We start from the raw sequence: 57,671 nt of genomic DNA, 5'->3' as shown, positions 1-57,671 counted from the left end.
TAATTGACCATCAATTTCATCAATTCTGTCAACTTTACCAGAAATGAAAACAGGGTAATTATTATTGGTGGTAAATTGCACAGGGACTTTGAATTCAGCCTCAATTTTACGAATTATAATTTCTTTATAATTGTTAAGTGATTCAATTTCTAAGTTTAAAAAATTGGTAACATATCTTTTGGCTACATGATAGATTAAAAAGTTTTTGCCTTTACTAGTATCTCCTTTTTTAAATTGTTCTTGAAATTGTGTGTTAATTTCGCTGTCAATATTTTGTTGCATTTTATAAACCATTTCTTTAGTAAGTATGTTGTTTTCATATGGTTTGTAAAAGTTTTCTAGTGTGTTATGAACTATTGTACCAAGTGTATTAGCTGCAACAAATTCTTCTATCATTTCATCTTCATACAAACCTAATACCTTTTGAGTGTAAAAATCTAATGGGTTTCTGATATACTGAGTTAAAGAAGAAGGTGAAAAACCTTTTTCAGCTATTTCTTTTAATCTTTTAGCAACAGATTCATTTTTAGTAATTTTTTTAAGTTTCTTTTTATTGTTAATTATTTTTGGTGTGCTACTATGAATATTATAGGAGTGATTGTCTTGAAGAAAACTTTCTAATTGAAGTAAAAATCGGCTTCTTTCTCCTGTGTTTAGTCCGTCAGATTCAGTGTTGTAAATTATTTTAATATCTTCTGCTCGTTGTAATAATCTAAAAAAATGGTAGGCATAAACCGCGTCTTTTTGCTGGTAAGTAGGTAGGTTAAAAGCAACTTTTAAATCGAACGGAATAAAAGAACTATTACTTTTTCCAGACGGAAGAATACCTTCATTAACAGAAACCAATATTATTCGCTTAAAGTCTAAAGCTCTAGATTCAAGCATTCCCATGATTTGTAATCCACTAATTGGTTCGCCTTTAAAGTCTAATGTGTCTGAACTTAATAATTCTTTATAAACCTGATGTAAAGAGTTGATACTATCTAGTGCTTTAAAGTTTTTTTGGTAGGACTCTAGCTGGTTAAATAACTGATGGAAGCGATGAAGGTATTCTAGGTCTAGTAAATTGTTGTTTTGCTTGTCGAGTTTTTCTTTAAGAGAAAAAACAAGTTTTTGTAGATAATCAATTGTAAAATCTATTTGAGGGCTTAAAAAGGTAAATAACTCCTTTGTTTCGCTGCTTATATCAATATCATTTAACTTATTTTGATCTATATATAATACGTTGTTTTTATTTATGTAATCGTTTATACTTACTATATCGTCATTTTTTAAAAGTATCTGGCTATAATTATTGAATAGTACTTCTTGAACATTTTTATAATAATAAGCGCCGTTATTTTGCTTTATGTGTAGTTGTAATATAGATTCGAAAAAAGCAGATAAAGGAGTGTCTTTTAAGGGAAGCCCCATTGTAATATTTACACTGTTTATATTTGTAGGTAATGAATTTAGCAATGGTATTAATAATGATTCATCGCTCAATACAACAGCAGTTTCTTTTAGCTCGTTTATGCTTAGCTTGCTAAGTATTTCTCCGGTTTTTTTTAACTGACCAATATTTTTAGCAATAGGAAAAACATCAATTGTTTTATCGTTTTTAAAGTAATTACTTTTAATTAAAAAAGGATTTTTTTGATAGTAGTTCCACTCTTTTAGGTACTTGTTGAAGAAAAAATTGATATTACTATTAGTTTCTTTAAGATAGCAATTGTCTGTGTCCCAGTAAACAGTAGCTTTATTGTTTTCTAGTAATTCTTTTAAAATAATCTCTTCGCAAGAGTTAAGGGCGTTAAAACCAATAAAATAATGATGTTTATTGGTGTTTTGGAGATAGTGTTCGAGTTGTTTAGTAGCTTCTCTATATATCAACCCTTGGTACCCTATTTTTTTGGATAGCAATATCTTTTTTAACTCTTTATATAAATTATAACTATTGTTCCAGAAACTTAGATAGCTTTCAATTAGCGGCGTGGGGTCATTTTTAAGGTTCCAATGTTCTAGTTGTTTTATATTAGATAGGTTGTTAAAAAAGTTATTAGCGTCTATGTTATACCTGTCAATTTCATTGAAATCATGTAATAAAACTTGCGCCCATTTAGAAAACTGACTAAAAGATTCTTCATTTGTTTTAGCGTAAATCTCATAAAAATAAAAAAGAACTTCTGTGTTATTTGTTGTTTTTAATAAAGAGAGGTTTTCTATAAAATCTTCTATACTCAGAATAGTAGGTAGAAACTGAAAGTCTTTAGTTTGTTTAGAGATTTCCTGTTTTAAAAAAAGACAAGCTCTCTTACTGGGTAAGATAAAAACATGATTACTTATATTATTATCTTTTTTTTGAATCTCTGATAAGCAAGAAGCTATAAATGTCTGCATTGTGGCTTGTCCTAAAATAACTATTATAATTATTACAATAGGTTAAAAATATTAAACATCATTTTAAAAAGGTGTTTAAATGATGTTTTTTTAATTATATTTTTCTGTAAATGCGGTTTAACTGTTTATGAAGGTTAAAATAATAAAGCCAGTTTTTTTAGAATAGGAAATGTTTACTTTATTTTCTGAATTGTTTAAATAGAAAATAGCAATTAGAGTGTCTGATGTTTTGCAGACTCTATGTTGTTAGTGAACAAGATCTTTTAAGAACAGTAATGGTTTTACGACGCGTTAATTTTCTATGTACAAATCAATCAATCCTTCAGGGGTATTAACTAATATTTGTTTATTCTTTCTATCTATTTTAGTAATAAAGTCATCATTAATAGGGATCAATACTTCAGAGCCATTATGATCTATTTGAAAAAGCTCTTGAGCTCCGGTGTCGTTAACATTAACCAACTCTCCAACTTCACCAAAATTATCATCTATAACGGTAAAACCAATTACTTCATGAAAGTAAAATTTATTTCCTTCTAACTTAGGTAGTATAGATAATGGTAAATACAATTCAGACTTTAGAAGTGCTTCAGCGTCCTCTTCTGTATCTACGTCTTCAAATTTTATGCGGAGTAGTTGTGATTTATGAAGTTTACAGTTTTCTACAAAAAAAGGAACCAGATTATTGCCTAAGGCAATAAAAACTGATTCCAAGTTTTTGAAAATTTCAGGTTCATCCGTGTCTAATTTAACTAAGATTTCCCCTTTAAAACTATACTTCTTAACGACTTTTCCTAAAAAGAAACAATCTTTAAGTTGCATAGGCTTATTCTTCTTCTTGAGCTGGAGCTGCTGCTGCAATTCTAGCTTCGTTTACTGCTTTTTCAGCAGCTAATGCGTCTGCTTTAGCTTTTTCGTCAGCTTTAGCTAAACCATCTCTTTTTCCTTGAACTTTAGCTTCTTTTTCAGCAACCCAAGCTTCAAATTTAGCTTGTGCTTGCTCTTCAGTTAAAGCTCCTTTTCTAACTCCACCTTGTAAGTGTTTCTTTAACATTACACCTTTGTAAGAAAGAATTGCTCTAGCCGTATCTGTAGGCTGTGCACCATTTTCTAACCATGTAGCAGCATTGTCAATGTTTAAGTTGATTTCTGCCGGATTTACATTAGGGTTATAAGTACCTAATTTCTCTAAATACTTACCATCTCTCTTAGCTCTAGAATCAGCAGCTACGATCCAATAAAATGGTTTTCCTTTCTTTCCGTGTCTTTGTAATCTAATTTTTACTGGCATAATTTGTTAATTTTTGAGGTGCCCGACCTCGGTTATTAAATAATTTTAAGAGTGCAAATATACTACCTTTTATATTCATAGCAAGTTTTTTTAAAATTTTACCAAAATATAATGAAAATGAAGTCAAGTAATTACAATTAAATTAATGTAGATTTGAAGTGGTAAAAAACATTATGGAAGGAAGAAAAATAAGCATTTTAGGTTGTGGGTGGTTAGGAATTACTTTGCTTCAAAGATTGATAGAATATGGCTGTGAAGTAAAAGGTTCTACCACTACAGAAAGGAAATTAAAAACGATAAAAGGTTACGGAGCGACCCCTTATTTATTGGATTTAGATAAATTAGATGTTAATATTTTAAAGTTATTTTTGGCAGAAAGTGGAGTGTTAATAATTAATATTCCTCCAAGAAGAAAAATTAAAGAAGTAAAGAGTTATTCAAAAGTACTAGAAGGTATATTACCTTTTTTAAATAATGATCAAAAGGTGATTTTTATTAGTTCAACTTCAGTATATCAGAATACTAATAATTGGGTGGATGAAAGTTTTGATTTGTATCCGGAAACCGATTCTGGAATGGCAGTACTGAATGCAGAAAAGTGTCTGAAAGATGATTTAGGAGAAAGATTAACCATTCTTCGTTTTGCTGGGCTAATAGGTAAAGACCGTCATCCGGGTGCTTTTTTAGCAGGTAGAAAAGATTTGTTAAATGGAAATGCTCCTATAAACATGATTCATCAGGAGGATTGTATTGGGTTAATATTAGAGGTGATTAAAAAAGAGTTTTGGGGAGAAGTAATTAATGGTGTTACTTCAGAACATCCGTTAAGAAAAGATTTTTATACGCAGGCTACTCAAGCTTTAGGTTTAGAGGAGCCTACTTTTCAAGAAGAGAACGTTACTATATATAAGTTGATATCAAATGTTAAAAGTGTAAACCAATTAGGTTATACTTATTTACATGATAACCCAATGGAAGTTATTTAGTAGAGCCTTCTGTATTCTTGTTAAGTTTAAAAGAGTAATTAATGATAAGGTTTAAACTACTAATTTTAAGCTTGCCATCATCAATCATTTGTATTTTGCTAATATTGGTAAAACCATGATTGGCTCTTAGTTCTAAGCTGATTTTATTTAAGTTTTTTAACTGAAAGTTAGTCCCAAATCCTAAGGTAATTCCTGTGTTGAAATCTCTGAAATAGCGATTGGTGTCTGTTCTATTGGTATGACCGTCAGCAATTTCTGTGTGATTTATAAACTTACTTAAGAAACCACCTGTATTAATAAAGAATTTATTTCCGTTCCCTAAATAGATTCGACTTAATAAAATTAAGTCTAAGTATTTAAAATTATTTTTTATAACAACTTTTTTTCCGTTGCCAAAAGTTGGGTCTGTAAGGTCAAGCCAGCCAATAGAACTAAAGCTTCTTCTAACATTATTTTTAGAATAATTTATGTTTGCTATTAGTGAAAAGTTATCTTTTAAGAATAACTCATAAGAGCTTCCAAATGAAAAAGCTACCCCTCCATTATTACTATTAGCCTCAATATTTCCTCTAATGAAAGACAAATTTGGCCCTGCTTGTATGCCTAGAAAAGAGTCATTTTGACTGAATGAGAATAAACTTGAGAAAAGTAGTATGGTTTTAAGGAAAGTCTTGAGTAACATAATTGACAATTTTTTTGCAAAAGAAAGAAATTTCTTTAGAAATTTATGTGTTAAGAATTGTTTTTTGTAAAAGCGTTAATAACTAGTTTGTTGACATGCTATTTGTATGGCTTTAATCTTTATTTTTGTTTGTTATGTTTTTAATATTCGATACTGAAACCACAGGTTTACCAAAAAGATGGGATGCACCCATTACAGATTCAGACAACTGGCCAAGATGTATACAAATTGCTTGGCAGCTGCATGATGAGTTGGGTAATTGCATTGAGCACCAAGATTATTTAGTTACTGCAGATGGATTTAACATTCCGTATGATGCTGAGAAAATTCATGGAATTTCTACAGAACTAGCTAATGAGCAAGGGGTTGGGTTAGAAGAAGTGTTGGGTAAGTTTAATGTAGCTTTGTCTAAATCTAAGTTCATAGTTGGTCAAAATGTAGGTTTTGATGTGAATATTATGGGGGCAGAATTTCATAGGTTAGGAATACAAAATAACCTGCAAGAACTTCCCGTACTAGATACTTGTACAGAGCAAACAGCTAATTTGTGTGCAATTCCTGGAGGTAGAGGAGGAAAGTATAAACTGCCAACATTAACAGAGTTACACAATCATTTATTCGGAGTAGGTTTTGGAGAGGCACATAATGCAACTGCAGATGTTGAAGCAACCACTAGATGTTTTTTTGAGTTAATTAGAAAGCGCAATTATACGGTAGAAGAGTTAGATGTAGCTCCGGATTATTTTGAGCGATTCGACGCCAAAAACCCAAGGCCAATTGAGGTTATAGGGTTGCAACATATCAATTTAAAGAAGGCATCTGAAGAAATCCGATTAAGAATAAAAAAAGAGTCAGAAACTCAAGTTTCTAAAGAGGATTTAGCTCAAAATTTAACAATTTTAAAAGATGCTCCTTTTGCTCATTTACACAATCATTCGCAGTTTTCGGTTTTACAATCTACAATTAGTGTAGATGCGTTGGTAGGAGCGGCAGCTAAGCATAATATGGAAGGAGTAGCAATGACCGATCATGCTAATATGATGGGGGCTTTTCATTTTGTGTCGGCTGTTTCTAGACACAATAAAGGTGTTAAAGAAAGGAGAGCAGTTGCAGAAGAATCTGGAGAAGATTTTAATGAGAAAGAAATTAAGCCTATAGTAGGGTGTGAACTCTTTGTATGTGAAAATCATTTAGATAAAACTCGTAAAGACAATGGATATCAAATAGTTTTTATTGCTAAAAACAAAAATGGATATCACAATTTGGCAAAAATGTCTTCTTTAGGACATACTCATGGTAAATATTATGTACCAAGAATAGACAAGGAAATTGTAAAAAAATACAAGGAAGATATAATTGTGCTTACCGGAAATTTATATGGAGAAGTTCCGAGTAAGATTTTAAATATAGGAGAAAAACAAGCAGAGGAAGCATTAATTTGGTGGAAAGAGCAGTTTGGAGAAGATTTGTACGTAGAATTAATGCGTCATAACCAAGAAGATGAAAAAAGGGTCAACCCCGTACTTATTGATTTAGCTAAAAAACACAATGTTAAGTTAGTAGCTACTAATAATACTTATTATGCAGATCAAGAAGACGCTAATGCTCATGATATTTTACTATGTGTAAAAGACGGAGAAAAACAAGCTACTCCAATAGGTAGAGGTAGGGGGTATAGGTATGGGTTGCCTAATCAAGAGTATTATTTTAAGAGTCAAGATGAAATGAAGGCTCTTTTTAAAGATATACCAGAAGCTATTATTAATATTAAAGAGGTTTTAGATAAAATAGAACCATTTGTTTTAGCTCGAGATGTATTATTGCCAGCTTTTGATATTCCTGAGCAATTTCAGTTTCCAGAAGATTTAGTTGATGGAGGTAAAAGAGGAGAGAATGCTTTTTTAAGACACTTAACATATGAAGGGGCAAAGAAGCGTTATGGAGAAATTACACCAGAAATAGCAGAGCGATTAGATTTTGAGTTAGAAGTAATAGAAAAAACAGGATATCCTGGCTACTTCTTAATTGTAGAGGATTTTATTCGAGAGGCCAGAAATATGGATGTTTCTGTAGGACCTGGTCGTGGTTCGGCCGCTGGATCTGTAGTTGCTTATTGTTTGTGGATAACTAATTTAGATCCTATAAAGTACGATTTGCTTTTTGAGAGATTCCTAAATCCAGAACGTGTAAGTATGCCCGATATTGATATTGATTTTGATGATGAAGGGCGTGGAAGAGTAATGCAATATGTAATAGATAAGTATGGAGCAAATCAGGTAGCTCAAATTATTACTTACGGAACAATGGCAGCAAAATCTTCTATTCGTGATACAGCTAGGGTGTTAGATTTACCCTTGCATGAAGCGGATATGATTGCTAAACTCATACCAAATACTAAACTAAACAAGATCTTCGGTAAATCTGAAAAGGAATTAAAAGAAAAGTTTCGATCAGAAGAGGTAGAGAAAATTAATGAGTTAGTAAGCATCTCTGAGGGAGAAGGGTTAGAAGCACAAACAATTAACCAGGCAAGAGTATTAGAAGGCTCTGTAAGAAATACAGGGATACATGCGTGTGGTGTTATTATTACCCCAGACGATATTACTAAGTTCGTTCCTGTAGCCCTAGCAAAAGATTCTGATATGTACTGTACACAATTCGACAACTCGGTCGTTGAGAGTGCTGGGCTTCTAAAAATGGATTTTTTAGGTCTAAAAACGCTTACCTTAATTAAAGACACGGTTAAGTTGGTAAAGCAGCGTCATGGAATTGAGTTAGATCCAGAAAGCTTTTCGTTAGAAGATGAAAAAACATATGAGCTGTTCCAACGTGGTGAAACTGTAGGAATCTTTCAATATGAATCTCCGGGTATGCAAAAATACATGAAGGAATTGAAGCCTACTGTTTTTGCTGATTTAATTGCAATGAATGCTTTGTATAGGCCTGGTCCTATAGAATATATTCCTAGTTTTATTAATAGAAAACATGGTATAGAAGAGATTGTTTACGATTTAGAGGCAAGTAAAGAATACTTAGAAGAAACATACGGAATTACAGTATATCAAGAGCAAGTAATGCTTTTGTCGCAAAAGCTTGCTAATTTTACCAAAGGTGAGGCAGATGTTTTGCGTAAAGCAATGGGTAAAAAACAAATTGCTGTACTTGCAAAAATGAAACCTAAATTCATTAAACAAGCTGGAGCGAATGGCCATGACGAAACTGTTTTAGAAAAAATATGGACAGACTGGGAGGCTTTTGCTTCCTATGCATTCAATAAATCTCACTCAACCTGTTATGCTTGGATAGCATATCAGACAGCTTATTTAAAAGCTCATTACCCCGCAGAATATATGGCTGCAGTACTTTCTAATAACATGAATGATATCAAACAGGTAACCTTTTTTATGGATGAGTGTAAACGTATGGGCTTAGAGGTATTAGGACCTTGTGTGAATGAGTCTTATTATAAGTTTACTGTAAACGATCAAAATGCTGTGCGTTTTGGAATGGGAGCTATAAAAGGAGTGGGTAGTGGTGCAGTGGCAACAATTATAAAAAATAGAGAAGAAGACGGAAGTTATAGATCTGTTTTTGATTTAGCTAAGCGTATTGATTTAAGAGCAGCTAACAAAAAAGCTTTTGAAAATTTAGCATTAGCCGGAGGATTTGATTCTTTTGAAGGAACTCATAGGGCGCAATATTTTCATGATGCAGGAGATGGAATGTTGTTTTTAGAGAAAGTAATCAAGTATGCTGCTAAATTTCAAGAAAGTCAAAATTCATCTCAGGTAAGTTTGTTCGGTGAAGCATCAGAGGTTCAAATTCCAGAACCAGTTGTCCCGCCTTGTGATACCTGGGGGACCATGCAAAAATTAGCGCAAGAAAAAGAAGTGGTAGGGGTTTATATATCGGGCCATCCACTTGATGATTTTAAAAATGAATTGAAAAATTTCTGTAACAGTGATTTAAGTCAGTTAAAAGATTTAGAGCAGTTGGTAAATAGAGAAGTGTCTTTTGGGGGGGTGGTTACTTCTATAGATCATAGGGTTTCTAAAAATGGAAGAGGATGGGCTATGTTTACCATAGAAGATTATAATGAAGCCTTTGAATTTAGAATCTTTGGCGAGGAGTATTTAAAATATAGGCATTTTTTATTAGTGAATTCTTTTGTATATGTAAAAGTCTTTGTGAAAGAAGGTTGGATAAATAAAGAAACAGGCAAAAGAGGAGAACCTAGAATGCAATTTAATAGTTTTCAACAACTTCATGATGTAATGGATGCCCAAGCTAGAAAGCTAACTATCCAGTTAAACATTAAAGATATGACCTCCGAGAGTGTAAAAGCATTAAAAGAATTGATTTTAGAGCATCCAGGAGAAAAACAAATGAGTTTTGTAGTTTACGAAATGAAAGATCAGATAAAATTAACAATGCAAAGCAGAAAGCAAAAGGTGGGAATAACAAACGAATTACTAACAGCTCTAGAAAAACAACAAGTACATTATAAGCTAAACTAAAGTGATTAAATGGCTAAGTCTAGAGATTTAGTATACAAAAACACAATCAATTTTATCAATGGCATTATCAAAAAAACAAATATGTTACTCTGTAAGGATTAGCAAAATATTTGACTATTTTTGTGTAAACGATTACAAACACAATTAAAACAAATAGATATGGCATTAGAAATAACAGATGCTACTTTTGAGGAAGTGGTATTAAACTCAGACAAACCTGTATTAGTAGATTTTTGGGCAACTTGGTGTGGACCTTGTAGAATGGTAGGACCTGTAATAGATGAGGTGAGTAATGAATACGAAGGAAAAGCAGTTGTTGGTAAAGTTGATGTAGATGCTAACCAAGAGTTTGCAGCTAAGTACGGAGTTAGAAATATACCTACTGTTTTATTGTTTCATAAAGGTGAAATTGTAGAAAGAAAAGTAGGAGTTTCTCCTAAATCGGATTATACAAATGCAATTGATGCAATTTTATAAAGACTGATATACACAGATAATAAAATGAGGTTTGGCTTTTTGTCAAACCTTTTTTTTATTTTAGTGAAATAGCTTTTTCTTTAACTTAATTTATGGCAATAAAAGATACACTGCACCAATCTGGTGTTTATTTTAATTTACAATTATTAGCTTCACAAATAGTCGAGGGGTTTATAACTGGAATGCACAGGAGTCCATTTCATGGTTTTTCATCTGAATTTGCAGAGCATAAAGTGTATAATAATGGAGAGAGTACCAAACATATAGACTGGAAGTTGTTTGCTAGAACAGATAAATTATATACTAAAAAATATGAAGAGGAAACTAATCTTAGATGTCATTTAATTATAGATAATTCTGCATCTATGCATTACCCTAAAATAAAAGATTTTGCATTAGATAATTTAAATAAAATTGGGTTTTCAGTATTAGCTAGCGCAGCTATTATGCAGTTGTTAAAAAAACAACGAGACGCAGTAGGAATGAGTGTATACCATCATGACTATGAAGTGTATTTTCCAGAAAAAGGAAGTGATAGGCATTATAGTTTGTTAATGCATCAATTAGAAGAAACATTATTTAATAAGCCTAATGCTCAAGATACAAATACTGTAAGGTATTTACATGAGATAGCCGAAAAAATGAAAAGAAGATCTTTGGTTGTCTTTTTTACTGACATGTTTCAGTATAGTGCTCAACAAAAAGAACTGTTTGATGCTTTAAAGCATTTAAAATATAATAAGCACGAAGTTGTGTTGTTTCATACCTTAGATTATGCTACAGAAGTAAACTTTAATTTTGATAATACACCTAAAAGTTTTGTAGATGTAGAAACAGGAGAGAAAATAGAATTGTATGCAGATAATATTAAAAAAGTATATCAAGACAGGTTAAAAAGCTATATTAAAGAGGTAAGTTTAGCATGCGCGAATTATAATATCAGCTATGTATCTGTAGATATTGCTGAAAAATTCGATAAAATTTTAAACACATATTTAGTTGAAAGACAGCGATTTGTTTAGCAAGCGAAAAAAAAACCAAAAAAAAATTAAAAAAAAGGTTTGTAGAAACGATAATCCGTCTTATATTTGCACTCGCAATACACAAACGGTCTGGTAGTTCAGCTGGTTAGAATACATGCCTGTCACGCATGGGGTCGCGGGTTCGAGTCCCGTCCAGACCGCAAAATTGCAAGAAAAGCTCCAAGTTTTTGGGGCTTTTTTCTGCGCCAAAGATTAGTTGTGTTGTTTTGGCAAACTAAATGTTTGTCAACGGTTTAGTAGTAAACCAATGAGAAGCTTTCCTTTTTCTACCATAATAGTAGAAATCGGGATGCTTTTTTGATTTATACTTGTCTCTTCCTGATATGGTTTTAACTACAACAGAGATGTTATCTTGTAATGTTTTAATGAATTTTGTTAATAAATAATTAGAGCGTCTGTCCTTTTTTGTTAAAAAACTCAAATAAGGTAATATTATGTAAGAAGCTTAATCATCTGTTAATATGTATTTTACTATTTTTGTTATCAAACACTAACTAATTAAAATGATGAGAAAAAAATTACTATTATGGACCCTTGTTCTTTTAGGGTTAAACCTTTCTTTTGGACAATTTAACAAAGTTTTTTACAATGATGAAGATAACAGAGAAATAAGAATTATGAACCTTGATGGCTCTGATGATACCGTTTTCTTTAAGCAAACAGAAACTTTATATCCAAGATATTTAACTGCAAATAGTACTTCACAAGAATTGTTTTTCACAACAAGTAGTCCTTATAAAATTTATAAGAAAAATTTTAACGGAACATTAGAGCAAGTGATATATACCTCTCCAGGTCCAACTATTTATAATATCGCTGTAGATGAAACCAATGCTAAAATTTATTGGGTAGAATATCAAGAAATTAAGCGTTCTAATTTAGACGGGTCAAATGTTGAAACAATAATTGGGCTCACAGCAGATGTGTATATAAGAAATATAGCTATAAATGGGACAGAAATGTTTTGGGCAGAGAGGTTCTATAACACAGGGGACTTTTCTAATACATATTATTTAAAGAAATCTAATTTGGACGGAAGTGCTGTTACAACGATCCATACAGAATATGTGGCTTCTGGAGGTACAGCAACTCAGATAGGAACTGTGTATGGGTTGCAAGTAGATGGTATAAATAATCATTTATACTGGGCATCATCAAGTGCTGATGCAATACTAAGAAAAAATACAGATGGATCTGGTAGCGTTACAACTGTTTTAAATAATACTTATGTACTTAGTCCAAGAAGTTTAGCAGTTGATGCTACGAATAATAAACTTTACTGGACAGATACATCTTCTACTTTTGATAATGTTCGAAGTGCAAATTTAGATGGTACAGGAGTAGTTGTTCATAATAGCACAATTGATGATCCATACGGAATAACTTTAGCTACGGTTAATGCGTCTCCTGTAGGGGCTCCAGAAATAGATATACAAGGAAATAATTTGAGTATTTCTAATAATGATACAACACCTGATTCATCAGATAATACAGATTTTGGTGATGTAGCTTTAAATAATAACTATAAAGATCATTATTTCTTTATAAGAAATTTAGGTGGTACAGCGCTAAATATTACGGGTTCACCATCAGTTTCAATTACTGGTGCCAATGCATCAGATTTTACATTGCAAACAGATGCTACTTCTTCAATAAATGGAGTGAGTAACTCTTATTTTGTAGTTAGGTTTGATCCTAGTGTTTTAGGTTTAAGAACTGCTACAGTAACGATAAACTCTAATGATTCAGATGAAGCAGCTTATACATTTAATATCCAGGGTAATGGAAATGTTTCTAGTGGAGAAACTGGCATAAATGATATTAGAATAACAACTCATACTACTGGAGGAAGTTTAGATAATGAAGATCCTGATATAGCTTATGACCCAACATTAGATAGGTATTTAGTTGTTTTCGAAAAAGAAATTATAAACAGTGATGAGGAAGTTTATGGGCAATTTATTAGTAACACAGGAGTTTTAATTGGAGGGGAATTTAGAATTTCTATTACAGGGCCAGAGGGTAATATTGATCATGATGCGGCAGATCCTAAAATTGTATTTAATACAGTTTCTAATCAATATATGGTTGTTTGGAGAGCTGATGATGTAACCAATGGAGAGAATGAAGTTTATGGGCAGTTAATTAATCCAGATGGTACATTGGTAAATGGCCTAGGTAACGATATTAGAATATCTCAAAATGGAACAGACGGGGATACTACTGCTTATGTGTCTACCCCAGAAGTTGCATTTAACTCTACAAATGGAGAATATTTAGTAGTTTGGCAAGCCAATGCAACAAGTGGTGTTAGTGATTATAATATCTATGGTCAAAGAATTTCTTCAGCAGGAGTGTTAGTGGGAGGTTTAGGAGGAGACTTTCAAATTAGTCAAAATGGTTCTTCAACACAATATAGTAGTGCTCCAGATGTAGCTTATAATCCTGCTACTAATCAGTATATGATTGCTTATCATGCTGATTTTCCAAATAATGGAGATAATAATATTTGGTCTAGAGTAGTTAATGCAGATGGTACATTAAGTACACTTACCCAAGTTACGAATGTTGGAGGAAGTAGAGATGCAGATTATGCACGTGTAGAATATAACCCATTATCAAATGAGTTTATTATTGTTTACCAAACGGATCATGTAAATACAGACAATGAAGATGAAATTTTTGGGCAAAGAGTAAGTAATGCAGGTGTGTTAATTGGAAGTGAGTTTCAAGTTAGTTTTGCAGGTATCGATGGTGACGGAGAAGAGACAGGTTCGTATTCCGATGTGTGTTATAACCCTACTCATCAACAAATATTAGTTACTTTTCAATCTGAAGAGCCAGGGAGTAATGCATATGATATTTTTGCTGCAACACTTGATGCAGCAAATTACGCTTTGTTAGAAACTCAGAGTAGAGTTAGTGATATGGGAGATACAAATGGTGATAATACATTTTTGGCACAAAAACCTAAGCAAGCATATAACAGTACAAATGGTACATTTTTCATAGTTTGGGAAGGTGACAATACAGTTCCTGGTGATGGAGAAGATGAAATTTTTGGACAAAGATGGCAATCTCCACCTACTACAGAGATTGAAATTCAAGGAAATTCGATAGTTATTAATGATGGTGATACGACTCCAGATGCAAGTGATAATACTAATTTCGGGCAAGCTGAATTAGGGAACACTATTGTTAAAAGTTTTACAGTATTAAATACCAATACAGAACAACTAGTGTTAAATGGTACTCCAACAATAAGTATATCTGGTACTAATGCTGCTGATTTTTCTGTTACTGCTGCGCCAGCAACAGCAATTGATCCTGGTAATTCTACAACGTTTGATATAACATTTACAGCTTCTACACTTGGGGTTAGAACTGCAAGCATAAGTATTGAAAATAATGATGTAGGAGAAAATCCATATAACTTTGATATAATGGCAGAATCTATTGTACCACTTAATATTGATGAGAATGACCTGTTAAGATCTCAATTATTAGTTTACCCTAATCCAAATAAAGGAGTATTCACATTGTCTTATGCAGGAAATGAAACTTTAAAACAAGTAATAATTACTGATTTGACAGGTAAAAAAATAGAAACAATATCTTTAAATAGTTTTATTGATAAACAAGAAATAAAATTAAATAATTTATCAAAAGGTATATATTTTGCAACAGTATTTAGTAATAATAATAAAGCAACAAAAAAGCTTGTTATTAACTAATTTAGGTTTGTTTTAATTTAAAAAATAAAAAAAGCACCACTCGGTGCTTTTTTTATGAATTGAGTTTTTGATAGTTGCTATAAATTAGCGTTATATTTTTTTGGCACAATACTTGTCTAAGTATAATTGTTCGTGAACTTTTATATATTGATAATTAAAGTCTGCTATTTTTTTTTATATTAGCAGACATTATTCTGAAAACACTCTTAAAACAATAAAATACTTATGAAAAAACCTATGGTATTCAAGTTAGTAGCAGCGGTATTATTGCTTACTAGCTATGTTGGATTTTCTCAAGAAAAACCAGTTACAAATTTATTAAATAAATACATTAAGGCTTCAAACGATTTAAGTGCAACTAAACAGAAAAATACTGTTTTAGCATTGTTTGATGATAAATATAAAAACAACACTGCTTTTGTAGGGTTATCTGGTGTAGTAAAAAGATCTACAACTGGATTTGAGCAGTTTTCTCGTCAGTTAGATGAGTCTATAAAGAACAAGAAATATACTTTTAAAATGCAAGTTCGTGATATTGTTCATGAATCTCAAAAAGAAAAAGCAGGTACTGTGTCGGCTCTAGTAAACTTCGAGTCTAAAGTAGATGGTAAAGTAGCAGAAAGCGGTACTATTTTAATGAGTTTAGTCGGTACTTTAGTTAGAGGAGAGTGGAAGATAATCCAGAACAATACAGTAAGAGTATCTGAAGGTAAAGATATTGGTAACTGTGTGTGTTACTTATTCTCTAAAGGAACATCTTTCTTTGGTGCAGAAACGTATTACCCAGCCGGTGTAGAGTACGATAAAGAGTTCCAATCGTTTAGAGTTGGTACTAGAGATGGTAAGCGTGTCGTAAAAGGAGATGATAAAGATTATACTTGGGCAGAAAACGGAGATGTATTAGATGGTTCTCGTAAAATAGGACATGCAAGTACTCCAGAAGAAGCTGTAAAAGTAGTATTAAACTTCTTATATGCTGAAACTTGTACTGAAATTAAGTTTAGCTAATCAGTTAAAAAATAATATAAGTAAAAAGGCTGTCTGTAAAGGCGGCCTTTTTTATTTTTGTTAAGATTTAAGAAGTAAACTTTTATGCAAAAAGAATATAATGTTGTAATTGTTGGTGGTGGAGCTGCAGGTTTTTTTACAGCCATTAATATTGCAAAGCAGCGAGTAGATTTAAAAATTGCTATTTTTGAAAGAGGTAAAGATGTTTTACAGAAAGTAAAAGTTTCTGGTGGTGGGCGCTGTAATGTAACCCATGCTTGCTTTGACCCAAAAGAATTAACGCAATACTACCCCAGAGGAGAAAAAGAATTATTAGGGCCTTTTCATCAGTTTGCATGTGGCGATACTTTTGAATGGTTTGATCAGCAAGGAATTGAGCTGAAGATAGAAGAGGATGGAAGAATTTTTCCTGTTACAGATTCTTCACAAACTATTATAGATTGTTTTCAAAGACTAGTAAAAAAGTACAATATTGAAGTGTTAACCAATACTGCTTTATTAGATTTTAAAGAAGAAAACGGTGGGTGGATAGTTGAAACCAAATCAGGAGAAATAGCAGCCGGTAATTTGGTGATAGCAGCAGGAAGCAGCCCTAAACTATGGAAGCTTTTAAAAGCAAAAGGGATTGCTATTGTTAATCCTGTTCCTTCTTTATTTACTTTTAATATAAATGATGAAAGGCTTACAGATATACCAGGAGTAGTTGTTCAAGATGTTGAGGTATCTGTGTTAGATACTAAATTAGAAAGTAACGGACCACTTTTAGTTACGCATTGGGGTTTAAGTGCACCTTCTGTGTTAAAACTATCTGCTTGGGGAGCTAGAGTTTTAGCAGATAAAAACTATCAGTTTCAGATAAAAATTAATTTTATAGGATTAGCCTATTCTAATTGTTTAGAGCAGCTTCATGCTATAAAGAAAGAATTGGCAAAGAACGTAGTAGCGAAGTACAACCAATTTGATCTGCCAAAAAGGCTATGGAGAAAATTAATTACTGCAAGTAAAATAACAGATGATGTAAGGTGGGCAGATATTAATAAAACACAAATAGAGAATTTAGCGAGCCAGTTAACAGAAGCAGTTTTTAGCGTAAATGGTAAAAGTACTTTCAAAGAGGAATTTGTTACTGCTGGAGGTGTAGATTTAAAAGAGATTAATTTTAAAAGATTTGAAAGTAAAAAGTATTCTAATCTATTCTTTGCTGGAGAAATTTTAAATATAGATGCAGTTACTGGAGGGTTTAATTTTCAAAATGCTTGGACAGGAGGTTATTTAATAGCAAAAGCAATTAGTGAAGTATAATAAGGATAGGATCTGCTATATAAAAAAAGGGAGCTGTTAAGCTCCCTTTTTATTTTATTTATTAAAGAATAAAATTTTATAGTATGTTTTATTATCGCTTTCTAATAACCAGGCCCCATTTTTAGTGTAAGTCATATTAAAATAGATTTTCTTTTTGTTTGGAATAATACTAGAAATATATTTTTTAACCTCAGCGTTTTCGTTATAAGAAATTAGGGTGTTAGGGTCAAATTTTAGGTTCTTATAATTATCTATTTGCCTAAATGCATATAAAAAATATTGATATTGGTAACCATTAAAGCTTCCCATCATTTTTGATCGTTCAGACGAGTTATTGTTGTCTTTTATGTAGTCACCTGAGTCTACGTTAAAAAAGTGTTTGTAAGTAGTTTTTTCTTTTAATCCAAAATGATTTACAACCTGAATCTGATTATTATCTGTCCATAGATTTATTTCGGTTAAGTTAAGTAAGCGTTTTTTTCTATTAAATGTTTTATTGTTGATTTCTTTATAAGTTTCCCAAATCTTATTTCCTTTTTCATCAAATTTAAAAACATAAAATCCAGCAGGGCTGTTTGGTACATTTATTTTCTTAGCTGTTTTTCCGTATAAGCCATAGATATACATATTGTTATTGTCGTCTTCGTCTATATAGTAGCCATTTATACTTAGGTGGTTTGAAAAGAAAGTAGCTCCAGCTGAATTACTATCTACTCTAGTGTTATTGTTAGTCGAGTAGATTAAGAAATCTTTTTTTGTGTTTACTGTGTAACTGTTTTCATTTATTTTTTTTCCCTCAAAATTATATAAAGTTCTATATAAGATACATGTTTTATAATCTTTAGAAATAGATTTAGTAGTTATAACAAAAGAAGAATCGGAGTTTTTTATAGGGGCAAACATAAATCCAGGTTTTTTATTAAACGGTTTTACATGATTATCGCCTATTAATCTATCAGTGTTAGGTTTCTCTATATCTATTTTATTTCTTTTTCTGCTAAAATTATCAGTTGTAATTAAAATTAATTCGTCTTTTAGAAGGTTTATGTCATAAGGGAACTTTAATTTAGAATTTGTAATACCCCATTCTAAAGAGTCATTAAAGTAATTGGAAAGATTATATAGTTTATCTTTTTTATTACTTATGTAATCGGTTTTCGTGTTCTTAGTTATATATTTATGATTTATACTGAACCTAGAAAACGTATTTAACAGCATTTGATGCCCTCTTAAGGTTTTTTCTGAGTCTGAAATTTCTATACGCATAAAGTTTTCGTTATCAGCCCACAAGTGTTTGTTCCCTTTACTGTCATAAGATTCTACGTTGTTAATATATTTAAGAGAGGTCCCTTTTCTAAAGCTCCCTTTTGAAATCATGATTTGATCTGAATCATAAAGAGTATGATATTCTACAGGGGATAATTTCGGTGTAAATTTTTCATCAACTATAATAGTTTGTGAAAACGAGAAGTTAATTAAAAGTAGAGTTAATAAAGAAAAATGTAATTTCATTTTGTTATTATTTGATTGATTTTATTTTTTGAGCCTGCAAAAATAAAATATTAAGTGTTTTTGGTGCTTATTTTAAGTATATATTTGCATTAATATTTTAAACTGTAATGAATAATAAATCATTTGTTTTTAAGACCATTGAAAGTAGCTTAGAAAAAGGGAAGATTACCTGGGAATCGCCAAGTAATATAGCCTTGGTTAAATACTGGGGGAAAAAAGAAAATCAAATTCCGGCTAATCCGTCTATTAGTTTTACACTTAGTAATTGTAAAACAACCACCACATTACATTACACAAAACTGGAAGTTCCATCTAAAGAATATCAATTTTCAGTTTTTTTAGAAGGAGAACAAAAAGATGATTTTAAACCTAAAATAAATACCTTTTTTAAGCGTATAGAGCAGTATGTTCCTTTTATTAAAGAATACGCTTATAAAATAGAAACGTCTAATTCTTTTCCGCATAGTTCTGGTATTGCTTCATCAGCATCAGGTATGAGTGCTTTAGCGTTATGTATAATGAGCATGGAAAAAGAATTAAATCCTAACTTAACTCAAGAAGAATTCATTAAAAAAGCTTCTTTTTTAGCTCGTTTAGGCTCAGGAAGTGCTTGCAGAAGTTTAGAAGGAGATTTGGTTTGTTGGGGAGCACATAAAGAAATAACGGGTTCTTCAGATTTATTTGGAGTGAAATATCCTTTTGAAGTACATAGTAATTTCAAGAATTATCAAGACACGATTTTATTAGTAGATAAAGGAGAAAAACAAGTTTCTAGTACGGTAGGTCATAACTTAATGCACAATCACCCATATGCAGATAATCGCTTTAATCAAGCTCACGATAATTTATCGAAACTAATTCATGTTTTTAAGTCCGGTGATTTAAAAGCATTTATTGAAATAGTAGAAAGCGAAGCGTTAACGCTACATGCTATGATGATGACGAGCTTGCCATATTTTATATTAATGAAGCCTAATACCTTAGAAATTATAAATAAAATATGGGCTTTTAGGCAACAAACAGGATTGCATTTATGCTTTACTTTAGATGCAGGTGCCAATGTTCATTTATTGTATCCAGAAGTCGAGAAGGAAGAAGTTTTGGCGTTCATTAACAGCGAATTAGTTGGCTATTGCCAAAATGAACACTATATTTGTGATACAGTAGGTTTTGGTGCTCAATTAATAAAAGATTAAGTTGCCAATATTGATGTCCTAATTTTTTTAGGAAAATATTTAAACTGATATGAAAGGACCTTTATTTTATTCTAAGATATTATTGTTTGGTGAATATGGAATTATTAAAGACTCTAAGGGGTTGTCTATACCATATAATTTTTATAAAGGAGCATTAAAGCTAGATGGAAATACTTCTGAAGAAGCATTGAATTCCAATAAAAACTTGGCTTCTTTGGCTAATCATTTGCAACAATTACAAGAAAACAAAAGAAGTTTAGCTCAGTTTGATATTGAAAGCTTACAATCTGATGTGGCTAATGGAATGTATTTTGATTCTTCAATACCTCAAGGTTACGGAGTAGGGAGTTCTGGGGCTTTGGTTGCATCAATTTACGACAAATATGTTCAAGATAAAATAACAGTTTTAGAGAACTTAACTCGAGAAAAGTTACTGCAGTTAAAAGAAATTTTTGCTCAGATGGAATCTTTTTTTCACGGAAAGAGTTCAGGTTTGGATCCGTTAAATTCATATTTAAGTTTACCAATTTTAATTAATTCTAAAGATAACATAGAGCCAACGGGTTTGCCTTCTCAACCAACCGAAGGTAAAGGAGCTGTTTTTTTACTAGATTCTGGTATGACAGGAGAAACTGCACCAATGGTAAATATCTTTATGGAAAAGATGAAACAAGAAGGGTTTAGAAACATGTTAAAAGAGCAGTTTGTAAAACATACAGATGCTTGTGTAGAAGACTTCTTAAAGGGTAATATTTCTTCTTTGTTTGGTAATGTTAAGCAGTTATCTAAGGTAGTGCTTAATAATTTTAAGCCAATGATACCTGAACAATTCCACAAATTATGGAAACACGGTATTGAAACCAACGATTACTATTTGAAACTTTGTGGTTCTGGTGGCGGCGGTTATATCTTAGGTTTTACTGAAAATTATAAAAAGGCTCAAGAGTCTTTAAAAGGTTATAAGTTAGAGGTAGTATACAACTTCTAAGAATAGAAAAATGCTTTCTAGAAAGAACAAACTGGTATTAAAAAAGCTATTAAGTTTGTTTTCTGTAGTGCGCGGTTACAATATTTTAATAATTGTTATTGCTCAATATTTATCGTCCATTTATATTTTAGCTAAAGATGCTTCTTTAAAAGAAGTTGTTTTAGATTCTAAATTATTTGTACTTGTATTTGCTACTTCTTTAGTTATTGCTGCAGGTTACATCATTAATAATTTTTATGATTCTGAAAAAGATTTAATTAATAGACCTAGAAAGTCTATGTTAGATAGATTGGTTAGTCAAAATACTAAACTATCCGTTTACTTTGTGCTAAACATAATAACTGTTTTATTGGCTAGTTATGTTTCTTTTAAAGCTACTTTATTTTTTTCGTCATATATTTTTATGATATGGTTTTACTCCCATAAATTAAAAAAGTACCCTTTTGTTGGAAATATAATAGCATCTTCTTTAGCAATAGCACCATTTTTTATAGTTTTTGTTTATTATCAGAATTTTGACACAGTGGTTTTCTTCCATGGTTTGTATTTGGTATTGATAATTTCGATGAGGGAAATAACCAAAGATTTAGAAAATATAAAAGGAGATTTGGCTCTTGGTTATCAAACTTTACCTGTAACATATGGTATAAAAGTGACTAAAAATTTATTATCAGGATTATTAGTTTTTACCTGCTTAACAATAGGGTCATTATTATTGTTTTTTGATATAGGGCAGATGAATTATTACTTTTATTTATGTATTCTATTATTATGCTTTTATTCGGTAAAGCTTTGGAAAGCTAATAGAAGAAAACAATATGTGTTGCTTCATAACTTATTAAAATTAATAATAGTAGTAGGGGCGTTTAGTATTATCCTTATTAAGCCAAATTTATTATTGAGTAAGATAAAATCTCTCTCAGTCCTTTTTAATTAAATTAGTTATTATTACTGATAGATAATTCGTTAAAAGTAAATATCATATTTTTTGATAAAATAATGGTTCCTGTTTTATTCTTTTAGGTTTGTAGGTTTATTTCTGAAAATTAAAATGTAACTAATTGTACTATAAAGTTTAGAAGCTTTTTTCGAAAGTAGTGTTAGGTTCTAAACGATCTGAAAGCATTGGGAGTCCTTTTTAAGCTATCTTGGGTATATAACTTCATTTACATTCGCATCGGACTTTTAGGATGAATTTAAAGTCTTTTTTGTTAAGGGTGAGTAGTTTTTTTATAAGACATAAAAAAAGCGCTCTGAAACTCAGAGCGCTTTTATATTGTTATTTATAGGAGTAGTAAATTACTTTACTAATTTTACTTCTACTCTTCTGTTGTTAGCTCTACCAGCTCTAGTTTTGTTAGTGTCGATTGGCTTATCTTCACCAAAACCTTTAGCAGTTAATCTATCAGCAGCAATTCCGTTTGCTAAGAACCAATCTCTAACAGCGTTAGCTCTTCTTTCAGATAATAACTGGTTGCTTTTTGCAGATCCAGCGCTATCAGTGTGACCTTCTAAAGCAAATTTAGATTGTGGGTATTCTTTAAAGATAGCGTTCATAGCTTTTAAAACTTCAACAGTTTGATCTTTAAAAGAAGACTTTCCAGAGTTGAATAAGATAGTTTTAGCGTAATCGTTTAATTGTTTAACAACAACGTCACTTGGCTCTGGACATCCGTTGTTAGCAACAGTACCAGCTACGTCTGGACATTGATCATCTTTATCTAAAACAGAATCACCATCCTTATCAGTCCATGGGCATCCGTTGTTAGCAGCAGGACCAGCTTCTTGAGGACATCCATCTTTAGCATCAGCAATTCCGTCTCCATCAGCATCTGGACAACCGTTTAATTCTTTTAAACCAGGAACGTCAACACACTCATCGTTAGGATCAGCAACTCCGTCACCATCAGTATCAGCACATCCGTTAAACTCAGCAACACCAGGAGTGTCAACACAAGCGTCTTCAGAATCTTGGATTCCATCACCATCAGTATCAGGACATCCTTTGAACTCAGCTAAACCAGGTACATCAACACAAGCGTCATCTTTGTCATATACACCGTCACCATCAGTATCTTTTCCTCCAAAAGAGAAGTTTACACCAACAGTATGTTGAAAGTGATTAAAGTTTTCTAATTCTTCAGCAAAATTGTTTTTATAAACAGATTGAGCTTTAATAGCAATGTTTTCAGTTAACCAGAAGTTGATACCTAAACCTCCACCAGCAGCTAATCCGTTTTCGTCAGCTATCCAGTTGTAACCAGCATTACCTCTTACATAAGGATCTAACCAGTTCATTCCATTCCATAAAGTGTTTAAGTGATAGTTAACACCTAAATCTAATCCGAAATAGTTATCTTCATCAAATACGTCTTCTGATAATGCGTTACCGTTTTCATCAAATTTATTTCCGTACTGATCTAATTTATTAAAAGAACCAGTTAAGTCAGCACTAACACCGCTTCCTACATATCTTCCTACTGTTATAGAAGAGATAGAAGGAACCATGTTCCATTGATCAGATACATTAAAAAATTCATTGAAGATTTTTGCGTCTTCACCGCTGTTCCCAATCGCACCGTCGTTACCAGCAGAATAGAAATCTACTGCATTAGCTCCAACAGTAATAGACCAAGGATTGTCTTCAGTTTGTGCATTAGCTCCAACTCCTAATACTAAAGAAGCAGCAACTAATAACTTGCTAAATTGTTTCATATTAATAAAATTTAATTTTAAGTGTTAATCAAGAGCAAATGTAAGGTCTTAAAACTTATTAACAAAAAATTAAGGGAATATTTTTAACTTTTAATGCCTCTTAATATGCTAATTTTGGCTATTTTATAATCTTTAATTCTTTTGCAACCTTTGTAAAAGCACTAATGGCTTTATCTAAGTGTTCTTTTTCATGAGCAGCAGATAGTTGGACTCTAATTCTAGCTTTTTCTTTAGGTACTACAGGGTAAAAGAAACCAATAACATAAATACCTTCTTCTAAAAGCATATCTGCCATAGTCTGAGAAAGTTTGGCGTCATACAGCATTACTGGTACTATAGCTGAGTCACCATCTATAATATCTAAACCAGCAGCTTTCATGCCTTTTTTAAAGTAATTTGTATTCCATTCTAGTTTATCTCTTAAAGTTGTATTGTTAGAAAGAAGTTCAAATACTTTAATAGAAGCACCAACAATAGCAGGAGCTAATGAATTAGAAAATAAATACGGTCTTGATCTTTGACGTAATAATTCAATAATTTCTTTCTTACCAGTAGTGTATCCACCCATAGCACCACCAAGAGCTTTACCTAGAGTTCCGGTTATAATATCAATTCTGTCTAAAACTCCCTTTGCTTCTAGAGTACCTCTACCTGTTTCGCCTATAAATCCAGCAGCATGACATTCATCTATCATTACCATTGCATCATATTTATCTGCTAAATCACAGATTTTATCTAACGGAGCTACTAAACCATCCATAGAAAAAACACCATCGGTAACAATTATTTTAAATCGAGCTCCATTTTCATTAGCAGCAATTAATTGCTTTTCTAAATCAGCCATATCATTATTTTGATAACGATACCTAGCTGCTTTACATAATCTCACTCCGTCAATTATAGAAGCATGGTTTAATGAGTCAGAAATAATAGCATCTTCTTTAGTTAATAATGGCTCAAAAACACCTCCGTTGGCATCAAAAGCAGCAGCGTATAAAATGGTGTCTTCAGTGCCGTAAAAATTGGCTATTTTCTGCTCTAGTTCTTTATGAATATCTTGAGTTCCACAAATAAAACGCACAGAAGACATTCCAAAACCATGAGTATCCATAGCATCCTTAGCTGCTTGAATTACTTCTGGGTGAGAAGATAGACCTAAATAGTTGTTAGCACAAAAATTAATTACTTCTTCTCCAGTAGATATTTTAATAACAGCATCTTGTGGAGAGGTAATAATTCTTTCTTTTTTAAATAATCCTGCATCTTTAATATCTTGAATTTCTTTTTGTAAGTGGGTTTTAATTTCTCCGTACATGATTTTAATTTTTAATAAAAGCAAATGTAATTAATTCACTTCTTTAATTTCGATATTGTTTTCTAAATAGATTAATATTTTTTTGTCTACATAAAACCCCATACTAGATAGAGCATTTGCGTATGTGTTTATTTGGTCTTTGTGTTTTTGGTTAGGTTGACCGGTTTTATAATCAATAATTATTGCGGTTTTATTAATGTATACAATCCTGTCAGGAATTAGAATAGAGCCGTTTGGAGTTATAATTTCTTTTTCGGTATAGACACCATATTTGTTAGTAAAATATTCAGAAGCAGAAGATTTAGTAACTAATTGAGTAATTATTGGCTTTATCTCATCCATTTGTGAAGAACTGATAACTCCTTCAGAAATACATTCATTAAAAGCATAATCAATATCATGTTGATAGGTTATTTTTGATAGTAAATGATGAATTAAATTACCTCTTTCTATTGCTTTTTCTTGTTCACTATCCCATAAGTAACCAGATTTAGTAATGATAGATAAATTGTGTTCCTTTCTAGAGGAAGAAATATAAGGAAGCTGATTAGAAGTTTGTGTAATTGTTTTTTTAGATAGTTTTATAGGTTGCCCAAACTCATATTGTTTTTTCTCTTCGTTCCAATAATGTTTATTTTTTAAATAATTTATAAAGAACCCAGAATAAGTATTTTCTTTAACATTACCATTATTATCAATACTTTTTTTAGATATAATATACAATTGTTCTTTAGCTCTAGTTAGTGCAACATATAAGAGGTTGGTATTGTCTAATTCTAATTGAGTATTTTTTTCTTGAGACAAAAGAAGTCCAGCATCTGAGTAATTCTGAGTGTTTTTGTTAAAACCAATATAAGCTTTGTCAAATCCGAGGTATTCTTCTGCTTTTATCGGCAACCAAACTTTAGGCTCTATTTCTTGGTAAATGTCTAAATCTGCAAAGGGGAATATAATTACAGGAAACTCTAAGCCTTTAGATTTATGTATAGTCATAATTGTAACGGCATTGTTGTTTTCTGGAGCAACAATGCTTAGTTTATGATTGTTTTGATTCCAGTATTCAATAAAACCAATTATTCCAGAAGTTTTTCTAGTAGAAAAAGTATGGACTTCATCTAAAAAGTACTGTAAATAGGCATTAGAAGAGTTTGTTTCTATTAAATTAAAAGATCTTATAATACTTTCAATAAGTTCATAAAGAGGAAGCGTTCTTGTTTGCTCGTAATTAAAAATAATTTTATAGTCGTTGCATAAGTTGATAAAAAAATCATCAATAGAAAAAGAAATAAATTTTTGATAAAAACTATGCTCTTCTTCTCTTATTTGAAGGTGATTATATAAGAAAAAAAGTATGTCAATTTGATGTGTTTTATTGTTAGGTTGAATTAAAAAATGTAAAAGATTAATAATAAAATTAATTTCTTCATTTTTGTTTAAAAGCAAAGTTTCAGATGAAGTTATTTCAATGCCATTTTCAGTAAGGTAGTCTGCCAAGCTTATGCCATCAGCTTTTTTTCGGGTTATGATACAAATATCTTTTTTTTCGAATCCTAACTCTAAAACTTCGTTAATAGTTTCAAGTGTTTTTAATTGATAGGCACTTGAAGCTTCTTCGCTTTTAAGGTTGTCAATAAAATTAATATTTACATAGCCTCCCTTTTTAGAATTGCTTTTTTGTTGGTTTCCTATTTGATATAAGTCTTGGTGTGTTGAGTTTGAAAAATAATTTGCTAGATAACTAAAAAACTCATTATTAAACGCTATAACTTCACTGTAACTTCTGTAATTAGTGTCTAGGTTTTTAACATTTGATTTTATGTAAAAAGGAGTGTTTCCTTCGTATAAAGAAATAAATTGTTCTGGCTTTCCGCCTCTCCATCTGTAAATAGATTGCTTGGCGTCTCCCACTAAAAGTAATGAATGCTGATTGTTTGTTTCAGCCTCATTTATCAATGCGTTTTCTGTTAAAGGAATTAAGTTTTCCCACTGCATGATTGAGGTGTCTTGAAATTCATCAATAAAGTAATTTTGATAACGCTCACCAATACGTTCGTAAATAAAAGGAGCAGGTTGGCCTTTAATTTCTGATGCAATTATTCTATTGAATTCAGAAATAAGAACAATGTTCTGATCTTCTTTTAGTAATTCTAATTCTTTGTAAATTAAATTTAAAACCGATAGAGGGATAAGATGTTTTTTAAAATTATCTAGAAATGATAATTCGTAATATAACACCTTGGTTTTAATAAAAGTATCGGCAATATGTTGTTGGTTACTGTCTACCCACTCAGCCATAAAAGACTCTGTTTTTTTAGAGTATAAAGGTTCATTGTTTACAAGTTTTTTTTGCCATGCAGCATCAAAGTTTTTCGGATACTTTTTTTCTTTTAGATTGTTAAAGTAATTAAAAAGATGACCTCCAGAGAAAGCTTGTTTGGTAATCCCGTTATGTTTAAATAAATCTAGCAAATCAGAAACGGTAGACTGTAATTCTGTTTCATTAGAGTTAATTTTTTGTGTAATTAATTTGTTAAGATTATCAAAGTCTGATAAAGATTTGTTTTTTAGTAAATCTAAATTATATATATCGTTTTCATTTAATAAAAGCTTGGCTGTTTTATTAAGGTCTAAGCTAATATCCCAACTTTTATCGTCGTCTGTCTTCTGTAAAGTGTAGTTTAGTAGTGTATTAGTAAGTTCTTTGTCAGTGCCAATTTTATCAATTAAGTTATTAACTGCTTGTGAGAGTATTTCTTCAGTATCTAAAGCGACTTCAAAATTTTGGGGAATTTTTAAATCAAATGCAAAAGTGCGTATAATTCTGTGGGTAAAGGTGTCTATAGTAACAACATCAAAAGCAGCGTAATTGTTAATAATAGCATTGTATACTTTAGTCGATTTTTGTTGTAATTTTTCTGGAGTAATATTTAGTTCTGATGCAAGTTCAGTAAATAGAGGAGAAGGGTAGTTAATAATATCTTTGTTAGAAAACTCTTGAAGAGCATCAAGAATTCTATTTTTCATTTCGGCAACAGCTTTATTGGTAAAAGTAATTGCTAAAATGTATTTAAAGTAATTATTAAAATTAGATTTTAGAACTGTTTTTAAGTATTGTTTAACAAGTGTGTAAGTTTTTCCAGATCCTGCAGAAGCATTATATATAGTAAAAGAGTTATTTCTCATTTTGGTGAATTAATAGAAGCAATATACAAACTTAATGATATCATCAATAGTATTTATTCTAAATGGTCATAGATTATTTGTTTGTTTTTGTAAATTTGGATGATCTTAAAAATAATAACAACTAAATAACAATATTATGGCTTTTGAATTACCAAAATTAGGTTATGCATATGACGCATTAGAACCACATATCGATGCTAGAACAATGGAGATACACCACTCTAAGCACCATAATGGATATACTACTAAATTAAATGGAGCAATAGAAGGAACTGACTTAGAAGGGAAGTCTATTGAAGATATCTTAACCAATTTAGATATGAACAATATGGGGGTTAGAAATAATGGAGGAGGTTTTTATAACCACTCATTATTTTGGACTGTAATGAACCCGGAAGATAGAGGCTATTTATCTGGAGAATTAAAGGATGCTATTGAAGCAGAGTTTGGTTCTAAAGAAGCTTTTATAGATGCTTTCTCTAAGGCTGCAGCTACTCAGTTTGGTTCAGGATGGGCTTGGTTATGTGTACATAAAGGAGGTAAGGTAGAAGTTTGTTCTACACCAAATCAAGATAATCCGTTAATGCCAGGTGTTACTTGTGGTGGAACGCCTATTTTAGGGTTAGATGTATGGGAACATGCTTACTACTTAAACTACCAAAACCGTCGTCCAGATTATATTGATGCATTTTTTAAAGTAATTAACTGGAACGAAGTTGAAAGAAGATATGCAGAAGCTAAGTAATTAGTTTTAGATATTAAATAAAAAAGCTCGAGAATATTCTCGAGCTTTTTTATTGTTAAGCTATTCTAGCTAATTTCTTTTTATGCAACCACATTTTTAACTTGCTTACCAAGTAGAATAAAATAGGTACAACTATTAAAGTTAGGAAAGTAGCAATGAATAATCCGTAAATTACTGTCCAAGCTAAAGGCCCCCAGAAAATAACATTATCTCCTCCCACATATATATGCGGATTGAACTCACTAAATAAAGTAAAGAAGTTAATATTTAAACCAGTTGCTAAAGGGATTAATCCAAGTATAGTTGTAATAGCTGTTAGTAACACCGGGCGTAACCTTGCTTTACCTCCTTTAACTATAGCATCTAATAAATCATTGTTTTCTAAATAATCTTCATCAGCTATATCGTTTTCAACTTTTTTTCTATCTATTAAAAGCTGAGTATAATCTAATAACACAACTCCATTGTTTACAACAATACCTGCTAAAGATATAATCCCCATCATAGTCATCATAATAACAAAGGCACTACCAGTAGCAACTATTCCTCCAAATACACCAATTAAACTTAAGAAAATAGCTAACATAATTATAGCTGGTTTAGAAACCGAATTAAATTGGAATATTAAAATAAAGAATATTAAGCCTAAACCTGCAAAGAAAGCCCCCATTAAGAATGCCATCTGCTTGTTCTGCTCTTCTATCTGACCGGTATAATCTATTTTTACTCCATCAGGTTTATCTGTAAAGTTTTGCATTTCATTTTGTATCTGAGTAACAATAGCTTGGGCATCAGTAAAACCTGGAGCTAATGCAGAATATAATGTAACCACACGCTCGGTATCTTTATGCTTTATAGCACTAAAGCCAGACGCATTAGTTTGTTTTGCAACAGCAGAAACAGGAATTTCTTTAATCTGACCTGAAGCCATATCTCTAAACGTAATCTTTTGATTAAAGATAGCACTAGTGTTGTATCTGTTGTCTTTATTAAAGCGAACATAAATATCGTAATCTTCTCCAGCTTTTTTGTAAACACCTGCTTTGGCACCAAAAATTGAATTACGTAATTGCTGGCCTACTTGTCCGGCAGAAACACCTAGTTCTCCAGCTTTTTTACGATCTACCTCAACTTTCATTGATGGTTTAGATTTATTAACATCAATCTTTAATTCATCTATTCCCTGAATGTTTTTAGAATTAATAAAGTCTTTCATTTTTTCTGCTGTGTTAATCAGCTCAGCATAGTCTTTTCCTTCTAATTCTACGTTAATAGGATAACCTGCTGGCGGACCTACAGCATCTTTTTCTACAGAAATTGATACTCCTGGATAGATGTCCTTTAAAGCTTCTTGAACTTTCTTCAATAGCTCATTACTGTCAGCACCATCTCTAAATTTGTATTCACGCATTGAAGCCGTAATTTTACCTCTATGAGGCATTTCTGCTGCAGAACCACCGTCTGTTTGTGGGTTTCCTGCTCCTTCACCAACCTGAGATACGGCACTTTCTGTTAAGAAGTTAAAATCTCCTTTCATGTAAGCAGCTTCATTAATAACTGCATACATTCGTTCTTCTACCTCTTTAGTAATTGCATTCGTTTTTTCAATATCTGTTCCTTCAGGATACTCTATGTATGCAATAATTTGGTTAGGTGTATTATCTGGGAAGAACTCAACTTTTGTACGCTGACTTCCAACAGACGCTCCGAACCCCATAAAAGCTAAAATAAGTAATGCAAAAGTTCCAAAAGCAATTACTATTGGTTTTCTTCCAGATAAAGAATAACGCAATACCCTCTCATAAAAACGCTCCCAAACAGGTAAGATCTTATTTTGGAATCCGTTGGCCCAACCTCTAAGAAATAAACGATAAGCCCAAAGCATAATAACTGTAACAGCCATTAAAGTTCCTAAACCTCTGTAAGCTCCTCCAAAAAACAAAATTAACAATCCGATACCACCTACTATGGCAGAAATACGGATCATGTTTTTTAATGGCATATCTTTATCTTCTGTTGTCATGAATTGCGATACTAATACCGAATTAAAGAAGATGGCTACGAATAACGAAGATCCTAATACAACCGAAAGTGTTACTGGGAAATAAATCATAAATTGTCCCATTACTCCTGGCCACATTCCTAACGGAATAAATGCCGCAACAGTAGTAGCTGTTGAAATAATAATTGGGAAGGCAATCTCTCCAATACCTTTTTTAGCAGCTTCTAGACGACTCATTCCTTCCTCATCCATTAAACGATACACATTTTCTACAACAACAATACCGTTGTCTACTAACATTCCTAACCCCATAATTAATCCGAAAAGAATCATGGTGTTCATTGTATAACCTAATGTGTTCAATATCATTAAAGACATAAACATCGACATAGGAATAGCAAACCCAACGAATAAGGCATTTTTAAATCCTAAAAAGAACATTAATACAGTAACAACCAGTATAATACCAAAAATGATATTGTTTACTAAATCGTCTACCTGACCAATAGTTTTTGAAGATTGGTCGTTAGTAATGGTAACCTTAAGATCTTGAGGAAAAACATTTTCGACGGCATCTTTTACAATTACTTGTATTTGATCTGCTGCAGCTACCATGTTTTTACCCGATCTCTTTTTTACGTCTAACATTACAACAGGTTCTCCAAATTCTCTTGCATAAGTTGTTTTGTCTTCGTCCTTAAAAGTAACTTTAGCTATATCTCTTAAGTAGATTGGATTGTTTCTTTCTGATTTTACAACAAAATTCTCAAGTTCTTCTGGTTTTTCAATTTCTCCAGTAATTCTAATAGTACGTCTTTGTCCGCTAGTAATTAAGTTACCGGCAGACATGGTAGCATTACCATTGTTGATTGCTGTTACAACATCATTAAAACTTACCTGAGCAGCCATCATTTTATAGATGTCTACAGCAACCTCAACTTCTTTTTCTTGGGCACCACGAATATCTACCTGTTTAATCTCTAACAAGCTTTCAATTTCATCCTCTAAATATTCACCATATTCTTTTAACTTATCAACCGGATAATCTCCAGAGATATTAATGTTTAGAATTGGCATTTCTTCAGACATACTTAAGTCGAACACATTAGGTTCTACCTTTGCTCCGTTAAATGTTGGCCAATCTTCACTAGCTGTTTCAGAATCTACTTCGTCTTTTACCTTTTGTTTAGCTGCATCAACAGTGATGTTTTCATCAAACTCAACTATAACTATAGAATAATCTTCTTGAGAAGTAGAGGTTATTTCTACCACATTAGATACCGTTTTTAATCGGTCTTCAATTGGATCAGTAATTAGTTTTTCAATATCTTCAGCTGTGTTTCCCGGATATATAGAGCTGATATAAATTTTAGTTTCCTTTATCTCTGGGAAGTTTTCTCTAGGCATGCTAAAGTAGGCACTACCACCAAGAATTAATATTAACAAAATCAACACATACATGGTTGTTTTGTTGTTAATAGCCCAAGAAGATAAGCCAAACTCTTTGTTTACTTTCTTTTGTTTATCTGACATCGATCTTATTTTTCGTTAGTTGTAGGAATAACAAGAATTTTAACCTCTTGTCCGTCTTTAACACTTCTTGCTCCTTCTTCAATAATTTCATCTCCGTTTTTCAAACCAGATAATACCTCAATGTAATCACCTTGTGTTTTACCTGTTTTAATTATCACACGTTTAGCTTTGGCCTTTTTTTGATTTCTATCTGTAATGATATAAACGTATTGATCTCCTTCTGCGTTTTCTGAAATAATACTTTGAGGGATTAATATAGCTTCCTTGTTGGTATAATCGTTTATTTTAAGTTTAGCAGTTAAGTTAGGCTTAATAGCATTATCCTTGTTAGGAACTGCAACTTCTATTTTAAAAGTTCTGTTTGCTGGGTTGATAAAGCTACCTGCTTGACGCACAGTAGCGTCTATAGTTTTGCCTAAAATAGGCAACTCTACTTTCACTTCTTTACCTGGCGTAACATTACTGATATAACTTTCTGGAACATCTGTTTCAATATACATGTTTTGTAAGTTAACGATCCTGAATAATTGTGACTGTCCAGGAGCTACTACGCTTCCTTGTTCAGTAATTACATCGTCAATAGTTCCAGAAAAAGGGGCTCTTACAACAGTTTTACCAATTTGTTGTTGTAATTGGTTTACAGCTCTTTGTTGCGCTTCATAACTAGATTTTGCTTGTAAATACTGTATTTCTGAGCCTATTTTCTGATCCCATAATCTCTTTTGACGCTCATAAGTAGTTTTAGCTAGATCAGCTTGAATTTGTAATTGAGCTAATTGCTGACTTAAGCCTCCATCGTCAATTTTAGCAAGAGTCTGACCTTTAGATACTTTCTGTCCCTCTTTTACATATACTTTAGATAAAACACCTGAGTACTCCGGAAATATTACTAAGTTTTGCTTAGTGTTAACACTACCTTGTAGTTCAACATAATGAGTAAAGGCTTTTTGTTCTGCTTTAAGAGTAGTTATTAAAGGTATCTTTTCTTGAGGGTCTAGTTCTTTAATTTTAGCTTCAACTAAATCTAATTGAGTTAAAATTTCTTGCTTTTTTACATCTAAATCAGCTTTCTTCTGTCTAATTTGTTCTAGATTACCTGATTCTAGAATAGAATCAATCGATTCATTCTTATTTCCGCAAGCAACAAGAAGTAGACTTGCTATTAGTATTGTTGTTAGTTTTCTCATTTTATATAAGTTTAATGCTGATTCTATTTTGTTTGATTTAATATGGTTTCTAGTTCTACTTTGTTGGTAATAACATCTAACATAGCTTGTAGGTATTCTTGTTGAGAACTATATAGTTGTTGTTGAGCTTGTCTTAACTCAAAACTAGTTGCAATTCCCTCAAAGTATTTAGTTTGATTTTTCTTTTCAATACGTTCAGCTAAGGCTAAATTTTCTTTAGAAGTATTGTGTTTTTCAATAGCAAATTGATAATTACTTTTTGCAGAATCGATTTGAAACTTTAATTTTTGTTCAGTCTCAGTTAAATTATTTTCTGCTTTTTCTAAATTGATCTTTGCTCTTTGTTTTCTTGCCCCCGACTGTCCAGAGCTGAATATAGGGACATTTAAACTTACTCCAAATAAAGAAGTTCCGATCCATTGTTTTTCTCTGTCTAAGAAATCAAAATCGTTACTGTTGCCAATATAAGACCCATTAACAAACGCGTTTAAAGTAGGTAAGGCTCTACTTCTTTCTAATTTTAATAACAGTTCTTTAGATTTTTTATCATTAGCTGCAATTTTATAATCAATGTTATCTTCAACATTATTATTTGAAGACAGGATGGCTAAGTCTGTATGCTTCATAGCTAAGTCTTCTAAGTTGTTGGTTAGCTTTACATTGGTGTTTAGGTTAGTTCCAAGAGTTATGTTTAACATCTCATACGCAATATCTTTTAACCTTATAGCATTGTTTCTACCATTTTCTAATTGTTTAAGAGTAATTTGTAATTGTTCTACACTTTCTTCTTCGGTTAATCCGTTATTAAAAATTTCTTGGGTTTCGTTTAGGTTTTTAGTTAAAACATCAATATTGTTGTTGTAGATGTTTAAAGACTCTTCTGCTAATAATACATTACTATAAGCATTAATAGTGGCTTTTCTAATTTCTAAATCTGTTTTTTCTTTAGCGTTTTTAGAAATTTCTAAAAACACTTTTGCCGATTGTAAACCTACTAAATACGACCCGTCAAATAACATTTGACTAAGAGTTGCTGTTGCATTAATGGATTGTTTAGCACCAAAATCGATTACTCCGTCTTGATTAAAATCTACTCCATCGAATTGTTGTTTAAGCCAATTCTGGTAATCTATTTTTGCGTTTAATTGTGGTAAACCTATTGCTGTCGTTTCCCATTTTTGCTTTTTAGCGGCTTCGATATCTAAAGCTGCATTTTTTGCAACTCTGTTGTTTTCTATTGCATAGTTTACAGCTTCTTCTAAAGAAATCTGAAGGTTTTCTTCTTGTGCATAAGAAACGTTAAGCAATAAAAAACTTAAAAAATATAAAAAGTGTTTTTTCATCTGTTTTTGCTTGATGAGTTAGTAAATTAATTTTTAATTATTTAGGTGTTTGTTTAGTTCGTCAATACCTTTGTTTGTAGCTATTGCTCTTGTATGGTACTCTAAAGCCTGAATTTCTATTATTTGAACTTCATTCATAGGCATGTTCTCATGTATATAAAAAACTAAGGCAAAGTAAAACTTTACAGTATTGTTTATATCTATATTATCTCTATAAAAACCTTGCTCAATCCCTCTCTCTATATTGCTTTTAATACAGTCATGAAAAACTACCATTTCTTTAGTCATTACCCTGTCGTAGATTTTTGGGTAATACTTTTTTAGCTGATAAATAGGAGAGGTGTCAGCATTTTGAAACATCTCTTTAAACATTTTTTTAATTTCAAAATTTTCTTTTATAGGGTTATGTCCCTGAGATGTTATTGTGTCTATAACTTGATGGCAAGCTTCATGCATTAGGTTGACACTTTCTTCTATTAAAACTTCTTTATTCTTAAAAAACTTATAAATAGTTTTTTTTGATATTCCCATTTCACTAGCAATATCATCCATTGTTACACTTTTGTAACCTATTTTAAAAAAAAGTTCTCCAGCTTTCTCTAAAATTTCTTCTCTCATAAAAGCAAATACCATCATTAATTTGTATGCAAAAATACAACAGGAAACTTCAAAAACATAAAAAGTTTCCTAAGTTTTACTTTTTTTTAACATTCGTTAATATGGAGATAAGCTAAATTAGAAGAAGATATAAGGTAGTAATATTTAAATAGTTTATTTTTGTCAAAATTTAAACATATGCTGTCTGTAGATCAGTTCCGAGAATCATTTTTAGCTTATCTAGAAAAAACTTCTATACAGAGGGAACCTAGAAATTTATATCAACCCATTGATTATATTTTGCAGTTGGGAGGAAAAAGGTTAAGACCTGTTTTAACTCTATTAACCACAGAGTTGTTTGGAGCCTCTCATGAAAAAGCTTTAGATGCAGCTTTAGCTGTAGAAATATTTCATAATTTTTCTCTGGTTCATGACGATATTATGGATGATGCCCCCTTAAGAAGAGGTAAACAAACGGTGCATGAAAAGTGGGATATTAATACGGGTATTTTATCAGGAGATGCCATGTTAATTTTGGCCTATCAATTGTTTGAAAATTATGAGACAGAAACATTTAAACAGTTAGCTCAAATTTTTAGTAAAACAGCTTTAGAGGTGTGTGAGGGGCAACAGTATGATGTTGATTTTGAGGTGAGAAGTGATGTGACAGAAGTTGAGTATTTAAAAATGATTGAATATAAAACTGCTGTTTTGGTAGGGGCAGCCATGAAAATGGGTGCTATTGTTGCCAAAGCATCGAAAGATCAGGCGCAGTTGATTTATGATTATGGAAGATTGCTAGGGATAGCTTTTCAGTTGCAAGATGATTATTTAGATGCTTTTGGAGATCCATTAACTTTCGGAAAGCAAGTTGGAGGAGATATTATTGAAAATAAAAAAACCTATTTATATATAAAAGCAATTGAAAAAGCAAATAACAAAGATTTGGCTAAACTGAATGAATATTTTTCAGAAAACTGTAGTGTAGATAACGATACGAAAGTAATTGAGGTAAAACAGATATTTGTTAATAGCGGAGCAGCTAAACTAACTCAAAATGCGATTGAAAAATTCACTAATAATGCTTTTAAGGTACTAGAGTTGATTGATGTTGATGAAGATAGCAAAAAAGTATTAGCAGATTTTGGTGAAAGTTTAATGTTTAGAACAGTTTAATTAAATATGCAGTTAAAGTCTGTTGATGAAATTATAAAGCACTCCGTTTGTAATGGTTTGTATTTGCAGATGATTCGCCAGTTAAATAAAGACTTTGAAAGTATTATAGATAAGGCTATTCCTGAAAATACAGAACCAAATCAGCTTAAAAGAATACTGAGTGAAAATTTAGAATATTTATTGAAGAGCGATGTAGCTGCATATCAGAACTTGTTGTATAAAATAGACGTTTCAGAAAAGAAAATTACATCCATTACGACAGAAACAATAGACGAATATGTAGAGTTAGTAACTTTATTAGTTCTTCAAAGAGAATGGCAAAAGGTGTGGTTTAGAAATAAACTCTAACAAATGGCATTAAAGCCGAACCATAAATGCTTTTTTCATCATTATATAACACATCATACCTAACGCCAATTGCTCCAAAATCGCTGATATTATACCCTCCACCTATGTACAAAGCCGAATACCAATAGTTTAGAGAGCTGTCGTTAATCTTATCTTTAAAATTTACATTGTTTTCTTCAAATTCAACAGATAATTGTATTTGATCTATGGGCTGGTATAGACTTAAAATGCTAGCACCAATAACTGTAGCATCAAAGTCGTTTTTACGGTTTGAATAATTAAAATTTATTGCTGGCCCCATTGCAAATTGCTTACTAAACGAATAAATTGCACTAGGAGCTAAGGTTAAATTAGTGAATCCACTGCCAAAATTTAAACCAATTCCACCTCCATAACGAACATTGTCCCAAAAATCTGATTTTTGTTTTTGAGTAATTTGAGGGTTTTCCGTTTGCGCATTTACAAAAGTGGAAAAAAGAAGTAGAAATATTGCGAATGTGAAATATTTTGTTTTAAAAATAACAGGCTTATTCATAATAGTTTAAAATTTCTATATAGTAAGATAAATATATAAAAATGAACTGGTTGTTTAGCTGATTTATTGTATTTTTGGTCGATTTTTGTTTCCTGTTTATTCTTTTGGTAGAATAAGGGAATTAAGAGTTAAAAAAACAACACAAAATAACCCCTTAAACTTTTTTGTTTTTGGTGTTTTAATAAAATAGTCACCCAAGCGGTAATAGAAGACATAATGGATAGATTTTCCTTTTTAAATGCAGCACATACAGCATACTTTGCTGAGTTATATGATCAATATTTAGTTAGCCCAGATAGTGTAGAACCAAGTTGGAGAGCCTTTTTTCAAGGGTACGACTTTGGAGCAGAAGAATCAGGATTAAATGGAGAAGTTAACTCAGTTGTTATACCAGAAAATGTTCAGAAAGAATTTCAAGTTGTTAAGTTAATAGATGGCTATAGAACAAGGGGGCATTTGTTCACTAAAACCAATCCGGTTCGTGAACGAAGAAAGTATGCTCCAACATTAGCATTAGAAAATTTTGGTCTTTCTCAATCTGATTTAAATGAAAGTTTTGATGCAGGGTCAATACTTGGTTTGGGAAGAACAACATTAGCAGAAATAATAAAACATCTAGAAGCTATTTATTGTGATGCTATTGGTATTGAGTATATGTATATTCGTAAACCAGAAGAGATTAAGTGGATTCAAGATTGGTTAAACGTAAACGATAATCACCCAGCATATTCTGCAGATGAAAAGAAGCATATACTTAAAAAGTTAAATCAAGCTGTTTCATTCGAAACCTTTTTACATTCAAAATATGTAGGTCAGAAACGTTTTTCTGTAGAAGGGAATGAATCATTAATACCTGGTCTAGACACTCTAATGGAGAAAGCTTCTAGAATGGGAGTGAAGCAGTTTGTAATGGGTATGGCTCACCGTGGTCGTTTAAATGTGCTAGCTAATATTTTTGGTAAAAATGCAGAAGATATTTTTTCGGAGTTTGATAGCAAAGAATATGATGAAGATGAGTTATTTGACGGAGATGTAAAGTATCATATGGGGTGGACTTCTTTTAGAGAGGCAGACTCTGGAGCTAAAGTTAGAATGGATTTAGCACCAAACCCATCTCATTTAGAAACAGTTAATGCCGTAGTAGAAGGTATTACTCGCGCAAAATTAGATAATCACTTAAATGGCGATGAAAAAGCTATTTTACCAATTTTAGTACACGGAGATGCAGCTATTGCTGGTCAAGGTGTAGTTTATGAGGTGATTCAAATGGCTCAATTAGATGGTTACAAAGTAGGTGGTACTATTCACGTTGTAGTTAATAACCAAGTTGGATTTACTACAAATTACCTAGACGCTCGTTCAAGTACCTATTGTACAGATATAGGTAAAGTAACATTGTCACCAGTATTGCATGTTAATGCAGATGACGTAGAAGCCGTTTGTCATGCTTTCACCTTTGCACTAGAATTTAGAATGAAATTTGGTCGAGATGTATTTATTGACTTGTTAGGTTATCGTAAATATGGACACAATGAAGGAGATGAACCAAAATTTACGCAACCAAAACTATACAAAGCTATTGCTAAGCATCCTAATCCTAGAGATATTTATGCAGATAAGTTGAAAGCTGCTGGGGTTATAGAAGAAGGGCATGTAAAGCAAATAGAAAAAGAATACAAAGCAGATTTAGAAGTTGGATTAGAAGCTTCTAGAAAGCACGATAAAACAGTTATTACCGAAATTATGGCCGATGATTGGGATGGTTATGAAATTGGAAAATTGGATGATATTTTAGCTGAAGTAGACACTACCTACGATGTTAAAAAATTAGATAAAATAGCTAAAGGGATAACCCAACTACCTGATGGCAAGAAGTTTATCAGAAAAATTGAGCGTATTATAGCAGACCGCTATGCGCGTTATTTTGATAAAGAATACAAGTTGTATAATCAGTTAGATTGGGCTATGGGTGAGCTATTAGCTTACGGTAGTTTAATGGAAGAAGGATTTGATGTTCGTATAACTGGTCAAGATGTAGAAAGAGGTACCTTCTCTCATCGACATGCTATAGTGAAAACAGAAGACGATGTAGAAGAAATTAATTTACATAACACTTTAGGTTTAGATGGTTATTTCCATATTTACAATTCATTATTATCAGAATATGGAGTTGTAGGTTTCGATTATGGTTATGCAATGGCTAGCCCTAAAACCTTAACAATATGGGAAGCACAATTTGGAGACTTTAGTAATGGAGCTCAAATTATGTTAGACCAGTATATTTCTGCTGCAGAAGATAAGTGGAAAACACAAAACGGATTGGTGATGCTGTTACCCCATGGTTATGAATTTCAGGGTTCTGAACACTCATCTGCACGTATGGAACGTTATTTACAACTGTGTTCTAACCACAATATGATAGTAGCAGACTGTACTACACCAGCCAACTTCTTTCACTTGTTAAGAAGACAAATGAAATGGAACTTTAGAAAACCATTAATAGTATTTACTCCTAAACGTTTATTGCGTTTGCCAGAAGCGGTATCTACTATAGATGAGTTAGCTAAAGGTAAATTCCAAGAAGTAATAGACGATGCTAGTGTAGATAAGAAAAAAGTAACATCGTTAGTTTTCTGTACTGGAAAGATTTACTACGAGTTAGTTGAAAAACGTACTGAGTTAGGTAGAGAGGATATTGCTTTTGTAAGAGTAGAGCAGTTATTCCCATTACCACAAAAGCAATTAGATGATATAATAGCTAGTTATCCTAATGCTACCGATTATGTTTGGGCACAAGAAGAGCCTAAAAACATGGGGGCTTGGGGTTATATCTTAATGAACTTTGAATCGGTTAAACTACGTTTGGCTTCTAGAAAAGCTTATAGTGCACCAGCAGCTGGTAGTTCAACAAGGTCTAAAGCTAGACACCAACGAGTAATAGAGAGTGTATTTAACGCACCTAAAAAATAACAACACACAAAAATTAAAAAACAGACTAAAAATTATATATCATGATTTTAGAAATGAAAGTTCCTTCACCAGGGGAATCAATTACAGAAGTAGAAATTGCAGAATGGTTAGTAGAAGATGGTGATTATGTAGAGAAAGATCAAGCCATTGCTGAAGTAGATTCAGACAAAGCAACTTTAGAATTACCAGCAGAAATGAGCGGTATTATTACGCTTAAAGCAGAAGAAGGTGATGCTGTTGCTGTAGGTGAAGTAGTTTGTTTAATAGACACAAGTGCAGAAGCACCTGCTGAAGGAGAAGCTAAAAAAGAAGCTCCTAAAGCAGAAGAGAAAAAAGCTGAAGCTCCTAAAGCAGCTCCTGCAGCCAATACAACATACGCAACAGGTACTGCAGCTCCTGCAGCTAAAAAGATTTTAGACGAAAAAGGTATTGCTGCTAATGAGGTTTCTGGAACAGGTCGTGACGGAAGAATTACAAAAGAAGATGCTATAAAAGCAGTGCCTTCTATGGGAACTCCAACTGGTGGAGTAAGAAGTACAGGGCGTAAAAAAATGTCTATGCTGCGTCGTAAAGTAGCAGAGCGTTTAGTTGAAGCTAAAAATACTACAGCTATGTTAACAACGTTTAACGAAGCTGATATGAAACCTATTTTCGACTTGAGAAAGCAATATAAAGAAGAGTTTAAAGCTAAGCATGGTGTAGGACTTGGATTTATGTCTTTCTTTACAAAAGCAGTTACTAGAGCATTAGAGTTGTATCCAGATGTTAACTCTATGATAGATGGTAAAGAAATGATTACATATGATTTTTGCGACATTTCTATTGCAGTATCAGGACCTAAAGGATTAATGGTTCCAGTAATGCGTAATGCAGAGTCGTTAACCTTTAGAGGAATAGAATCTGAGATTAAAAGATTAGCTTTAAGAGCTAGAGATGGTAAAATTACAGTTGATGAAATGACAGGAGGTACATTTACAATTTCTAATGGAGGGGTGTTTGGATCTATGTTATCTACTCCAATTATCAACCCTCCTCAGTCTGGTATTTTAGGAATGCACAATATTATTGAAAGACCAGTTGCTGTAGATGGAGAAGTGGTGATACGACCAATGATGTATTTGGCATTGTCTTATGATCATAGAATTATTGACGGACGTGAGTCTGTTGGTTTTTTAGTTGCAGTTAAAGAGGCGTTAGAAAACCCAGTAGAGTTACTAATGGGAGGAGATGTTAAGAAGGCTTTAGAATTGTAATAATTATCATAACATATAAAGACTAAAAAAGCTCGAATTTAATTCGAGCTTTTTTAATTTTTATATGCTTCAATGTTTCGAGGACCTTCTAAGATTTCTCTTTTAATTTGTAGAGTTCCGTCTTTTTTTGTGTCTATATACCATTTTATCAAGCTAATTTCACAGTTTTTAATTTCAATTCCAGTTATGCTTCGTGGGTGAACACAGCTACCATCGTTAAAAAAAGGAATCTCTTTAGGTTCAGGAAACCGAGGTCTATGTGTATGTCCTACTATAGTGATTATATTTTTATTCTCATGAATCCATTTTTTGATTTTGCGTTCTATTTTTATCAATTCTTTGTAGTTCTTGGCAGGGCTTGTAGGATCTGATATACCCATTACTTGCAATGGTTTCCATAAAAATCTAACAAAAAAACGACTCCATTTCCAGAATAAATAATTCCACCAATCTGCTTGGTGACCATGAGTTAAAAATAATTCTTGACAGGTTTCGCTATTTCTTAAAATAATTGCTTCTTCATATTGTAAACCTAAAAATAACGTAGTGTCTTTTCCAGTTTTAGGGTCGAAGTAATTAGATAGGTGTCTTGTAACATATTTAGGGTTCTTGTAAACCATGTCGTGATTCCCCCAAATAAGATGTAACCGTTTTTCTAAGTGGAATTTTTTAAGTAATAAAAAAATATTTTTATGGGCTTCAAATATAGATTTAAAAGAGATGTTCTCCCATAGTTCATCTCCGTCACCTAATTCACAGTATTGATAACCATTTTCAAAATAATGTGATAAAGCATGAAAGTAAATATTTCTATTTCTAGCAAAATCATCTGCAAAACTATTATCACCTCTGTGACAATCACTAAATAAGATGAATTTATCGTCTTTAGAAAACTCTACTACTTTTGCCTGTTTGTATGCTCTAGTAAGTCTTTTTTTAGAGGACATAATTGGTTTTGTTAGATTAGGAATAAAGATATAAAAAAGCCTCTCAAAATGTGAGAGGCTTTTTTATTATTATAGCTTTTAAATATTATTTAAAAGCGTTTAATCCTGTAACATCTAAACCAGTAATTAATAAATGAATGTCGTGAGTACCTTCATATGTAATTACAGATTCTAAGTTCATCATATGACGCATAATAGAATATTCTCCAGTAATCCCCATTCCTCCTAACATTTGTCTAGCTTCGCTAGCAATTTCTTTGGCCATAGCTACGTTATTACGCTTTGCCATAGATATTTGAGCAGAAGTAGCTTTACCTTCGTTGCGTAAAACTCCTAAACGCCAAGTTAATAATTGAGCTTTTGTGATTTCGGTAATCATTTCAGCTAATTTTTTTTGCATCAACTGAAAACCTCCAATTGGCTTACCAAATTGAATTCTTTCTTTACTATAACGTAAAGCAGTATCATAACAATCCATAGCAGCTCCAATAGCTCCCCAAGCAATACCGTAACGTGCAGAATCTAAGCAGCCTAATGGTGCTCCTAATCCAGATTTATTAGGTAATAAGTTTTCTTTAGGGACTTTTACGTTGTCAAAAATTAATTCGCCTGTGGCAGAAGCTCTTAACGACCATTTTCCGTGAGTCTCAGGAGTAGAGAACCCTTCCATTCCTCTTTCTACAATTAGTCCGTGAATTCTTCCTTCTTCATTCTTAGCCCAAACTACAGCTACTTGTGCAAAAGGAGCATTAGAAATCCACATTTTAGCACCGTTTAATAAGTAATGGTCTCCCATATCTTTATAATTGGTAACCATACCTCCTGGATTAGATCCGTGGTCAGGTTCAGTTAAACCAAAACAACCAATCCATTCGCCTGAAGCTAATTTTGGTAAATATTTTTGACGTTGTTCTTCGTTTCCGTATTTCCATATTGGGTACATTACTAAAGAAGATTGAACAGATGCTGTAGAACGAACTCCAGAATCTCCTCTTTCAATTTCTTGCATAATTAAACCGTATGAAATCTGATCTAAACCAGCTCCACCGTACTCTTCAGGAATATAAGGTCCAAAAGCACCAATGCTAGCTAGTCCGTCAACTATTTGAGTTGGGAATTCGGCTTTTTGAGCGTAATCTTCTATGATTGGAGATACATCTCTCTTTACCCATTCACGGGCAGCATCTCTAACTAACTTATGTTCTTCTGATAAAAGCTCGTCTAATTGATAGTAATCTGGAGCTTGAAATAAATCTTGTTTCATGTGTTTATTTTAAGTTTTTATGTAAAAGTATAGTCTTTTACAAAAGAGGTTGTTTAAACTAGGTTAACAAATGTATGTAATGAATTGTAACAAAACAACTTGAATAGGATAAAAACCTAACAAGTTTATTTACATTTTTAAGTAAAAGTCTTTCACTAAATTGATGTATTCTGTAGTGTATTGATGTCTGCTAATTTCAATTACAAGTTCTGTTTCAATGACTGAGCGAGAGGGGGTACAAGATAACTCTAGTAAACTACGTTTAATTTCACTCGTTAAATTACCTCTAACTCTCGTAATTGTATTGGTATGTAGGTTGAATTGTGACGCTATGGTAATAAACTTTTTTTCTTCTGAGAAAGGAATGATAAAGCAGGCTTTTCCGTTTTCGGAAAGTAACTTAGCTGTTCCGGCTAATAAATGATCAAACGGTAAAGCATCAGCAAAACGAGCTAAATCGCGTTGTTCGTTATTAGTTTTGTAGTTCTCTGAATAAAAAGGCGGATTAGATACAATTAAATCGTATTCGTCTTCAATTTCTGATGCAAACTCTAAAAAAGAAGCATGATAGCAAAAAAGTCGATCGCCCCATGGTGATATTTCAAAATTACTCATGGCTTGTTCGTAAGTTTTATCGTCTATTTCTAGGGCATCTACTATTTCAGCATTGCTTCTTTGTGCTAATTGTAAGGCAATTATACCTGTTCCTGTACCGATATCAAGAATGCTATTAGGAGAATGGTTAAGTGTTGCCCAGGCACCTAGTAATACACCATCAGTGCCTATCTTCATAGCGCATTGATCTTGATGAACAGTAAATTCTTTAAATTGAAAAGGTTTATTCATTAGTTTCTCTCTTGTGTTTTTGGGCTAATAACTTTTTTTGATACCTGCCTTGTACTAGATCAATTAGGACTAAAGTGATAATTATAAAGTAAAAAGTGGTTTTACTCATAGGTGTAATTTCATTACCAAACAAATGTAAATGAGCTAAGTGTCCACCTTCTGTAAGTAACATGATACCCACAATTAGTAATATGAACAGGCCTAATACTTCGTACATTCTATTTTTTTGCAAGAATTTAGACACTTTATCTGCCATTACAATCATTAAAACACCACCTAAAATAATAGCAATAGTCATTAATGTTAGTTGGCTTGTATACTCCATATGACTTGTTAAAGCCATTGCGCTTAAAATAGAATCAAAAGAAAACACCAAGTTCATGATAACGATCCAAGTGATTACAGTGTTAATTGACATTTTTTTCTTTTCTGTTTCTTCATGTTCTTTTATTAGCATCATGTGCCATATTTCTTTTATGGCTGTATAGATAATAAAAACACCTCCAAGAAGAACAATTAAACTGTGAACATTGAAATTAAAAGCTATAATGTCATTATGGGTGCTTAAAAAAGGATTCTGGAAATATTGAATTAAAGACATTAGAGCAAATAGTAAAACTATGCGTAAAACAATAGCAAGTCCTACTCCCATTTTTCTAACAAAACTTTGTTTTTCTATAGGAGCTTTTTTAGACTCCAAAGAAATATATAATAGGTTGTCAAAACCTAAAACAGCTTGAAGTAAAACAAGCATTAATAAAGTAAAAAGGCTATCTAATGATAATAATTCAGTCATGATTATGAAGTTTGACAAACGAAGATAATTATTCTATTATAGATAACAAGTCACCATGGTGTAAATAAGTTATATATAGGTTTTTAATATTGTTCTAAAAGCCAAGAAAAGATTATTGTTTTTAATAGAGCTTATTGATGCTAACTGACTCATATAAGAGTAAGAAGATAAAATTTAAAGGGAGTAAGAGGTGTAAATACTTCATAACAAGGGTATTTTGATAGTGAATTAATGAATAATCTAGAATATTTAGCTGTATCTTTGCCGAAAATTTTTAAGCTATGTCAAGAGAAAGACAAGAAAAAGGGAAAAGACCCTTTACGAAAGGACCAAAGAAAAACGCTTCGGCAAACAAGCCTAAGCCTAATAAAAATTCGAACGAAGTACGTTTAAATAAATATATAGCTAATTCGGGTATGTGCTCTCGTAGAGAGGCAGATATGCATATTTCTATAGGAAGTGTTACTGTAAATGGCAAGGTAGTAACTGAAATGGGGTATAAAGTAAAATTAGATGATGAAGTTCGTTTTGATGGTGCAAGAATTAACCCAGAAAAAAAGGCTTATGTTTTATTAAATAAACCTAAAGGGTTTGCCACAACTACAAGTGACGCTAAGGGAAGAACTGTAATGGATTTAGTAGCTAACTCTACGAATTCTAGAATTAAACCTATTGGAAGATTAGGAAGGAACTCAACTGGGTTAATTTTATGTACGAATGACGATGAGTTAACACAAAAGTTTACAAACTCTAAAACAGGAGTGAAGCGTTTATTTCATGTTGAACTAGATAAAAACCTAAAACAAGAAGATTTAAAACAAATTCAAGAAGGAATAACCGTAGACGGAAAAAAGATAACTGTAGTTGAAGCTAGTTATATAAAAGGAGCACCTAAAAAAGAAGTTGGTATTAGTATTTTAAATATAGGAAATAGTGTATTAAGAACTATTTTTGAAAAGTTAAATTACGATATATTAAAGCTAGATTGTGTGATGATTGGTGAACTAACCAAAAAGGATATCGCAAGAGGAAGATGGCGCCATTTAACAGAGCAAGAAGTGATAAATTTAAAACACTTTAAATAATTTTAAGCTTATAATAACCAAGAAGAATCCTGCTTATGCGGGATTTTTTTTTGTGGTAAATTCATACATCATATAACCAAATACGATTGCATATTCTAAAAATAATAATAAATAATTGTTGGAGAAATTTTCATCTCGGTAGAAAGAATAACTAAGCATAATACTAAAACTCCAAACTAACGGAAAACGATATTTTGTAAATATAGAAAGAGCTAATAACATAGCTACATACCATGGGTGAACAGTAGCAGTAGTAAACAAATAAAAACTTAGGGTTAATACCATAAAAGAAATAAGTGTAATTGTGTTTTCTATTTTCCTTTTAAGGCTTAGGTAGATTACATATACAAAAACTAGTATTGGGGTTGTTTTACCTAAGATTTTAGTTATGTTAATCACATCAAATTGTTTGCCTATATATTTAATGAGATTGTGAAAACTACCATTAAATTCAAATTGACCAAACCATAAACCTATAGATTTTGAATAATTATGTATAAGCTCCTCTGATAAAAAAGGGATGAAGAAAATTATAGTTAGCCCACCAATTACGGAGTAAAACGTTATCAATTCATTTATTTTTAACCTAGAGAAAAATAAAGGTAGAAATAATAATGGAAGAAGTTTGATACTAATAGAACAAGCAATTAGTAAAGCTGCAATTTTCCATTTTCCTTTTTGGAATAAGTATATACCCCATAATAAGAAGAAAATCATGAATCCTTCAAAGTGTAAGTTACCTATTAATTCAATAATAATAAATGGATTGAGAAGATAAAAGAAAATAAACTTAGGGTTAAGGTTTAAGCTTATAAGTAATTTCTTTCCAATATATAATATGCCAATATCTGCTACTATTAGTAAGACTCTCATAACTATAATGCTACCTAGAATATTATTATTAAAAAGCAGAGCTGCTATTAAAAAACATAGCTGGTTAAGAGGAGGGTAATTACTATAATGACTAGCATTTAATTCTTGCATTCCGTTTACAAGTTCATTTGCTTGATTGGGAATAATGTAATTTCCTAAGATAAAATCTTGTGGTAAATATAAATACGGATTGAGCCCATTTAATAACATTCGACCGTCCCATATAAATCGATAAAAATCTTGAGATAAATTAGGAATAGCAAATAGGAATATTAATCTAAACGCAATAGCTATAAATACTAATAATTTCCAAGAGCTTATTTTGTTGAATTGGTATAAAAATAATCCGAATAAAAATGAAAATGAAAATATTAATTCATAGAAATTCCTTCGTTCTAATTGGTAAGCAAAAAAGCAAAAAATAATTACACTAGTTATTATGCTTAAAGTAATTGTTTTGTGTTTTTTTAAATAATGAATCATAAACAAAGCTAAAGTAGTAAAATTAAACATAAAAAAACTCGAAGGAGAACCTTCGAGTTTTAATTAATAAGCTTGGTTAGTTATTAGCGCTTAATAAATTGTTTAGTTATTGTTTCTTTTGAAGTTGAGATAGAAATAAAGTATACACCAGTTTTTAATTGGTTAACATTTATACTCGATTTCATATCCTTGATTTCTCCAGACAATAATTCTTGTCCAATATGGTTTACAATTTTATAGCTAGCATTATGGTCGCTTTCTTTCACAATATTTAGAGTTCCTTCGCTAACTGGGTTCGGGAACAGTTTAATACCAAATGCTTTTCTAGATGTAGGAGCTTCTTCAGTAAGTAACATATCATTTCTAGTTGTTCCTATACAGAAGTTTTTGGTTATAGTAGAATTAAATGAAGCACCTGAAGCTAAAACAGCACCAGTAGACACATTAGTAAGTCTAAACGAACCGTTACCATAACTACAGCACATTCCGTCACCATAAGCATCTTTCATAACTAAAGAATAGCAACCTGCAGGTAAGCATTCAGTAATATTCAAGATACTTCCATCAGCTTGATTCGCGTATGTTCCTCCAGATGCTACTACAGTACCACTATTGTTTTTAATTTCCCAGCTAGTTTCTTCTGGATAATTATCAAATTTAAGTCTTAGTTTAACATCAGAACATGTAGGCTGGCAAGGAGCACAAGAACCACCACAATCTACACCAGTTTCATCTCCATTTTGAATTCCGTCTGAACAAGTTGGAGCTGTTGTACCAAAACAGAAGTTAGTAGCTTCTGAAGATGTAAATGATCCACCTGATTTAATTACGCCATTAGGCCCAGTAACGGTATAAGAACCATTTCCGTATGAACAGCATATTCCATCTCCGTAAGCATCTTTTATCGTAAAAGTATAACAATCATTTGGTAAGCAATACTTTTCTTCTACTGTTGAACCATCAGGGTTAGAAGAAGAGTATGATTTAGATGCTACAACTGTTCCACTATCATTTTTAATTTCCCAGCTAGTTTCTTCTGGATAGTTATCAAAAGTTATTTTTACAATTACTTCATTTTCATTACATCCAGTCTGACAAGGCTCACATGAAGAACCACCACAGTCTACACCAGTTTCATCTCCATTCTGAATTCCATCAGTACAAGTTGGAGGAGTATTACAAGGAGCACAAGAACCACCGCAATCTACACCAGTTTCATCTCCATTTTGAATTCCGTCAGTACATGTTGGTGTTGGAGCAGCCCCACATTTGTCTGATAAAGCTAAAGCTCTTCTTGATCCTCCTGGAGCTAATACAGCTCTCATTCTGTCTTTCTGCCCTTGAGTATATAAGTTCATACATGAATCATTACTATAATCCATATAGTTTTGTACCATATCTGTAGATCCACATGATGAATGACCTGTAGCACATCCGTAATTAGCGGCATCAGATTCAGGAGTGTCAGACACAAAATCGTCAGAACCACATGGTCCATCACCCCAAATATGTCTTAAGTTTAAATAATGACCAACTTCATGAGTTGTAGTTCTACCCAAATCAAAATTTGCTGCCAAATAAAATCCAGTACCTTTGTTTTTGCTACCAAAATATTGTGGACTCATTACAACACCATCTGTTGCAGCGCTACCACCTGGGAATTGTGCATATCCTAAAATACCACCACCAATATTACAAACCCACATATTTAAATACTCTGCAGTATTCCATGGATTTACTCCTCCTTGTGAGGCTTTCTTCATGTCATCAGATGTACCCCAAGATGCTTTGCTTGATGACTTACGTGTTATACCGTTAGTAGCATTACCGTTAGGGTCTACAGATGCTAAACAGAACTCTATTTGAGTGTCTGCTGCTTGAGACCAAGTATTGTCTGCATCACTATTAGTACGTCTAAAATCTTCATTCAATACATCTATTTGAGATTGAATTTGTGCGTCACTGATGTTTTCTTCGGTTTTAGCACTGTTGTAAATAACATGTACTACAACTGGAATGGTTATGATATCTCCATTAATTTTTTGACTTGCGGGTGTGTTTTGAATATGCTGCTTGGTAAAAGCTTCAATGTTAGCCATTCGTTGTTTCAGCCCAGGGTCATTTGCTTCTCTGTATTCCAGGTTTTCCATAGAAGCACAGTTACGCTGTTGTGCTATTCCTATACTAGCAATAAATAAGCATAGAATAAGTACAATTTTTCTCATAATTAATAATTATTTTTGGTTAATAGGTAGGTAATATACTACAAAAAAATATAAGTACAAATAATTATTTGTGAGAAAAATTATTGATAGTAATGTAAGATAACTAAAAAACCCAGCAAACACAATGGTTTGCTGGGTTTTATATGTTTTTGATATTTAGGTAATTACATACCCAGTTCTTTTTTTACATCTGCAGTTAAATCTGGTCCGTCTGCTAAAATTAGTCCAGAACCAGCAGTAGCATCGATTACATATTGATAACCTTTTGCTCTTGCTACTTTTTGGATAGCTAAACGAGCTTTTTCCATAATAGGCTTAATCAAGTTTTCTTGTTTTTTACCCATTTCTTGTTCTGCGTTCTGGCGATATTTTAAAATGTTATCTTGCATTCCTTGAACTTCTGCACCACGCTTTTGATTTTCGGCATCTGTTTTTGTAGCTGCTTCAGCTTGGTACTGTTTCATTTTATTTTGAAGCTCTGTAGCCATAGTTTGTATGTCTGCTTCATAAGTTTTTTGCAACTTTTCTAATTGATTTTGAGCAGCTTTCATAGCTGGCATATCAGCAATTAACTTTTGCGTATCAATATGTGCAACTTTACTTTGTGCTTGAGTCATGCTAACAGCTCCTAAAAATGTTACAGCTGCTAATAAAAGAGTTTTAATTTTCTTCATCTTCTTGGTATTAATTATTGTTAAATTTTATTTATTTAGGTTCGTTTTCTTCGTTATTCTCTTCTGCTGGGGCTTGAGGAGATGAGTTGGAATTTTTATTCTTTTTAGCTTCTCTTTCTTCCAACAGTTTTTTTCTTCTTTCTTCAAAAGCCTTTCTTTTCGCTTCCCTTGCTTCTAAAGCTTTCTTTTTTCTTTCCTCTAATTCTTTTTGTCTTTTCGCTTTCTTTTCGTCTAATATGCGTTGTCTTTCATCTTTTTCTTTGTTGATAACAGGTATCACATCTTCTTCTTCTGCATTTTTTTTAGACTTTCTGTTTTTAGCTTGCTTTCTTTTTGCAGCTCTAGTAATACTTCTAACTATATAATCGCTTAAATCATGTCTTTTGTTAGAATACAGCATTACTATGTCTGCAGATTTATCGAATATAAAATCGTATTTCTTAGCTTTAGCCAATTCTTGCACAGCTGTTAAAACTTGGTCTTGTACTGGCTGAATTAATGTCTTTTTTTGAATAATTAAGTCGCCATTTGGTCCAAATCGTTTTTGTTGATAGTCAAAAATTTCTGCCTCTTCTATTGCAATTTCTTCTTCTTTTTCTTCTATTAATTCTTTAGTTAATAAAACACGTTCGTTTCTTAAGTCTTCTTTTTTCTTTTCAATATTACGAAGTTTTAAGTCAATTTCACTTTTCCACTTCTGTACCTTTTTGTCTAACTGCGAAAGTGCTTCTTGATACTCTGGAATATTTTCTAAAATATATTCTGTATCAATATATCCTAATCTAATATTACTTCGTTGAGCCTTTACACTTACAGTTGTAGTAAGTAAAAAAAGAATAAAAAGAACTTTTGTTTTCATAATCTAAAAGGTTAATTGAAAATATCGTGCCAAAATTTAAAATTGCTGACCTAAGATAAAGTGAGTTTCCCAACCGTTACGTTTTGGTTGACCTGGTAAAGTGTCAAATCCGTAACCAAAATCGATACCCAATAATCCAAAGGCTGGCATAAATATACGAATTCCTGCTCCAGCTGAACGATAAATGTCAAATGGATTATAATCTGAAAAAGTATTATATGAATTACCTCCTTCCATAAAAGCTAGAGCAAATATACTAGCAGATGGATTCATAGTAATTGGGTGTCTTAGTTCTAAAGAGAATTTGTTAAAAATGGTTCCTCCATCTGTGCTAGATAATGATTGGTTTGGATAACCTCTTAAGCCAACAGCTTCTCTACCATCTAAACTAAAAGCTCCTAAACCATCACCTCCAACAAAGAAACGCTCGAAAGGAATGATACCTCTATCATTGTTATAAGCTCCTAAGAACCCAAATTGCATATTAGAACGTAAGACTAATTTTTTGTATAAGGTATTATACCAATCTCCGTCGAATTTAATTTTGTAAAACTCTAACCATTTGTATTTTTCTTGATCTATTCTAGCTAGAGCATTTCTGTTGTTATCTTCAACAGCAATTTCTCTTTGACGCTCTAAATCTGCATAATCTACACCATTAAATAAAGAGTAAGGAATACTAAATTTTCCGGTTACTCCAAACTTAGAACCTGCAGTAGGGAAAATAGGGTTGATAGATAAACTGTTTCTAGATAAACCTACTGTAAAGGCTAAGTTGTTAGAAAAACCATTACTAATATTTTGAAAAATACCTGTTTGGTAGTTCTTTAAATTATAATGCTGAAAGGAAACAGCAGTGCTAAGTGTAAAGTAATCGTCAGGTACTTGTAATCGTCTAGCTAAACCTACTGTAACACCAGTAATTAAAAAACGTTGATCTCTATCTACATCTCTAGCTACAGGATCGAATCTAAACTGACTGGTTTGAGATAGTGAAACAGAAAATTGTTGAGGTCTTCTTCCTCCAAGCCATGGCTCAGAGAATGAAAAGCTATATGTTTGAAAAAATCTACTAGCTTGAGCTCTTAAGGACAATCTTTGCCCGTCACCCATTGGTAGTGGCTTATATGCTTCTTTGTTAAAGATATTTCTAATAGAGAAGTTGTTAAATGATAGACCTAAAGTACCAATGAATCCACCTCCACCAAATCCACCTTGTAATTCAACTTGACTAGATCCTTTTTCAACCACAGAATACTCAACGTCAACTGTACCTTCATTAGGATTTGGGTTTTTGATATTAGGAGAAAGCTGTTCAGCGTCAAAGAAACCTAATTGTCCTAATTCACGTAAACTACGAACAATTTTTTGTTTGCTATAAACTTGACCAGGTTTGGTTCTTAATTCTCTGTATATAACATGATCGTTAGTTTTATCATTACCAACAACCGATATGTTTTTAAAGTGTGTTAATTTACCTTCAGAAATTCTTATCTCGAAATCGATAGTGTCGTTTCTAACGCCCACTTCAACTGGTACAATATTAGAGAATAAATACCCATTGTTTTGGTATAAGTTTGTTAAGTCATCTGCATCTGGATCTGATGCATCTGCAATTTGCTTTTCAAGTAAAACACCATTGTATATGTCGCCTTTGTATAGACCTAATTTTTGCCTTAAAAATTTGTCAGGGTAAACGGTGTTTCCGGTAAAATTAATATCACCTATGTAATATTTTTTACCTTCTTTGATGTCAATATTTAAAGAAATAGTTTCGTCTTCATTATAGGTAGGGTCACTACTGGTAACTTTAATGTCTCTAAATCCGCTTTCCTTGTATTTAGCCTCAATTTTTTTTAAGTCTTCCTGGTAATCTTTCTCAATAAATTTAGACCTCTTAAAGATTCTAATTGGGTTGCGTTGTTTAGTGTTTTTCATAGCTCCTTTTAGTTTAGAGCTAGCAAAACTTTCGTTACCAGAAAAGTTGATGTTTTTTATTTTTACTTTATCACCACGATCAATATTAACTACTAAATTTACCAGTTCTTTGCCAGTAGAATCTTTTGTAGTTACAGGGTTTAAATAAACTTTGCTTTTTAAATAACCTTCTTTAGCATATTTATTTTCTAAGTAATTTTTGGTGGTTGTTAAAAGGTTTTCTGTAACACGTGTTCCCTTTTTTAGGTTGTTTTCTTTGATAATATCATCGTGTTTTCCTTTTTTAATCCCCGTTATTTTAACTTCGTTTAAAGTCGGTAATTCAGTAACTTCAATATCTAAATAAATAGCATTTCCGTCTACTTTTGTTACATAGATGTTTACGTTGCTAAAAAGGTTAGAAGACCATAGTTTTTTAATGGCATTACTTGTTTTTTCTCCCGGAACAACAAGGCTTAGCCCTTTTCTTAATCCAGAGTAGGTAACAATGGTTTGCTTATTAAAGCTTGCGTTTCCGGAAACAGTTATATCTTCAATTATATATTTAGATCCTGGTGTATAGTTGCCTTCTTGTGCATGAACAGATGCACCTAAAACAAATAGAATAAATAAAAAGCTAAGTTTCTTACTTAAGTTGTTCACTTGTTTTTCCAAATCGTCTTTCTCTATTTTGATAATTTATAAGCGCCTTAAAAAGGTGCTCTTTTTTAAAATCTGGCCAAAGTATATCAGTAAAATATAATTCGGCATATGCTATTTGCCATAACAAGAAGTTACTTATACGTTGTTCACCACTGGTTCTAATAAGTAAATCTACATCTGGTAAATTTTGCGTGTAAAGATGCTCATTAATAATTGATTCGTCAATATTTTCGACAGAAATTATGTTATTTTTAACTTTAGTAGCAATATTCTTAACAGAATTTAGAAGTTCTGCTCTAGAACCATAGCTTAAAGCCAAAGTTAAAGTGAGGTTTTCATTATTTTTGGTCTTTTCTATGACTTCTTTTAATTCATTTTGAGCTTTTTGAGGTAACTCGTGTAGGTTGCCAATAGCATTTAACCTAATCTTATTTTTATTAAGTGTTTTGAATTCTTTTTTTAGTGAAGAAACCAATAAATTCATTAGTTTATCTACTTCTTCTTTTGGACGGTTCCAGTTTTCAGTAGAAAAAGCATAAAGTGTTAGGTGTTTTATACCTGCTTCTCCAGCTCCTTTTATAGCTTCTTTAACGGCATTAGCTCCTTTTTCGTGTCCTAGTACTCGCAAAAGTCCTCTTTTTTTAGCCCATCTACCATTGCCATCCATTATTATAGCAATATGGTTTGGAATACGATTTTTGTCAAGTTGATCTAGTAGTTCCATTTATTCGTATTTACAAAAGCATGGGTTTTCGCCAAAAGTATAAGTTAAAGTAAAGCCAGTAAAAACATACCAGTCATTACTGTTGATGTTACCAAACTTTAAAGATTCAAATTCTTCTTTGTCTCTAACAGGGTTGCTCCCATCTAGGTCGTCGGTAAAAGAGTATCTTGCGCTTATCTCGAAAGCTAAAATAAACCTCCTAGATAAGGATGTTTTAATCCCTAAAGACATTGGTATAGCAAATGTGCTATGAGTATTGTATTTTTCAATAGAACCATTTTCTAGTACAAGGGCATCGTACTGGAAATAAGAAATACCGGTATAAAGATAAGGTGTGGTTTTTACAAAAGAATGATGTTTGTCATGCAAGTCAAAATCCCAAAAAGTAAATTCTAAACCAGCCGATAATTCTTTAATAGTATTTTCAAAAGATAAGTTTCGTATTTTTCTTCTAGGATCAGAAGAGTTGGCATCATCATCCTTTATATTGGCGTAAATTGCTGTAAAACGGTATGAATGTCTTGGACTTCTATTCCATTTATAAATACCACCAAAAGCAATATCGTTAGGGTTTATATATTTTGCAGCTCCAACATCAGCAATTGCATTGGTACCTCCTAAATATAAACCAACCTCATGAATCTGTGCAAAAGATATACCGCTGAATATTAATGTAATAAATAAGGTTAGACGTTGCATGGTTTTTGTAAAAGAATGCAAATATAATAAAAATGATGGCTCCACAATGATAAGTTTTATCTGTATAAAACAAGATTATAAACTTTTTATTGTATTAATTTCTTTTGTCTTCTCCCCACAATAGTTTGTTTCGTAATGTTTTTAAAAAATTTTCACCTTTTGGGGTAATCATTTTAATAGTAAATGGGGCTTTTTTAATGATTAATTCTGTTTCGTTTTTAACAGTTAGTATTCTTGAATCTAATGATACTAAATGAAACTCTTCTCGGCCACTTACTTTTAGTGTAATAGTTGTATCGTCTGGAATAACTAGAGGTCTTGCATTTAGGTTGTGCGGTGCAATTGGGGTTAATACAAAGCTTTTGGCACTAGGAGATATAACAGGGCCTCCGCAACTTAATGAATATCCGGTAGACCCAGTGGGTGTAGCAACAATTAGTCCGTCTGCCCAATAGGATGTTAAATGTTGTGAGTTCAAGAATGTTTTTACAGTTATCATAGAGGTGGTATTTTTTCTACTTACTGCAATTTCGTTTAATGCATAATTAAACGGATCTTCATTTTCGTTAAGAGGAGTTAAAGTTTCTAAAGCAAGTATACTTCTTTCAGAAATAGTATACTGGTTGTTAAGTATGTTGTTTAAAGATTTTTCTATATTTTCTTTTTGTATAGTGGCTAAGAAACCTAGTCTTCCAGAGTTGACACCAATTATGGGAATATTAAGGTCTCTAATAAAAGATAAAGCTCTTAGAATGGTGCCGTCACCACCAATGCTAATTAAAAAATCAAAACTATTATCTAAATCTAGATGAGAAGAAAAAGTGGCAAACGAGTTAGAGAAAATCTCTTTTATTTTTTCTGCACACTTAGATTCTAAATATATTTCTAGATTGTGTTTTAGTAAATGATTAATAACTAAAGACACGTGCTCTTTGGGGAAATTATTGTCAAACTGACCAAAAACAGCTACTTTAATCATGATTAAATATTTAAGTATTTGCGTAAATATTCAGAGCGATCTTTTAAACTTTCTATATAACTGTCTTCTTCATGACCAGCTATTACATCGTAACTATAACGTCTAAAAGTTTGCATAATTTCAGATAAACCAGAGTTGGATATCTTTAAAGTTATTTGAACGAGGTCGTTGTCGTATTTTGTAATAAAAGCTCCTAAAAGCTTAACGTTGTTAGATTCGACTATTTGAGAAATTTCACTAAAAGAATAATCTTTAGCACCTTTCTGAACAATAAGTACAGCTCCAGCTTCATAGAAGAATGGTGTCTGGTCAAAAAGACTAATAATGTCTTTAAGTTCATAATATCCAATATACTTGTCTTCTTTTAAAACAGGCATAATGTTACTGGCGTTTTGAGCAAAAGCCTCTAATACATCAAGCCAATTGGTGTGAGGTGAAACAAAAAAACGTTCTATAGTGTACAGGTATTCTTCAATTGTTTTGTTGGCATCTAAGCAATGAGTGTCATTTTCAGAAATACAACCAATAAAACGACCGTTTTGTTCTACAGGTATATGCGAATAAGTTAGTTGGTTAAAAGATTTTTGAATATGATTAATCGGTTGATTTATATCAACCGG

At 32.0% G+C, this 57,671-nt stretch carries 42 protein-coding genes and 1 tRNA gene (2 of these 43 cut by a window edge); 17 read left to right on the top strand and 26 right to left on the bottom strand.

Annotated features, from left to right (window positions below; translation table 11 throughout):
* The 3 genes from ACFQ1O_RS14240 to ACFQ1O_RS14230 form a co-directional block, all read right to left on the bottom strand.
* Positions 1-2,379 carry the 5' portion of a PD-(D/E)XK nuclease family protein gene (locus tag ACFQ1O_RS14240; RefSeq protein WP_377717138.1) on the bottom strand. The gene continues 330 nt to the left of window position 1, outside the view, so only the first 2,379 of its 2,709 coding nucleotides appear in the window; the start codon lies at positions 2,377-2,379; the stop codon falls past the left edge of the window.
* Positions 2,380-2,670: 291 nt separating this feature from the next.
* On the bottom strand, positions 2,671-3,201 hold the full coding sequence (gene rimM, locus ACFQ1O_RS14235; protein ID WP_377717133.1) for a ribosome maturation factor RimM: 531 nt from the start codon (positions 3,199-3,201) through the stop codon (positions 2,671-2,673).
* Positions 3,202-3,205: 4 nt separating this feature from the next.
* Positions 3,206-3,670, bottom strand: coding sequence for a 30S ribosomal protein S16 (locus ACFQ1O_RS14230; RefSeq protein ID WP_377717127.1), 465 nt, complete (start codon positions 3,668-3,670; stop codon positions 3,206-3,208).
* Between the two features lie 173 nt (positions 3,671-3,843).
* Between ACFQ1O_RS14230 and ACFQ1O_RS14225 the strand changes: the two genes are divergently transcribed.
* Entirely contained in the window at positions 3,844-4,656 is an 813-nt protein-coding gene (locus ACFQ1O_RS14225) for an SDR family NAD(P)-dependent oxidoreductase (protein ID WP_377717124.1), read from the top strand.
* Here ACFQ1O_RS14225 and ACFQ1O_RS14220 read toward each other — a convergent pair.
* Complete coding sequence (locus ACFQ1O_RS14220) at positions 4,649-5,338, bottom strand: porin family protein (RefSeq protein ID WP_377717120.1); 690 nt, start codon at positions 5,336-5,338, stop codon at positions 4,649-4,651. The two genes, ACFQ1O_RS14225 and ACFQ1O_RS14220, sit on opposite strands and share 8 nt — an antisense overlap.
* 134 nt (positions 5,339-5,472) lie before the next feature.
* Here ACFQ1O_RS14220 and dnaE point away from each other — a divergent pair, with 134 nt between their 5' ends.
* From dnaE to ACFQ1O_RS14185, 7 genes are all read left to right on the top strand, one after another.
* Positions 5,473-9,855 carry a DNA polymerase III subunit alpha gene (gene dnaE, locus ACFQ1O_RS14215; RefSeq protein ID WP_377717114.1) on the top strand — a complete coding sequence of 1,461 codons (4,383 nt, stop codon included), beginning with the start codon at positions 5,473-5,475 and terminating at the stop codon, positions 9,853-9,855.
* Positions 9,856-9,975: 120 nt separating this feature from the next.
* Entirely contained in the window at positions 9,976-10,332 is a 357-nt protein-coding gene (gene trxA / locus ACFQ1O_RS14210) for a thioredoxin (protein ID WP_377717111.1), read from the top strand.
* 92 nt (positions 10,333-10,424) lie between these two features.
* Positions 10,425-11,354 (top strand): DUF58 domain-containing protein, encoded by a 930-nt coding sequence (locus ACFQ1O_RS14205; RefSeq protein WP_377717106.1) that lies wholly within the window; start codon positions 10,425-10,427, stop codon positions 11,352-11,354.
* A gap of 87 nt (positions 11,355-11,441) precedes the next feature.
* Positions 11,442-11,515 (top strand) — tRNA-Asp (locus ACFQ1O_RS14200).
* A gap of 363 nt (positions 11,516-11,878) precedes the next feature.
* On the top strand, positions 11,879-15,109 hold the full coding sequence (locus ACFQ1O_RS14195) for a choice-of-anchor D domain-containing protein (RefSeq protein ID WP_377717103.1): 3,231 nt from the start codon (positions 11,879-11,881) through the stop codon (positions 15,107-15,109).
* Between the two features lie 225 nt (positions 15,110-15,334).
* Positions 15,335-16,117, top strand: coding sequence for a hypothetical protein (locus tag ACFQ1O_RS14190; RefSeq protein ID WP_377717098.1), 783 nt, complete (start codon positions 15,335-15,337; stop codon positions 16,115-16,117).
* A gap of 84 nt (positions 16,118-16,201) precedes the next feature.
* Complete coding sequence (locus ACFQ1O_RS14185) at positions 16,202-17,419, top strand: BaiN/RdsA family NAD(P)/FAD-dependent oxidoreductase (RefSeq protein WP_377717094.1); 1,218 nt, start codon at positions 16,202-16,204, stop codon at positions 17,417-17,419.
* Between the two features lie 54 nt (positions 17,420-17,473).
* Here the strand turns inward: ACFQ1O_RS14185 and ACFQ1O_RS14180 are convergent, their stop codons facing one another.
* Positions 17,474-18,931: a hypothetical protein gene (locus tag ACFQ1O_RS14180; RefSeq protein WP_377717091.1), complete on the bottom strand. Its 1,458-nt coding sequence runs from the start codon at positions 18,929-18,931 to the stop codon at positions 17,474-17,476.
* Between the two features lie 107 nt (positions 18,932-19,038).
* On the opposite strand from ACFQ1O_RS14180, the gene ACFQ1O_RS14175 reads away from it, so the two are divergent.
* The 3 genes from ACFQ1O_RS14175 to ACFQ1O_RS14165 are packed head-to-tail and all read left to right on the top strand — an operon-like array spanning position 19,039 to position 22,052.
* Positions 19,039-20,127: a diphosphomevalonate/mevalonate 3,5-bisphosphate decarboxylase family protein gene (locus ACFQ1O_RS14175; RefSeq protein WP_377717087.1), complete on the top strand. Its 1,089-nt coding sequence runs from the start codon at positions 19,039-19,041 to the stop codon at positions 20,125-20,127.
* Between the two features lie 49 nt (positions 20,128-20,176).
* Positions 20,177-21,115, top strand: a complete 939-nt coding sequence (locus tag ACFQ1O_RS14170; RefSeq protein WP_377717084.1) for a mevalonate kinase family protein — start codon at positions 20,177-20,179, stop codon at positions 21,113-21,115.
* A gap of 10 nt (positions 21,116-21,125) precedes the next feature.
* On the top strand, positions 21,126-22,052 hold the full coding sequence (locus tag ACFQ1O_RS14165; RefSeq protein ID WP_377717080.1) for a geranylgeranylglycerol-phosphate geranylgeranyltransferase: 927 nt from the start codon (positions 21,126-21,128) through the stop codon (positions 22,050-22,052).
* A 362-nt stretch (positions 22,053-22,414) separates the two neighbouring features.
* Here ACFQ1O_RS14165 and ACFQ1O_RS14160 read toward each other — a convergent pair whose 3' ends face one another.
* The 3 genes from ACFQ1O_RS14160 to ACFQ1O_RS14150 all read right to left on the bottom strand — a co-directional run bounded on the left by ACFQ1O_RS14160 (position 22,415) and on the right by ACFQ1O_RS14150 (position 28,328).
* The gene (locus ACFQ1O_RS14160; RefSeq protein WP_377717077.1) at positions 22,415-23,830 is read right to left on the bottom strand and encodes an OmpA family protein; all 1,416 of its coding nucleotides are present in this window, start codon (positions 23,828-23,830) and stop codon (positions 22,415-22,417) included.
* 118 nt (positions 23,831-23,948) lie between these two features.
* Positions 23,949-25,145, bottom strand: a complete 1,197-nt coding sequence (gene kbl, locus ACFQ1O_RS14155; protein ID WP_377717073.1) for a glycine C-acetyltransferase — start codon at positions 25,143-25,145, stop codon at positions 23,949-23,951.
* A gap of 30 nt (positions 25,146-25,175) precedes the next feature.
* The gene (locus tag ACFQ1O_RS14150; protein WP_377717069.1) at positions 25,176-28,328 is read right to left on the bottom strand and encodes a UvrD-helicase domain-containing protein; all 3,153 of its coding nucleotides are present in this window, start codon (positions 28,326-28,328) and stop codon (positions 25,176-25,178) included.
* 136 nt (positions 28,329-28,464) lie between these two features.
* On the opposite strand from ACFQ1O_RS14150, the gene ACFQ1O_RS14145 reads away from it, so the two are divergent.
* Positions 28,465-29,073: a superoxide dismutase gene (locus tag ACFQ1O_RS14145; protein WP_377717064.1), complete on the top strand. Its 609-nt coding sequence runs from the start codon at positions 28,465-28,467 to the stop codon at positions 29,071-29,073.
* A 55-nt stretch (positions 29,074-29,128) separates the two neighbouring features.
* Here the strand turns inward: ACFQ1O_RS14145 and ACFQ1O_RS14140 are convergent, their stop codons facing one another.
* From ACFQ1O_RS14140 to ACFQ1O_RS14125, 4 genes are read right to left on the bottom strand one after another with little or no spacing between them, the layout of a single operon-like run.
* Entirely contained in the window at positions 29,129-32,608 is a 3,480-nt protein-coding gene (locus ACFQ1O_RS14140) for an efflux RND transporter permease subunit (protein WP_377717051.1), read from the bottom strand.
* Positions 32,609-32,613: 5 nt separating this feature from the next.
* Positions 32,614-33,795 carry an efflux RND transporter periplasmic adaptor subunit gene (locus tag ACFQ1O_RS14135; RefSeq protein ID WP_377717037.1) on the bottom strand — a complete coding sequence of 394 codons (1,182 nt, stop codon included), beginning with the start codon at positions 33,793-33,795 and terminating at the stop codon, positions 32,614-32,616.
* Between the two features lie 23 nt (positions 33,796-33,818).
* Positions 33,819-35,138 carry a TolC family protein gene (locus ACFQ1O_RS14130; protein ID WP_377717035.1) on the bottom strand — a complete coding sequence of 440 codons (1,320 nt, stop codon included), beginning with the start codon at positions 35,136-35,138 and terminating at the stop codon, positions 33,819-33,821.
* A 33-nt stretch (positions 35,139-35,171) separates the two neighbouring features.
* Positions 35,172-35,756, bottom strand: coding sequence for a TetR/AcrR family transcriptional regulator (locus ACFQ1O_RS14125; RefSeq protein ID WP_377717033.1), 585 nt, complete (start codon positions 35,754-35,756; stop codon positions 35,172-35,174).
* Positions 35,757-35,933: 177 nt separating this feature from the next.
* Here ACFQ1O_RS14125 and ACFQ1O_RS14120 point away from each other — a divergent pair, with 177 nt between their 5' ends.
* Positions 35,934-36,911, top strand: a complete 978-nt coding sequence (locus ACFQ1O_RS14120) for a polyprenyl synthetase family protein (RefSeq protein WP_377717491.1) — start codon at positions 35,934-35,936, stop codon at positions 36,909-36,911.
* Between the two features lie 6 nt (positions 36,912-36,917).
* The gene (locus ACFQ1O_RS14115) at positions 36,918-37,259 is read left to right on the top strand and encodes a hypothetical protein (protein WP_377717031.1); all 342 of its coding nucleotides are present in this window, start codon (positions 36,918-36,920) and stop codon (positions 37,257-37,259) included.
* On the opposite strand, the gene ACFQ1O_RS14110 is transcribed toward ACFQ1O_RS14115, so the two are convergent.
* Positions 37,243-37,794, bottom strand: coding sequence for an alpha-ketoglutarate decarboxylase (locus tag ACFQ1O_RS14110; protein WP_377717028.1), 552 nt, complete (start codon positions 37,792-37,794; stop codon positions 37,243-37,245). The genes ACFQ1O_RS14115 and ACFQ1O_RS14110 overlap by 17 nt on opposite strands.
* Before the next feature lie 216 nt (positions 37,795-38,010).
* Here ACFQ1O_RS14110 and ACFQ1O_RS14105 point away from each other — a divergent pair, with 216 nt between their 5' ends.
* Complete coding sequence (locus ACFQ1O_RS14105) at positions 38,011-40,764, top strand: 2-oxoglutarate dehydrogenase E1 component (RefSeq protein WP_377717026.1); 2,754 nt, start codon at positions 38,011-38,013, stop codon at positions 40,762-40,764.
* A gap of 41 nt (positions 40,765-40,805) precedes the next feature.
* Positions 40,806-42,017, top strand: a complete 1,212-nt coding sequence (gene odhB / locus ACFQ1O_RS14100; protein ID WP_377717024.1) for a 2-oxoglutarate dehydrogenase complex dihydrolipoyllysine-residue succinyltransferase — start codon at positions 40,806-40,808, stop codon at positions 42,015-42,017.
* A 53-nt stretch (positions 42,018-42,070) separates the two neighbouring features.
* Here the strand turns inward: odhB and ACFQ1O_RS14095 are convergent, their stop codons facing one another.
* The 4 genes from ACFQ1O_RS14095 to ACFQ1O_RS14080 form a co-directional block, all read right to left on the bottom strand.
* Entirely contained in the window at positions 42,071-42,964 is an 894-nt protein-coding gene (locus ACFQ1O_RS14095; protein WP_377717022.1) for a serine/threonine protein phosphatase, read from the bottom strand.
* An 85-nt stretch (positions 42,965-43,049) separates the two neighbouring features.
* Entirely contained in the window at positions 43,050-44,228 is a 1,179-nt protein-coding gene (locus ACFQ1O_RS14090) for an acyl-CoA dehydrogenase family protein (RefSeq protein ID WP_377717020.1), read from the bottom strand.
* A gap of 129 nt (positions 44,229-44,357) precedes the next feature.
* Positions 44,358-45,074 (bottom strand): tRNA1(Val) (adenine(37)-N6)-methyltransferase, encoded by a 717-nt coding sequence (locus ACFQ1O_RS14085; RefSeq protein ID WP_377717017.1) that lies wholly within the window; start codon positions 45,072-45,074, stop codon positions 44,358-44,360.
* On the bottom strand, positions 45,067-45,870 hold the full coding sequence (locus ACFQ1O_RS14080; protein WP_377717015.1) for a TerC family protein: 804 nt from the start codon (positions 45,868-45,870) through the stop codon (positions 45,067-45,069). Before ACFQ1O_RS14080 ends, ACFQ1O_RS14085 begins: the two co-directional genes overlap by 8 nt.
* A gap of 281 nt (positions 45,871-46,151) precedes the next feature.
* On the opposite strand from ACFQ1O_RS14080, the gene ACFQ1O_RS14075 reads away from it, so the two are divergent.
* The gene (locus tag ACFQ1O_RS14075; RefSeq protein ID WP_377717013.1) at positions 46,152-46,955 is read left to right on the top strand and encodes a pseudouridine synthase; all 804 of its coding nucleotides are present in this window, start codon (positions 46,152-46,154) and stop codon (positions 46,953-46,955) included.
* A 33-nt stretch (positions 46,956-46,988) separates the two neighbouring features.
* Here ACFQ1O_RS14075 and ACFQ1O_RS14070 read toward each other — a convergent pair whose 3' ends face one another.
* From ACFQ1O_RS14070 to ACFQ1O_RS14030, 9 genes are all read right to left on the bottom strand, one after another.
* Entirely contained in the window at positions 46,989-48,311 is a 1,323-nt protein-coding gene (locus ACFQ1O_RS14070) for a mannosyltransferase (RefSeq protein WP_377717011.1), read from the bottom strand.
* A gap of 83 nt (positions 48,312-48,394) precedes the next feature.
* Entirely contained in the window at positions 48,395-50,536 is a 2,142-nt protein-coding gene (locus ACFQ1O_RS14065; protein ID WP_377717008.1) for a M43 family zinc metalloprotease, read from the bottom strand.
* A 164-nt stretch (positions 50,537-50,700) separates the two neighbouring features.
* Positions 50,701-51,210 carry an OmpH family outer membrane protein gene (locus tag ACFQ1O_RS14060; protein WP_377717006.1) on the bottom strand — a complete coding sequence of 170 codons (510 nt, stop codon included), beginning with the start codon at positions 51,208-51,210 and terminating at the stop codon, positions 50,701-50,703.
* A 31-nt stretch (positions 51,211-51,241) separates the two neighbouring features.
* Positions 51,242-52,069 (bottom strand): OmpH family outer membrane protein, encoded by an 828-nt coding sequence (locus ACFQ1O_RS14055; protein WP_377717001.1) that lies wholly within the window; start codon positions 52,067-52,069, stop codon positions 51,242-51,244.
* Between the two features lie 36 nt (positions 52,070-52,105).
* Complete coding sequence (gene bamA / locus ACFQ1O_RS14050) at positions 52,106-54,661, bottom strand: outer membrane protein assembly factor BamA (RefSeq protein ID WP_377716999.1); 2,556 nt, start codon at positions 54,659-54,661, stop codon at positions 52,106-52,108.
* Positions 54,633-55,373, bottom strand: a complete 741-nt coding sequence (locus ACFQ1O_RS14045) for an isoprenyl transferase (protein ID WP_377716993.1) — start codon at positions 55,371-55,373, stop codon at positions 54,633-54,635. Before ACFQ1O_RS14045 ends, bamA begins: the two co-directional genes overlap by 29 nt.
* Entirely contained in the window at positions 55,374-56,072 is a 699-nt protein-coding gene (gene porG / locus ACFQ1O_RS14040; RefSeq protein WP_377716990.1) for a type IX secretion system protein PorG, read from the bottom strand.
* 94 nt (positions 56,073-56,166) lie between these two features.
* A complete protein-coding gene (locus ACFQ1O_RS14035; protein ID WP_377717486.1) occupies positions 56,167-57,048 on the bottom strand; it encodes an NAD kinase in 882 nt (293 codons plus the stop codon).
* A 5-nt stretch (positions 57,049-57,053) separates the two neighbouring features.
* Positions 57,054-57,671, bottom strand: partial view of a CBS domain-containing protein gene (locus ACFQ1O_RS14030; RefSeq protein WP_377716987.1) — the 3' portion only. Its footprint extends 36 nt past the window's final position; the window shows 618 of its 654 coding nt (coding positions 37-654); its start codon lies beyond the right edge, outside the window; the stop codon is at positions 57,054-57,056.

Origin of the sequence: Pseudofulvibacter geojedonensis, assembly GCF_042675745.1 — a bacterium.
GTDB lineage: Bacteria > Bacteroidota > Bacteroidia > Flavobacteriales > Flavobacteriaceae > Pseudofulvibacter > Pseudofulvibacter geojedonensis.
Note: the sequence above shows the minus strand (reverse complement) of the source record. Positions and strands in the feature narration are given on the sequence as shown.

Excerpts from the sequence above, each read along its gene's own strand:
- rimM (WP_377717133.1), bottom strand. The coding sequence starts at position 3,201 with ATGCAACTTAAAGATTGTTTCTTTTTAGGAAAAGTCGTTAAGAAGTAT.
- ACFQ1O_RS14230 (WP_377717127.1), bottom strand. The coding sequence starts at position 3,670 with ATGCCAGTAAAAATTAGATTACAAAGACACGGAAAGAAAGGAAAACCA.
- ACFQ1O_RS14225 (WP_377717124.1), top strand. The coding sequence starts at position 3,844 with ATGGAAGGAAGAAAAATAAGCATTTTAGGTTGTGGGTGGTTAGGAATT.
- ACFQ1O_RS14220 (WP_377717120.1), bottom strand. The coding sequence starts at position 5,338 with ATGTTACTCAAGACTTTCCTTAAAACCATACTACTTTTCTCAAGTTTA.
- dnaE (WP_377717114.1), top strand. The coding sequence starts at position 5,473 with ATGTTTTTAATATTCGATACTGAAACCACAGGTTTACCAAAAAGATGG.
- ACFQ1O_RS14205 (WP_377717106.1), top strand. The coding sequence starts at position 10,425 with ATGGCAATAAAAGATACACTGCACCAATCTGGTGTTTATTTTAATTTA.
- ACFQ1O_RS14195 (WP_377717103.1), top strand. The coding sequence starts at position 11,879 with ATGATGAGAAAAAAATTACTATTATGGACCCTTGTTCTTTTAGGGTTA.
- ACFQ1O_RS14190 (WP_377717098.1), top strand. The coding sequence starts at position 15,335 with ATGAAAAAACCTATGGTATTCAAGTTAGTAGCAGCGGTATTATTGCTT.
- ACFQ1O_RS14185 (WP_377717094.1), top strand. The coding sequence starts at position 16,202 with ATGCAAAAAGAATATAATGTTGTAATTGTTGGTGGTGGAGCTGCAGGT.
- ACFQ1O_RS14180 (WP_377717091.1), bottom strand. The coding sequence starts at position 18,931 with ATGAAATTACATTTTTCTTTATTAACTCTACTTTTAATTAACTTCTCG.
- ACFQ1O_RS14175 (WP_377717087.1), top strand. The coding sequence starts at position 19,039 with ATGAATAATAAATCATTTGTTTTTAAGACCATTGAAAGTAGCTTAGAA.
- ACFQ1O_RS14170 (WP_377717084.1), top strand. The coding sequence starts at position 20,177 with ATGAAAGGACCTTTATTTTATTCTAAGATATTATTGTTTGGTGAATAT.
- ACFQ1O_RS14165 (WP_377717080.1), top strand. The coding sequence starts at position 21,126 with ATGCTTTCTAGAAAGAACAAACTGGTATTAAAAAAGCTATTAAGTTTG.
- ACFQ1O_RS14160 (WP_377717077.1), bottom strand. The coding sequence starts at position 23,830 with ATGAAACAATTTAGCAAGTTATTAGTTGCTGCTTCTTTAGTATTAGGA.
- kbl (WP_377717073.1), bottom strand. The coding sequence starts at position 25,145 with ATGTACGGAGAAATTAAAACCCACTTACAAAAAGAAATTCAAGATATT.
- ACFQ1O_RS14150 (WP_377717069.1), bottom strand. The coding sequence starts at position 28,328 with ATGAGAAATAACTCTTTTACTATATATAATGCTTCTGCAGGATCTGGA.
- ACFQ1O_RS14145 (WP_377717064.1), top strand. The coding sequence starts at position 28,465 with ATGGCTTTTGAATTACCAAAATTAGGTTATGCATATGACGCATTAGAA.
- ACFQ1O_RS14140 (WP_377717051.1), bottom strand. The coding sequence starts at position 32,608 with ATGTCAGATAAACAAAAGAAAGTAAACAAAGAGTTTGGCTTATCTTCT.
- ACFQ1O_RS14135 (WP_377717037.1), bottom strand. The coding sequence starts at position 33,795 with ATGAGAAAACTAACAACAATACTAATAGCAAGTCTACTTCTTGTTGCT.
- ACFQ1O_RS14130 (WP_377717035.1), bottom strand. The coding sequence starts at position 35,138 with ATGAAAAAACACTTTTTATATTTTTTAAGTTTTTTATTGCTTAACGTT.
- ACFQ1O_RS14125 (WP_377717033.1), bottom strand. The coding sequence starts at position 35,756 with ATGAGAGAAGAAATTTTAGAGAAAGCTGGAGAACTTTTTTTTAAAATA.
- ACFQ1O_RS14120 (WP_377717491.1), top strand. The coding sequence starts at position 35,934 with ATGCTGTCTGTAGATCAGTTCCGAGAATCATTTTTAGCTTATCTAGAA.
- ACFQ1O_RS14115 (WP_377717031.1), top strand. The coding sequence starts at position 36,918 with ATGCAGTTAAAGTCTGTTGATGAAATTATAAAGCACTCCGTTTGTAAT.
- ACFQ1O_RS14110 (WP_377717028.1), bottom strand. The coding sequence starts at position 37,794 with ATGAATAAGCCTGTTATTTTTAAAACAAAATATTTCACATTCGCAATA.
- ACFQ1O_RS14105 (WP_377717026.1), top strand. The coding sequence starts at position 38,011 with ATGGATAGATTTTCCTTTTTAAATGCAGCACATACAGCATACTTTGCT.
- odhB (WP_377717024.1), top strand. The coding sequence starts at position 40,806 with ATGATTTTAGAAATGAAAGTTCCTTCACCAGGGGAATCAATTACAGAA.
- ACFQ1O_RS14095 (WP_377717022.1), bottom strand. The coding sequence starts at position 42,964 with ATGTCCTCTAAAAAAAGACTTACTAGAGCATACAAACAGGCAAAAGTA.
- ACFQ1O_RS14090 (WP_377717020.1), bottom strand. The coding sequence starts at position 44,228 with ATGAAACAAGATTTATTTCAAGCTCCAGATTACTATCAATTAGACGAG.
- ACFQ1O_RS14085 (WP_377717017.1), bottom strand. The coding sequence starts at position 45,074 with ATGAATAAACCTTTTCAATTTAAAGAATTTACTGTTCATCAAGATCAA.
- ACFQ1O_RS14080 (WP_377717015.1), bottom strand. The coding sequence starts at position 45,870 with ATGACTGAATTATTATCATTAGATAGCCTTTTTACTTTATTAATGCTT.
- ACFQ1O_RS14075 (WP_377717013.1), top strand. The coding sequence starts at position 46,152 with ATGTCAAGAGAAAGACAAGAAAAAGGGAAAAGACCCTTTACGAAAGGA.
- ACFQ1O_RS14070 (WP_377717011.1), bottom strand. The coding sequence starts at position 48,311 with ATGATTCATTATTTAAAAAAACACAAAACAATTACTTTAAGCATAATA.
- ACFQ1O_RS14065 (WP_377717008.1), bottom strand. The coding sequence starts at position 50,536 with ATGAGAAAAATTGTACTTATTCTATGCTTATTTATTGCTAGTATAGGA.
- ACFQ1O_RS14060 (WP_377717006.1), bottom strand. The coding sequence starts at position 51,210 with ATGAAGAAAATTAAAACTCTTTTATTAGCAGCTGTAACATTTTTAGGA.
- ACFQ1O_RS14055 (WP_377717001.1), bottom strand. The coding sequence starts at position 52,069 with ATGAAAACAAAAGTTCTTTTTATTCTTTTTTTACTTACTACAACTGTA.
- ACFQ1O_RS14045 (WP_377716993.1), bottom strand. The coding sequence starts at position 55,373 with ATGGAACTACTAGATCAACTTGACAAAAATCGTATTCCAAACCATATT.
- porG (WP_377716990.1), bottom strand. The coding sequence starts at position 56,072 with ATGCAACGTCTAACCTTATTTATTACATTAATATTCAGCGGTATATCT.